A 57671-nucleotide genomic window follows, 5' to 3' on the forward strand; every position below is an offset into this window, starting at 1 on the left:
CTCTATAACGTCGAACGGCACAGCGTGCTTCTTACGCGGCAGTTCCGGCTGCCCGCCTATGTCACAGGGCATAGCGCCGATCTGATCGAGGTTTGTGGCGGGCTGCTCGATCGCAACGATCCGGCTGTGGCCATGCGCCGTGAGCTACAGGAAGAAATGGGCGTCGAGATCGGCGCGATTACCGAGATCGGCTGCTATTACATGAGCCCCGGTTCGGTCACCGAGCGCATCCATTTTTTCACGGGGGCCTATACGGCTGACATGCGTATGCACAAGGGCGGTGGCCTTGTGGAAGAGGGGGAGGAAATCGAGGTGCTGGAACTCGATTTTACCAAAGCCCTGCATATGGTCGATGACGGACGTATTATCGACGCCAAGACGATCCTGCTTCTGCAGCATGCCGCCCTGAAGGGTCTTTTCGCCTCCCGGGTGAAATGTAACGCAACCGGGTGCACAGGCTAACACAAGCCTGTGATGATCGGTTTTTATAGCTGACAGGTAAAAGCTGGATATCTTACAAAACGAAAATAGAGTTTTCGTTTCGAAAGATCGTTTACCATGTCGATGGGCGTGAACAGCGCAACACTCAAACGGCGTCTGGGAATTGTCGATGCCGTAAGGCGCGCCGGATTTGTCCGGACCGAGGCGCTTGCCACACAGTTCGATGTGTCGATGGTCACCATAAGATCCGATCTTGCTTATCTGCAAAGTCAGAATCTCGTCATCAGAACCAATGGCGGGGCTCAGCCTGCGCATGATTATGCAGTCGATGCGCCACTCGATGAGGGCCCGACACTCTATGAGGCGCGGGCTCTGGCACGTGCCGTGGCGTGCAGGCTCAAACCGGGTTCCTGCGTGTTTCTGGATAACACGCAGGCAGCTTCTTTCGTGCCGGTCTATGCAACGGTGGAAAACCTGCGTTTTGTCGTCAACAGTTTCGAGACCTATCATCTTGCCAGTCGCACGAGCGATGCCGCCGTATCGCTGCTGGGTGGCGAGTACGATCGTCTGGGCTATCCGCTGATCAGCCCGGCAGCCGTTCATGCCCTGTCTTTTTACGATCTCGATCTGGCCGTGATTTCAGCCTCACAGATCGGCAAGCGCGGTTTTTCCTGTCTGGATCAGACGGGTAACTGCCTTGAGACCGCGATTTCCCGGGCGAAACAGGTTTTCCTGCTGACCGACCGTCTCGATCGGGCAGACGATGACGGCCACGTTCTGGACTGGCGTCCCACCATGTCGGTTCTGCATGGCGGCACGCCACCCGATGGGTCGGTTCTGTGCGAGGACTGGTCCGTTTTTACCGATGGCACGGTGCACGCCGACACATCGTCATAACCCGGCTGTCAGGCCTCTTTTTCTTTCCTTCACTTTCGATGGATCACCGATCATGGCATCCAGTTTTCTGATGGACCAGTCTCCGGACGCACCGCGTTGTATCGTCACGATCGGTGAGATCGTGGTGGAGATCATGGCCGAAACCCAGGGTACGGGCTTTCTCGAACCGATTGCGCTCAAGGGACCTTACCCCTCCGGCGCTCCGGCCATTTTCATCGATCAGGTTGCCCGTCTGGGCGTCGAGTGCGGCATTGTCTCGGCGGTCGGTCGTGACGATTTCGGCGCACTCAATATCGAACGCCTGAAACGCGACGGTGTCGATATTTCGGCCATACTGAGCGTCGACAGCTATGCGACGGGCAGCGCCTTCGTGCGCTATCGCCCCGATGGTAGCCGGGATTTCGTTTATAATATCCGTCAATCGGCCTGTTCGCAGACCGGTCTGCATGAAGCTGCACGCGGGCTGCTCAAACGCGCCACGCATGTGCATGTCATGGGATCGTCCCTGTTCTCTTTCCCGATTATCGATGCGGTGACAACCGCTGTGCATCAGGTCAAGGCGCAGGGTGGCACCGTATCTTTCGACCCTAATATCCGCAAGGAAATGCTGGATATTCCCGATATGCGCGCGGCCTTGCAGCTGATGCTTCAGGAATGCGATATTTTCCTGCCGAGCGGCCCCGAGTTGCTGTTGTTCAGCAGCGGCGTAACGCATGAAGAGGCCATTGCCGAAATTCTCGACATGGGTGTGTCGGAGATCGTGCTGAAACAGGGCAGCGAGGGCGCAACCTGTTTCAGTGCCGACAAGACGCTGCACAGCGCCCCCTTTGCCGTGGAGGAAATCGACCCGACCGGTGCAGGCGACTGTTTCGGTGCAACCTATGTCACCTGTCGCCTGCTGGGCAAAGAGCGTGAGGAGTCCCTGCGCTACGCCTGTGCCTCGGGCGCGCGCGCTGTCTCGTTTTTCGGCCCGATGGAAGGGACATCGGATTTCGCGTCACTCGACCGGTTTATTGCGAGCCAGACCACGGGAGAAAAAGCATGACACTTTCCCATCTGAATACATTGCCCCGTCTGGATACATTGCGAGACCGTTTCGATCGGGGGGAGGGGCTGGCAATCACCTCGGTCTGCTCTGCACATCCGCTCGTGATCGAAGCCGCGCTGCTTCATGCGGCGTCACGCGGCAAGCCTGCGTTGATCGAGGCCACCTGCAATCAGGTCAATCAGGATGGCGGCTATACCGGCATGACCCCTGCCGGGTTTCGCGACTATGTTTTCGGCATTGCCGACCGGCTGGATTTTCCGCGCGAGCAGATCATTCTAGGGGGCGATCATCTTGGCCCCAATCCATGGAAATCGCTTCCGGCAGAAGAGGCTCTGAAAAAAGCCTCGGACATGATCGCGGCGTATGCCGAGGCCGGTTTCACCAAGCTGCATCTGGATGCCAGCATGGGGTGCAAGGGCGAGACCGATCATCTGCCGGATGAGATCGTGGCCGAGCGGGCGGTGATGCTTGCCAGACGGGCAGAATCCGTTGCGCCGGCGCGTCCTGTCTATGTGATCGGCACCGAAATCCCGACACCCGGCGGTGCAACGGAGGCGCTCGATCACGTCGTGCCGACCACGCCCGATGCGGTGCGCGCCACCTATCGGGTGCATGAAAAGGCGTTTCGTGACGGCGTGCCCGAAGCCTGGCCGCGTGTGATCGGCATTGTCGTGCAGCCCGGTGTGGAATTCGGGCACGAGGATGTGGCGATCTACAAGCCCGAACAGGCCCGGGATCTGGTGGCGACACTGGCGCAGCTGCCCGGACTGGTTTTCGAGGCGCATTCAACCGATTATCAGCCCGGTGCCTCGCTCGCCCGTCTCAAGCAGGACGGGTTCTGTATTCTCAAGGTTGGCCCCGAGCTGAGTTTCGCCCTGCGTGAAACGCTGTACGGGCTCGATGCCATAAACGGGTTTATCGATCCGCAGGCCGTTTCGCTGGTCGGAATCATGGAAAAGACCATGCTGGCTTCACCGGCCAACTGGCAGAGCCATTATCATGGCAATGCGATGGAGCAGCATATCCTGCGCCATTTCAGCTACAGCGACCGTATCCGCTATTACTGGCCAGAACCCGCGGCAGAGCAGGGCGTCGCCACGCTGATCCAGTCTCTGGAAAAGGCGCCCGTTCCCGAAACCATGATCAGCCAGTATCTGCCCCGGCTCTTCGAGCGTGTGAAATCCGGCGCACTCGCCGCCGATCCGAAATCGCTCCTGATCCAGTCGGTACGCGATGTTCTCGACCGCTACGAAACGCTGTGATCTGCCCGCTGAAACGACAGACGAGATAACAGCCAGAGACTGCAGCAGAAGGATTCAAGACATGAACGCCACCAATACCACACAGGGCAAGCCCCTCCAGAACCGTATCGCCCTGATTACCGGTGCCGTACGCGGTATCGGCCGCGCGATTGCCGAACGCTATGCCAGCGAGGGCGCAAGCGTCGTGATCGGCGATCTTAACGAGGCAGGCGCTGTGAGCGCGGCAGCCGAGCTGGGCGAAGGGCATCTGGGCGTGAAGCTCGACGTGACCCGTCAGGAGTCCATCGATGCAGCGCTGGCCGCCATTATTGCGCGTTACGGTCGTATCGATATTCTGGTCAATAATGCCGGGCTGTTCGATCTTGCGCCAACGGTCGAGATCACCCGCGAAAGCTATCACCGTATATTCGCGGTGAATGTGGAAGGACTGCTTTTCACGCTTCAGACGGTGGCACGTCAGATGATTGCGCAGGGTCATGGCGGCAAGATTATCAATTTCGCTTCACAGGCCGGGCGTCGTGGCGAGCCGCTGGTTGCGATCTACTGTGCTTCCAAGGCGGCGGTTATTTCCCTGACGCAGAGCACGGGGCTCGATCTCATCAAATACGGCATCAACGTTAATGCCATCGCGCCGGGTGTGGTCGATAACGAGCACTGGGACGATGTGGATCGTCGCTTTGCACAATACGAGAATCTGCCTCTCGGTGAGAAGAAGCGTATCGTCGGTGCATCGGTGCCTTTCGGGCGTATGGCACGCCCTGACGAGATCGGGGGGCTTGCGGTATTTCTGGCGTCCAAAGATGCCGATTATATCGTCTCGCAGACCTATAACATCGATGGCGGCAACTGGATGAGCTGATGCCATCGGCAGGCCTGTGATGTAAGCGTCGCGAGGGATCGATCCTGAGCCGACTAGCACAGGCCTGACGCTTTTTTCCGACCACAAGACGACAAGACCGAGGTGCAGGCCGTCTGGCCTGCATCATGAAACGGGCTGCGCCCATGCTGTTGAACGGAATACGGCTCCGACCGTGATCCGCTTCCGGCGTGAAGGATCGCGCTTGCCCTGACGAAGGGGAAAACATGACGAAACTGAACCGTTCTCATGGGAGTAGCGGTGGGGGGGCAGCCACCGACCGGTCCGGAATCGACGCGATCGTGGCAGAAACCTCACCGGGTCGTTCAGCCTGGCTCATTCTGGCTGTCGCATCCTTTGCTGCGGCAGTCTGCGGCGGTCTTTACGGCTACGATACAGGTGTGATTTCCGGGGCGCTTTTGCTCATGACGCGGGAATTCGGTCTGTCTCACACGCAGCAGGAAATCGTTACGGCTTCCATACTGGCGGGCGCTGTCATGGGCGCATTGGTGACGAGCTGGTCGTCGGAATATCTGGGGCGCAAGAAAACCGTGCTGGTCGTGCTGTTCCTGTTCGCGCTCGGGGCGATATTATGTTCGCTGGCACCCAGTATAGGCGCTCTGATTGCTGCACGTTTCCTGCTTGGCATTGCGGTAGGCGGTTCGACCCAGGTGGTGCCCATGTATATTTCCGAACTCTCGCCCAGTCGGTATCGTGGCACGTTGGTGACGACCTTCAATGTTGCGATCGGGGTGGGGATCGTTCTGGCCAATATCGTCGGGTATTATTATCACGATGTCTGGTCATGGCGCCGCATGGTGTCGGTCGCCTCCATTCCTGCCGGTCTGGTTTTTGTGGTGATGCTGTTTATGCCGGCAAGTCCGCGCTGGATTGCCGAAAAACGGGGGCTGCTGGCGGCGGCGCGCATTCTTGAGCGTGTGCGTCATACAAAGCCCGATATTCATCAGGAACTGACTCAGATCGAGCGTATCCGTCAGTCGATCAACCCCGAGAATTCCGGCTGGGCCGGTCTGGCCCAGCCTTGGGCGCGACCTGCTCTTGTGGCAGCTCTGGGTGTCGCCTTTTTCACGCAATGCGGCGGGTTGGAGATGATGATCTATTATTCTCCGACATTTCTTTCCGATGCCGGGTTTGGCAAGAATGCTGCCCTGCTGGCCAGTGTTGGCGTGGCGCTGGTCTACGCTGTCGTGACGCTGGTGGGGTGTTTTCTGGTCGACCGTGTCGGGCGTCGTCGTCTGATGCTGATCATGATTCCTGGCTCGGTAGTGAGTCTGATCGGGCTCGGTCTGTCCTTCATGTCCGGTAGTCATCAGGGTATCGGTGCGCTGGCGACGGTCGCCTTTCTGCTTTTGTTCATGATGTTCAATTCCGGCGGTATTCAGATCTGCGGCTGGCTGCTGGGGGCAGAGCTTTTTCCGCTCGGTATGCGCGGCCCTGCAACGGCGCTTCATGCGGCGATGCTATGGGGCAGTAACTTGCTGGTTACGGGAACAGCCCTGACGCTGGTGCAGGCTGTCGGTATCGGCGCGACCATGTGGATTTATGCGGGGATCAATTTCCTGTCGTTTGTTTTCGTCTGGCGGTTCGTGCCGGAGACTGCGGGTCTGTCTCTTGAGGATATCGAGGGCAATCTGCGCGCCGGGAGCTTCAGTCCGCGCCGGATACGCAAGCTCGATGCGTCACATGAGGCAGCTCATGGGGTTGCGACGATGAGACTGTAACGATGGGACTGTGGTGATGGGGGCCGCATTGCGCCTGAAAAGAAGGTGAGGTGAGGATTGGGTTTCCCACCAGTCCGGTTTGTCTGTAACCCTGTCTATTGCGGTCGCATGAGATCGATCAGAAGGGGTGCGGGTATGAACCGGGCAAGCAGACTGGGAAGCATAATCGGGCTTTGCGTGGCGACCGTCCTGCCTTGCGCGGCTCAGGCGGCCGATACGGTGTTTTCTCCATCCGATCAGGCAAGATTGCACCAGATCGAAACCCTCACCGCCCGGATATCCGGTTTTTCACAGCGTGTATCGGCAATTTCAGCGGCATTTCTGGGTACGCCTTATATCGCCAATACCCTGATCGGCGGACCAGAAATTCCTGAGGAACTGGTCATCCGGTTTGATGGGGTCGATTGCTATACCTTTATCGATCTCGTGCGCGCCCTGACGCTCTCGCGTGACAAGGGCGGCTTTATCGACGTCCTCGAAAAGACACGCTACCGGAACGGTCGGATTACCTATCTGAACAGACGCCACTTTCTGACGGACTGGGTAGCTCTGTCGCCGCAGAATGCACGCGATATTACGCGCGAGATTTCATCTCAGGTCAGGGTAACGCACAAGAACCTCAACCAGCGCAGTCATGGTGGGGTCTATATCCAGGGGCTGGATATTCATCCGCGCGATATTGCCTGGCTGCCCCCCGAGGCCTTGACCCCGGAAACTGCGGCAAAAATCCATACGGGGGATGTGATCGGTATCTATACGGCGCTCGATGGGCTGGATGTGACCCATACCGGTCTGGCCATCTGGAAAGATGGCATTCTCCGGTTTCGTAATGCGTCATCCCTGAAAGCGAATATGAAGGTCGTCGATACGCCTCTTCAGGATTATCTCAGAAACAAGCCGGGATTTCTGGTTCTGCGTATGAACGAAGCCGAGTGACACGAGACTGAATGACATCGAGCCCCGACAATACGGGGCTGATCGACATGGGGCGGGTAAAGTCTCGGGATCGCGCCCCGTTCAGGAATATCCGGGTTCAGGAAAATCAGGCGAGTTCGCAGACCCAATCCTCTCCCTGAAGCGGTACGCCGAACAGGTCGTGCGGCGCCGTGGCGACGCAGGTAAACCCGTTTCTCGCATAGAGCCGTCGTGCGGTTTCGAGCACTGTATGCGTCCAGAGAATAACGGAGCGGTAGTGTTTCTCGCGGGCGAAGGAGAGGCATTGCTGCACGAGCGCATCGCCAATTCCGCGCCTGCGCGCAAAGGGCTCGACATGCAGTAATCTCAGCCTTGCCCTGCGTTCGCCTTCATCGGTCAGGAACACGGCACCCGCCATGACGCCATCGAGATCGGCCACCCAGCAGGATTCTTTCTCGGCATTGAACTGGCGCAGGAAGCGCGATGCGGTCTCAGCAATCAGGCATTCCAGTTTATGGCCCCAGCCATGGCTTTGCGCGTAAAGGGCTGACTGGCGTGCGGCAATCAGACTGACCTCACCCGGGCCGGGTGCGCGCAGGGTCAGGGTGGTCTGGCGTTTCGGCGCAAGCAGGAGATGGGCACGGGTAAGCGAGGCAACCAGATCCTGTTGCTCCACCGGGTCGAGTGCATCGAGATTTCTGCTTATCGCCTCCCTCAGACGCATATCGAGATCTTCGACAAGCGCCTGTCCTTTTTCCGTCAGGCGGATGGGCCGGATCCGTTTGTCGTGATCCAGCCGGTCGCGTGTGATCAGATCGCGTCTGCCAAATGTTGCGATCATGCGGCTGAGATAGCCGCGATCGATCTGGGCCATTTCCTGCAGGCTTGCCGCAGTTACAGGCGCATGACGGGCAATTTCGATCAGCAGTCTCGCTTCGCCCATACTCATGGCAGAGCCGAGAAACTGCGCATCGAGTGCACCGATATGCTGCACGAAAAATCGGTTGAAGCGACGTATGGCCTCGATCGTATTATCCATATCAAACGCTCCTTTCTGGTTTTGAAGAGTCCTCACATGCGCGAGGCATCAGGGCAAGTCGAGAAGGCGCGAGCAGCATCATTACAAACCGGAAGCGCAATAAAGGCTGAGCGTTCGCGGGCTCGTTCCGGTGGCGCATGAAGCGCGCTGTGGCTTTGTTGCTGCATAAGTGAATGAAACCTGACTCTTTCGTCACCTTTGAATTGACAATGACTCGCATTTGCAAGATGGGCATAAAAGATTTTGGCCCACTTTCATCACGATGAATTTGAAACGATGCGCAGGATAACCGGTATTGTCGTTCTTGCTCTTGCAAGTGCGACCTCTCTCAGTGCCGCTCTGGCGGACGATACGCGGCCGGATTCGATCCTGCGCAAAAAACCGGTCGTGGCGCCACCGAAGAAAGCCGATGAGCTTATCATCGTTTCGGCGACCGGCCTGTCTCAGGCGGGGGCGACAACCAAAACGCGCACACCCATTATCGACTCACCGCAGACGATTTCGATCGTGACGCGTGAGGAGATCGAGCTGCGTGCGTCCCCGACGATTGCCGATGCGCTCTCTTATATGGCGGGCGTGCAGGCTGAGCCTTCGGGTGTGGATAACCGTGTGGATGAAGTGTCGGTGCGTGGCTTCGGAGCGGGGGGCTTTTCGTCCAACAACAATTTCGTCGATGGGCTGCGCCTGCCTTCCGGCGGGCAATGGACACGCACCTCATTCGACCCGTTCGCGCTCCAGCAGATCGAAGTGCTGAAGGGACCGTCTGGCGCGCTTTACGGTCAGACAGCGCCCGGTGGTATCGTCAATCTGACCACAAAGCGTCCGACCGAGAAATCGCATGGCGAATTTTTTCTCCAGACCATCGGTTATACCAGGCTTGGCAACTGGCAGGGTCAGGCCTCGGGTGACGTCTCTGGAAAACTCAATAAATCCGGCACCGTGAGGGGGCGTATCGTTGCTGTAGCCCGCTATGGCGGTACGCAGGTCAACGATGTGGATAGCGGGCGGTATTATGTCTCGCCCAGCCTGACATGGGCCTATGCGCCAGGATCGAGCTGGACGCTGCTGGCGCAGTATCAGCGTGACACCGGTGGCTCGACCTTCCAGTTTCTCCCCATGACCGGCACGCTTGTGCCCTCGAAAGGACGATATATTGCCAATGACGAAAATATCGGCGAGCCGAACTGGAATACTTTCGATCGCACGCAGGTGCTGACGGGGTCATTCCTCGAGCACCGGTTCAACAACATCGTCACGCTGCGCAACAACACGCGCTACACGTATCTGGATAACCTTTACCGCTCGACCGTGTTATCGGGCGATACGCTCACGAAATGCACCGCCAGCATCAAGGGATGCGTGCCCTATCAGACGGTCAATCGCCGTGCTGTCGAAGGACGTGGGCGCTCTCAGGGCGTGGCAACGGATACTCAGCTGGAGGTGAGGGCCAGAACGGGTGTCGTGCGCCATACGCTGCTGTTCGGCACGGATTATTTCTATACCAACTGGGAAAGCTCACGCGATCTGGTCAATTCGGCGCTTGTGCTGCCTCTGCTCAATATTTTCGACCCCGTAGCGCGTGGCACGACCGGTTATTCGGCCGGTCTGGCGCCGCAGGTTTATGGCGCAACGGAATCGCAGCAGAACGGTCTGTATTTCCAGGACCAGATGAAGATCGAAAATCTCTACATCACGGTCGGCGGTCGTCAGGACTGGGCGCGTGACAATACCCTCAATATCCTGACCAAAAAGCGCTATCTGAACGATAATGACCGCTTCACCTGGCGTGCTGGCGCGGTCTATCGCACCAAAATCGGTCTGGCACCCTATTTCAGCTATGCCACGTCCTTCCAGCCGCAGGTGTCCGACCCCTCCACCGCACTCGACAACAAGCCTTTCAAGCCAACGACAGGCGACCAGTATGAGGCCGGGCTGCGTTACCAGTACGGAAAGAGCATTTACGTTACTTTCGGCGGGTATCAGATCACGCAGCAGAATGTGACAACGCCTGCGCCGAACGGTCAGCTTTGCGGCACGGCGACATGCCTTGTGCAGACAGGTGAGATGCGTGTGCGTGGTCTTGAACTTGAAGGCCGTGCGACCCTGCCCTGGGATATGGCGGTGATTTTTACGGGCACGCGCAGTGCTGCCAGAATTACGGAATCGAACACCGCCTCGCAGATTGGCAACACCATGCCTCAGGCCCCGAAATGGATGGCCTCGCTGTTTGTCGATCAGCGCCTGCTGCATGGGCCGATGCGCGGTGCCGGTTTCGGCGGTGGCGTGCGCTATACGGGTCATTCCTACGGCGATACGGCCAACACGCTCTCCATCCCCGGCTACACGCTGTATGATATGTTTCTGCGCTACGATTTTGGCGTGGCGCGGCCGCGCTATAACGGCCTCTCTTTCTCGCTCAACATGCGCAATATCGCCAATAAGCGCTTTGTGGCGACCTGTACGGCGGTTTCAGCCTGTTATTACGGTCAGGGCAGAAGCCTGACCATGCGGCTGGAGTATCGCTGGTGAGTGGGACGGGTCTGTCTGGCGTTGCGGGTTTTTGCCTGGCTCTGGCTGCTGGAGCCGCTTTTTATCTTGCCAGCAAACAGCAGCAATTGCTTCGGGTACGCCCACCGTTTCGCGTCTGCATGATGGTGGGTGGTCTGTTTGCGCTGCTCTCGCTGATCGGGTTCGTGACCGCGACAGATCGGCTTGTCGGTGTCTTCATGACGGTAGCGATGCTGATGCTCGTGCTCAGCCTTCTCCCTCTGGGTGTGGCGCTTCACGCAAAAAAAGGTGAACGGTCATGAAGGTGGCGAAACTGGATAATCGCCAATGGTTCGCCAAAACGCTCGCGGGACTGGTTGCGGGTGCGGTGCTGGCTCTGGGCGCGATGGTTCTGGCGGGACATCTTTGTGGCGCGACAGGCAATCCGATGATGCTGTCCTCGCAGTTTCTCATGTGGGGGGCTGCGCTGATCTGGGTGATCTGTCTTAGCCTGTGTTTCCTGTTTCACTCCGGGCTCGGGGCATGGTTCGGTCTTGGCTGGATTGCCTGCCTGGTATGGCTGGCCAACACGCTGCTCGCCGGGTTTTTTGGGAGTGAGCAGCCATGAAACTGCGTGCCGATATCATTGCGGTCTATCGTGAGGTTCATAGCTGGGTCGGTGTGGTGGCGGGATTGTTCCTTTTCATCGCGTTCTATGCCGGGGCGATCAGCATGTTCGAGCCGACGCTGGAGGCCTGGCTGACACCGCCACCAGTGCTTCCGGCAGCGGTATCGCTGGAGCAGACACCTGAGCTGCTCAACAAGGCTTTTGCTGTCTATCCCGAGGCACGTCGTCAATACAGCGTCGTTATCAGCCCCGATGCAGACCATCCCGCACGGCTGCAGTGGCCTCTGGGGGAAGGACGTCACGGTCACGGGTCATCGGCCATGATGATGGCTGCGCTCGATACTCAGGGCGGCCTCGTGACCGCTACGCATAAACCATCGCCTGTCGCCCGGCTGATCGATACGGTGCATCAGCGCATGGGGCTGCCCTTGCCGCATGAACCCGCCATGATCGTGATGGGGTTTATTGCGCTGGGTTATGCGCTGGCTCTGGTGTCGGGCACCATAATTTTCATACCGGCCATGGCGCGTGCGCTGTTCGCAGTGCGACTGGTGGGAAGCGTCAGGCGCAAATGGCTCGATCTGCACAATCTGCTCGGGTTCTGCTCCTTGCCCTTTCACATCGTCATGGCGCTGACTTCGGTCATTTTCGCCTTTCACGAGGTGATTTTTGCGGTGCAGGGCGAGTTTCTTTCCCACGCCGGTAATTCGGGCGAGCATGAACGTCATGGCGGGGGAAAAGGCAGGGGGCATGGCCCGGCCATGGGCGGCATTCCTGCAGAGGCCCGCCCAGCGCAGGGCGCAGCATTGCTGGCTCCGGCGGAAGTTCTGGCGCGTCTGGCGCAGGTCGCGCCGGGCTTTGTGCCAGATACCCTCGACTATTCCATGCGTCCCAACGCATCACGCGGTGCATCGCCCGGTTCTGGCCCGGTTCTGCGTGTTTCCGGGCACGACCCTGCCCATGTCATGCGTGGCCCCACGAGTGGATTTGCAACGCTCGATCCTTATACCGGCCGGATTTTGTGGAGCGATTATCTGCCGGGCCATCAATCGGCAGGTTTTGCTGCGCTGACCAGTTTTTTCGCGTTGCATTTCGGTAGCTATGGCGGAGTGCCGATACGCTGGATCTATCTCGCTCTCGGCTTTGCAGGGGCTTTTCTGTTCTATACCGGTAACAAGCTCTGGATTGCCGTGCGCCGCCGCAAGGAAAAGGCGACGGGCTGCCTGACGGACACGCGCAGTACGTGTTTTCTCTCACGCCTGACGACGGGCTGCTGTACCGGCTGCATGACAGCTATTGCCATTCTGCTTTGTGTTGCGCTGCAGTTTCCCGGCTTACTGAGTGAGGCCTGGGCTTTCCGGATTTATCACGGTGTGTTCTGGCTGATGCTGCTGGGCGCGCTTCCCTTTGCTGCGGGTGAAGCCCTGATGCTCTGGCTGGCGGCTTTTGCTCACGCCACACTTGCGGTCCTTGTCCTGCTCCGGGGAGGGCAGACATATGCAGCGAACTGGAGCGTTGCTCTGCTGGCGCTCGGTCTGACTTTTCTGCTGTTGCGTCTGGCCCGCCAGCAGGGGGGTGTGGTGCGCCCTGCCTGACAGGCTTGCTCTCTTGGGGGCGAACAAGACGCCGCTTTATTTGTCGAGTGACTCGATCTTGCGTTCGACCCAGTCGCGTGCAGGATCGCCACCCCAGAGGAGCCAGGCAATGTAGCCGGCTGAGGGGTCGCTGTCCGATCCCCATTCATGGGTTTTCGTGTTCTGATCCGATTTGTGACGGGCAAAGAAACTGTGCATGGATTTGAGATCGCTTTCATCCAGATCTTTCTGTTCAGCCAGCTGCTCTGCGCGTTTGACACCGGCTTCTGTGCCACCGCGATTGAATTTTTCACGCAATCGAAGACCGTGGCGTGCCGCCGAGGCCATTTCCTTGGTTGGGTGGAAGCTTTTTTCAGACATGAACCATCTCGCAGTCGGATAGACTGGTTGAACTCGCTGGAGACGCTATGGTTGCGCAGCGCTCAAGTGACGGGAGCGGCTCGATATGGCGCTTCAGACGATATGATGCTGCTTGTGTCGAATACCTTCGACTGTTCCGCTTGCGATACGGGAGATCGTTCCCAGTGAAACGTTATAGTCGGAAGCGATGGATTTCAGGGATCCCCCGGCGCGGCATCTTTTCCTGATATCCAGTTTCTGGTCGGGCGTGATACGGGCGGGATCTTGATTTCAGACTTCTAGAGATCTGATTGACGATTTTTGGGGTGGCGTTCGCTGGATTGCTACGCGCCCGCGTTGATCCGCTTCAGTCAGAGTCACAGGCAGCTGTCATACCATCTGGAAGAAGATGGCCTTGCCGGCTGGGCGCTACGTGAAGTGGCGCATTGCCGCTGGACCCAGGGCAGGGGCCTTTTGCGTCTGCCCGAGACACGTGTCGATTTCTTGTTACGATCGACGTTCTTTCGCTGGCTCCCGATTTCGAGCCGCGAGAAGAAGCGCCGATGGCAGAGGCTGTCTAGAGCCTCTGCCCGGCCATGGGGAGAAACAATCATTCTCCCCATGATGTTCCGGTTCAGGCGCTGGCAGCAGCAGTCAGCATGGTTGTCAGACGCTGGGCGAAGCTTGCGGCATCGGGCAGTGTCTCGCCATCCTGGATACGGGCCACGTCGAGCAGGACATGTGCGAAATCGGCGACGCTCTCACCCTTTTCCACGCGTGCTGCAAGATCGCGGATCAGCGGATGATGCGGGTTGATTTCCATGATCGGGGCCGAAGGCGGCATGCCCTGACCCGAACGGCGCATCAGGCGCTGCATCATCTGATCCGGGCCACCTTCGCTCGTGATCACCACGGCGCTCCCGACCAGACGCACTGTGCCACGCACATCCTTGACTTCATCCCCCAGTGCTTCCTTCAGCGCCGGGATCAGCTTGTCGAGATCTGCGGCCTCGCCCTCAGGCGTCGGAGCTTCGAACTTCTCCAGATCGCCATGGGCCTGATTGATGGATTTCAGCACCTTGTCTTCGTAGGAAGACAGACGATCGGGCCAGAAGCCGTCTACCTGATCCGACAGCAGCAGAACTTCGATGCCACGGGCACGGAAGCCTTCGAGCTGCGGCGAGGCGGCTAGCGCTTCTGCATTTTCACCCGTCAGGTAGTAGATGGCTTCCTGACCCGGTTTCATGCGTGACAGATAGCCATCGAGCGTGGTCGGATCGTCGGAAGCTGTCGAGCGGAAGCGCGACAGGGCCGCAAGCTCCTGACGGTGCTCGGAGTCTTCCCAGATGCCTTCCTTGATGATCGGGCCGAAATTCTCCCAGAACGTGCCGTAAGCATCGGCCTGTTCCGTATCCTTCGAGCGGTTCTTGATTTCGGTCAGTACGCGCTTGGTCACGGCCTTGCGGATGCGTTGCAGAACAGGGGTCGCCTGAAGCATTTCGCGAGAGACGTTCAGGGGCAGATCTTCTGTATCGACCACACCCTGTACGAAGCGCAGCCAGGCCGGCAGAAGCTCTGCTTCATCGGTGATGAACATGCGGCGCACATGCAGATGCACCTTGCTCTCGCGCGACTGCTCCATGAAATCGAACGGGCGCGCACCGGGGATGAACAGCAGTGCCGTGAATTCGGTCGTGCCTTCGGCATTCCAGTGCAGGGTTGCATAGGGCTCGTCGAACTGGTGAGCGACGTGGCGGTAGAACTCCGTGTACTGCTCGGGCGTGATGTCGGATTTCGACTTGCGCCAGAGAGCCGTACCCTCATTGGCCGATTTGTCTTCCTCGCCTTCGCGCAGGGTGATCGGCCAGGAGATATGATCGGCCCATTTGCGAATGATGGAGCGCAGACGCCAGGCATCAAGGAACTCATCGGCATCGGTTTTGATATGCAGGATGATGTCCGTGCCGGGCTGCTCACGCTCGGCCGGGGCGATCGTATAGGCCCCCTTGCCATCGGATGACCATTTCCAGGCCTGATCCGAACCGGGCTGGCGCGAAATCACATCGACCTTGTCGGCCACCATGAAGGCGGCGTAGAAGCCCACGCCGAACTGGCCGATGAGGCTGGGGCGGTCTTCGGGCTTGGCGCTGTTCAGCTTTTCACCGAAAGCGCGTGTGCCGGAACGGGCGATGGTGCCGAGATTGCTTGCCAGTTCTTCACGGCTCATGCCTGCGCCGTTATCGCTGATGGTCAGCAGGCGGGCATCCTTGTCGGGCGTGATGCGAATGGCAGCATCTGCGGGCAGCGCCTTGGCGGCATCGGTCAGGGCTTCGAAACGGCGTTTGTCCGAAGCATCTGCGGCATTGGCGACCAGCTCACGCAGGAAGATCTCGCGTTCGGAATAAAGGGCGTGAACGACAAGGTCGAGCAGACGCCCGACTTCAGCGCTGAATTCATGCTGTTCGGCGCCCTGGACCTGATCTTTTTCTGTATTCTCGGTCATGGAATTCCCTCAAGACTGTCATGGTGTCGTATCGACACCTATTTGAAGGAAGAAGTAGAAATCCCGTTTCCTTTTTTCAAGAGATGCAAGGGCATAAGGGGAGCACGCAGTCGCGTGTCAGGGGCGCCAGCACAAGCGATTGTGCCTCATCCGGCGTGACCCAGCGTGCCTCGGCGATTTCGGCGGCCACTGTTACGTCCCCCTGCCACAGGAGAGCGAAAAGTTCAGCCCTGACGATATGACCGGGCTCATTGGCTGCAGGAGCCTCGATCCGTTTGAGAAAGCGGCAGGAAGAGCTGGATGCGCGCACACCCAGCTCTTCCTCGATTTCGCGCAGGAGCGCGGCCTGCGGCGTCTCGCCCGGCTCGATCTTGCCGCCGGGCTGCATGAAGGCCTGCGTGTTGCGCTTGCGCACGAGCAGGATCCTGCCTGCCCCGTCATGCAACAGGGCAGCAGCAATAATGATGACAGACACAGCAGAAAATCAGCCCGTTATGCCCGGTGCATCATCGCACAGAATGGACAGGCGCCCATCGGGCAGGCGATGCGCCTTGAGGGCTTCATAGCCCGGTACCGTGGGGTGAGGAACATCCACTTCATGTGTGTGCGTGGCTGTAATGACCACGACGCTGGCCCCGGCGGCCTCGCCCGCCTTGATGCCGGCGGGAGCATCTTCGAACACCGCGCAGTTTTTTGCTTCGAACCCCAGTCGCTGCGCCCCCAGAAGGAAACAATCGGGGGCGGGTTTGCCGTTAGGGGCATCCTCTGCCGTGATCAGAACCTTGGGCATGGGCAGCCCGGCAGTCTGGATACGCTTGAGCGCCAACGGGCGTGAGGCCGATGTCACGATGGCCCAGCGATCTTCGGGCAGGCTGTTCAGAAAAGCCTTGGCTCCCGGAATGGGGTCGATGCCATGGGTATCCTCCAGCTCGCGGCTGGTAATCCAGTGCGCTTCGGCTACGGGATCGACACCCGGCAGCTTCTGGCGGCGTATGGTCTCGACAGTCTGCACGCCGTGAATGGTGGGCAGGAATTTGGCGACGTCGAGACCATGTTTTTGTGCCCATAGGGTCCAGACGCGCTCTGCTGCGATGATGGAGGTCAGAATCGTGCCGTCCATGTCGAACAGGAAGGCATCGAAGGCTTTACCGGGAAACAGATCGTGCTCGGCCAAGGGAGATCTCCGTCATGAAGCGGGGTGTGCAGGGTGGGAGACCCTGCATGACCTGTCCAACGCAGGCAAGCTGGTGCCGGATCAACCCGGCGTGTCGACGGCAAGGCGGCCCAGAGCGGGATCGTCGGTGAAGAAGCCGTCGAGACCCATGTCGAGATAGCGTTTGACCTCGGCGATCATGCCCTTCGGGTTGCGGGCGTTCAGAGGTCCGCCGTCGCGCAGTTCTCTCGGCAGGCAGTAATTTTCAGGGCGTGCCGTGTAGGAATGAACCAGAAGCCCGGCCTCATGCGCATCCGTGATCAGGGTGGTGGGCGTGCCCCATGACCTGTCGGATTTGCGCGGGATCAGATCGGTGTTCGAAGGGCCTATGACATCGGCAAAACGGCGTATGTCGCGTAGTCCTTCCGGCTTCATGAAATCGCCGAAGGTTCTGGCCTCACTCTTGCCTATCAGATCGGGCGGGGTCTGGCCAGGCTCGCCCATCAGGAACATGACACGCGCCTGCGGGTTGATGGCGCGTGTCCTGTCTCCGATCGCTTTCAGATTGGTCGTCTCGAACGACTGGAGTTCGAGCGGTGCCTGACGTGTGTATTCATGCGCTGCGATGGTGCGCAGAAAAGCGGTTTCAGGATCGAGACCGAGGCTGTGGAAATGGGTGGAATTCTTGATCTCGGGAATGAGCCCGAACACCTTGCCGCGCGCTGCGGACTCAGCGGCAACGAAATCGATCACCTCTTCGAACGTCGGCACATCGAAATGACCGTCGTAACGCGTGTTGTGCGGTCGAAGCTGCGGCAGGCGCTCTTTCGCCCTCAGGGTCTTGAGTTCGGCAAGCGTGAAATCGGTCGTGAACCAGCCGGTTTCCTTCTGGCCATCGATGGTCAGGCTGCGCCTGCGCGCGGCAAATTCAGGGCGTGACGCCACATCGGTCGTATCGGCAATATTGCTTTCATGACGCACGATCAGCACGCCGTCCTTGGTCATGACCAGATCGGGCTCGATATAGTCGGCACCGTCTTCCAACGCCTTGGCGTAAGAGGCGAGAGTGTGCTCGGGCCGCAGGGCAGACGCGCCGCGATGGGCGAAAACGAGCGGCTTCGGTGCCAGCGAGGGCGCTGCAAAAGACCGGCAGGCAAGAGCGGGCACGCAGATACCGGCCATGGCAAGAGTGAGAGCGTGACGACGTGACAGCAAATCGAACCTCCTCAGGCCCGCTCCCGCCGGAATGACGGCCGGAAGGAGGCGCTGCAAAAAGAAAGGCGAGGCGGCCCGACGGGAGCGGGCTGCCTCCATTCGGTATCTGATCAGATTACCAGTTGGCGCTCAGCGTCAGGAAATACATGCGCGGTGCGATGGGATAGGCTGTGAACTGGCCTGAGGTCTGCGTGGTGCTGACCGTGGACCAGCCGCGCGTATTGGTCAGGTTGGTGATATTTCCCTGAACGCGCAAGGCCGGAATATGGGGAATGCCATGAATGGTGTAGCCCGCATTCATGCTGAACTGTGCGGTGGGCGAGGCCCAGAGATCGTTGGTGTAGGTGGTGTAGCGCTTGCCCATGACATCGCCGATGAACTGGCCGTAGAAATTGCCCCAGTTCGTGGTGGCGACGAATTTCTCGGTCCAGTCCGGCTGACCCGCCACATTGCGGCCTGCGATGCGGATGGTGGACGTGCCGGAGCTGTAATTGTCGTTATAGACCGACTTGTTATAGCTGAGCCCGTTATAGATCGAGAAATGCGGGCCGAACTGCGCGGTGAAGGAGAAATCCATACCGTCTGTCGTGACTGAGCCCACATTGGCGAGTGTCGTGGCCGAACCGATGATCGAGGACAGCGATTGCGTGGTGGCGATGGCGACCAGACGGTTCGAGAAATGCACATGGTAGTATTCGGCCTGTGCCGAGATATCGGTCAGCGGGCCAAGATTGACATGGTGATGGGTGCGCAGCCCGGTTTCATAGGTCCATGACGTTTCGACCTTGCCGTGCTTCTTGAAATCCTCGAAAGCCGCCTGACTTGTGGCGCCCCAGGGTGTGGCATTGCCATAGCCCGCATCCTGATAGGAGCGCATGTTTTCCTGGATATTGGCGAACCACTGCTCGTTGGGCGTGATGTTCCACAAGGCGCCGAAAGACGGCAGGAACGGTTTGACGGCCGCAATAGTGCCCCCCGGCACGGTCACCGCTGTTGCGGGCGAGAGTGAGCCCGGTTTGCCAGCAACCGGCAGCGTGCCATTGGTATAGACCAGCTCGGATTTGAAACCTGCGGAGAGGGTGAAGTTTTTCGAGACCTTCCAGCTGTCCTGCAGATGGGTCATGAAAGTGTTGGTGTAGAAATAGTTGGTGTACTGCTTGATCAGCGCATCCTGCTGGCGATCATAGGGTGTGGTCGGGTTGTTGGCATCCAGCGGATACCAGCGACGGGCCTGCGTGTTGTTGTTGCGCTCGTACCAGCCCCCGACCTCAAGGTCGTGATGGCCCAGCTTGTAGCGCAGGGTGGTGAGCAGACCGCCGCGATTATCCCAGTATTCGGTCGTGCGTGTGGCATAGCCCGAGCCACCGAACACGTTGCTGAGCTGGCTTGAGCTCTGATTGGGGAAATAGGCGCCGAACAGCGTGGGCAGGCCCGCTGCCGTGATCGGGCCGGCCACCACACCCTCACCGAGATTATGGTGATAATAGAGCTTGTTGTCCCAATGCAGGTTGCTGCTGAAATCGTGCTGCCAGCCCAGATAGGTCAGAAAATCCTGACGCTGGGCGGCGGAATAGTAGTTGCGGTAATTCAGCCCGGCATTCTTGTAGGCCGCCGAATTCAGATAGGATTTGGCATAGTTGAAATCAGGGTAGGTGAAGGGGCGCACATAGGTGCCATAGCCGTTGGGCAGCACAATACCGTCTTCATTCGGCTCGACCTTGTCGGACCAGTCGAAGAAATAGGTGATCTTGTCCTTGCTGCCCTTGTGGACGAATTTGGCGTTGACCTGATTGCCGCCCTGATGACCGGCAAAGTCCCAGGCGCGGGCATCCTGTCGCGCCCATGAAATATAGGCCGTGTTGCCGTTGCCGAAATTGCCGGTATCGAATCGGGCAAAGGTGCGGAAAGTCGAGAAGCTGCCGAAGGTCTGGTCGAGCTGACCGCCCATTTCCTGCTTGGGGTCGAGCGAGGAGAACAGCAGTGTGCCGCCCAGATTCGAGGTCGAGGCCGTGCCGAGCGCACCGGAACCGGTTGCTACGGTAGCATTGCCCACGTTTTCGCTGATTACCGCGCGCTGGGGCGAGAGGCCGTTGTAATTGCCATAGGCCTGATCGCCCAGAGGAATGCCATCGAGCGTATAGCCGAGCTGGTTCTGGTTGAAGCCGTGGATGAACAGTGAGGAATTCTGTTCGTTATTGCCCCAGGGGTCGGCATTGTTGAACACGACGCCCGGCAGGATCTGCAGTGCCTTGAGCGGGCTGACACCGGGCAGGATGCGCTGGAGCTGTGTGTGGCCGACACTCTGCTCGGAACGCGTGCGACGCGCCGTGGCGATAACTTCTTCTGCCGGCGCGGTTGAAACCAGCGCCCTGGCTTTGCGCGCGCTGTGCTGCGCATGAGCCTGCGAGGCAGGAGCCGCATTCTGGTGGACGGGAAGCTTTGTATCTGCAGCCTGAGCATAACCGCTCAGCAGGGCCAGGGGGGAACAGAAGAGAGACAGCGTAAGGAGATGGCGCTGCTGGCGAAGCTTCATTTGTGAATTTTCCTTTAAGGCGGCTCGGTCGCGGCGCACCCTATGCGGAGAGTTCGTTACGGTGTGTGAAGCTTCGGTGATTTGCGGATTACAGAACGATGACTCGCGAGAAAGGTCGAAAACCGGTTCATGAACGCAAAAGGGCTGCCCGATAACGGGCAGCCCTTTCGTTCCGATCGTCCCGGGGAGGGGAAATCAGAAGCGGTATTCGATACCGGCGCCGACAACTGTCGGGTCGAGAGAGTCATGAGCCTTGATGAAGGCGCCCGACCCACGATCGTTCGCCCAGGCATGCATGCGCATGAACATCTGCTTGGCATCGACGTTGAAGAACCAGTTGCCGACCAGCTGATAGTCGAAGCCGACATTGACCGACGGACCGCCTGTCACGCCAACGTTGAGCTTCTGCACCAGACCGCCAGCGGGGGACACGTTGTGGAACCAGGCGAGTGTCGCGCCCACGCCCACATACGGGTTGAAGCGCTTGTGCGGACGGAAATGCCAGGCCAGCGTGATGGTGGGCGGAAGAACCCAGGCGCTGCCGACATCGATGCCGCCCAGCGGTGTGTCCTTGGCGGCCACTTCATGACGCGTGCTGGCTGCGATCAGGTCGATCGAGACGTTGTCCGTGAAGAAATACTCGAACGTCAGTTCCGGCATGACCTGGTTGGTCGTCTTGACGCGGCCGGGGATGGCGGCGCCGTTCAGCCAGAGCTTGCTGTCGCGATCCTGGGGGATAACGCCGAGAGCGGACAGGCGGATGATGAAGTCACCCTTGCCGAGGCCGATCTTCGTGGTGGAGCAGGTCTTGAACAGACCGCATTCGTCGCTGGAGGAAGAGCGCGGTGCGGCCATCGCCTGGGCCTGGGGCGCCAGCACCATGTTCGTGGTGACCGGAGCGTTGACGACGGGGGTCGTCTGAGCCTGGGCACCCGGTGCAGCGACGGCGGCTGCAACAAAACCGGTCAGAAGAGCGGTGGAAACTTTGAAAGAGGTCTTCATCAACGTCATCCGTGATTAAACAGTGACGTTCTCTCACCATGCGTTATGATGCCGTGCCTTGATCCATGTCAAAGCCGCTACAACGTGGATAATGACCGTGGGGAATTGGCAACAGTATATGACGTAATGTTAACAAAACAAGAATAAGAATGAAATTCGAGGGTCTTAGTCACGATGGATGTGCAGACGAGAGACAGTATCAGCACACTCGGACCCTGCGGCAGTTCTGGGCTGTGTGTCCACTGCGAGGCACGATCACGGAGCATATGTTCGGTAATCGATCCGGAGCAGATGGTACGACTCGCGCAATACTCTCACCGCATTGCGGTCGCGCCAGGAAAAACCTTCATACAGGAAGGTGAGCCAGCCAATGATTTCTTCATTGTCACGGCAGGTCACGTAAAGCTTTTCACCCTCATGCCCGACGGCAGACGCCAGATCACGGGGTTTGGGCAGGCGGGTGATTTTCTGGGGCTTGCGAGCGGGACAACCTATGCGTTCAGCGCCGAGGCGCTTGGCCCGCTCTCCCTTTGTCGTTTTTCGCGTACCGGCCTTGGTGCACTGCGCCGGGAGTTTCCGGCACTCGAACTGCGCCTGATGGAAGAAGCCTCACGCGAGCTCGTTCAGGCGCAACGCCGCATGCTTCTGCTGGGGCGAAAGACCGCGCGCGAACGTCTGGCCAGCTTTCTGCTGGAGCAGCATTACCGCTCGCCAACAAAGGCGGTTGCCATTCATCTTCCGATGACTCGCACGGGGATTGCGGATTATCTCGGACTGACGATCGAGACCGTCAGCCGCACGATGAATGCATTGCAGCGCGAGAAGCTGATCACGATTACACAGGTCACGCATATCACCCTGCTCAACCTGCCTGCACTTGAGATTCTGTCACGCGGCGGGTGAGGGGAGAATACCCCGATGGACCGGTCCAATTGATGCCTTGACGTAGCCATGATGACGCGGGAGAGAGAACCCTTTCCCGCATAGAGCCTCATCCTTCAGGAGCGACAGATCATGGACCGTTTCATCATACGTGGCGGCAGGCGTCTTGAAGGCGAGATCGTGATTGGCGGCGCCAAGAATGCCGGTCTCAAACTCATGGTTGCGGGGCTTCTGACGTCCGAGCGTCTCATTCTTTCCAACGTACCCAAAATTGCCGACATCGAGACCATGCAGGTGCTGCTGCGCCAGCATGGTATTGCCGTCGAGCCGGTAGATGCCGAGGGACGGACGCTGTCGATCGGCGGTCCGATCACCTCTGTCGAGGCGCCTTACGATATCGTCTCGAAAATGCGCGCCTCGATTCTGGTGCTCGGTCCGCTACTTGCCCGTGCGCATGAGGCTCGTGTGTCGCTGCCTGGCGGATGTGCCATCGGCACCCGCCCTGTCGATTTGCATCTGAAGGGGCTTGAGACGCTTGGCGCGACCATTCGTCTGGAGAACGGCTATATCAATGCCAGCGCGCCAGGCGGTCTGGTGGGCGATCGGATTCTTCTGCCTTTTGCCTCTGTCGGCGCGACTGAAAACCTGCTCATGGCAGCGACCCTTGCCAAGGGACGCACGGAGATCGTCAATGCGGCGCGTGAGCCCGAGATCGGCGATCTGGTGGAATGTCTCAACCGCATGGGCGCGCGCATCAGCGGCGCCGGCACGGGTACGCTCGTTATCGATGGCGTCGAGGCGCTGTCAGGCGCACAGCATGCAATCATGGCCGATCGTATCGAATGCGGTACCTATGCCTGTGCAGCCGGTATCACCGGCGGTGATCTGCGTCTGATCGGCGGTCGTATACGCGATCTCGGGGCCGTGGTGCGCACGCTTGAGGAAGCGGGGGTCGAGGTGCTGGAAGAGGAAAATGCCATTCGTGTACGCCGCACGGGCGCGCTGAAAGGTGTGGATATCATGACCGAGCCCTATCCCGGCTTCCCGACCGATATGCAGGCCCAGTTCATGGCCATGCTGGCCGTAGCCGAAGGCGCCTCGATGGTAACCGAAACGATTTTCGAAAACCGTTTCATGCATGTGCCAGAGCTCAATCGTATGGGTGCGCGCATCAATGTTCATGGCTCTTCCGCTATCATCCGCGGCGTGGACCATCTCTCCGGTGCGCCTGTCATGGCGACCGATCTGCGCGCGTCGTTCTCTCTGATCCTTGCGGGTCTGGGCGCACAGGGTGAGACGTCACTCAGCCGTATCTATCATCTTGATCGCGGTTATGAGGCCGTGGACCGCAAGCTTTCTGCGGTCGGCGCAGATATCGAGCGTATCCACGACTGATCGGGACATTGGGATGCTTCCAGAGGATCACGGTCCTCCGGAAGTCTGCTTATGTGAAGTCCGCTTATGTATTGAGTGAAAGGGGCGAGCCCTTTTGCATGGGGCGGGACAGCGCCCCCTTATGCGCTTTCCCACCCGGTCGGAGCGCTCAACACTCCTTAATGGCTTCTGCCGTGCGCAGGCTGAGCGCCATGATGGCCAGAGCCGGATTTGCAGCGGTCGCACTTGGGAAGACCGAGTGATCGCAGATCCACAGATTGTCGATGTCATGGCTGCGACCGAACGGATCGACGACCGAGTGATCAGGGTCGGTCCCCATGCGGCAGGTGCCAATCATATGGGCAGCGCGATCCATGGCCCAGATGTCCTTCGCGCCGGCGGCTTCCCAGATTGCCGTCATGGTGCGCGCCATGTGCTCATGCATGGCCTGCTCGTTGGGACCGTAGCTGAACGTGATCTTGGGCTTCGGCACGCCTGCACGACCCGGTTCGTCGGATAACGTGACGAGATTGTCGTCATTGGGCAGGCAGTCGCCATGCGCGCCGAGACCGGCCATATAGTTGTAACCGCGCAGATAGCGCGTCAGTTCCTCACCCCACAGACCGCGCCCGCGCGCAACGCCGGTGGCCCATGTCAGGGGCATCATGCCAAGAGACTGGATAAGATAGCCGCCTGCAAAATCGGCATCTTTTGGGCGCATCATGTCTTCGGTGATGGTCAGTGAGGGGTAACCCTTGTTGGGTCGGATGATTTCGTCGAATGTGCCCCAGACCTGCGTCGAAATATGGGCCATGTAGTTGCGCCCGACCTGGCCGCTGCGATTGGCCAGACCCGTATGCAGAAGCAGACGGGCTGTTTCCACGGCACCGGCGGAGAGGACGAGCGTGGCGCATTTCTGAACCCGGTCTTCATTGCCCTCGCGATAGACGACGCCGGTTACACGTCCAGAGGAATCGCGCTCGATTCCGTGGACGAAGCAGTTGGGCCGTATTTCCGCGCCTGCTGCGATAGCCCGCGGCAGGTATGTTACATCCGTGCCCGACTTTGCGCCGTTGCGGCACCCCTGATGACAGGCGCCGCACCCGGTACAGGCCTTGCGGTCTCCCCAGTCGCGCGTGATCAGGGCCGTCGGGCCATCGGCATTGCGTATGCCCAGTGCGTTGCATCCGCGCGCCATGATCTGGGCCGCTCCGTTGCGCTGCGGCGGCGGATAGGCATAGCGGCGCTCGGGATCCCACGGATAGTTTTCCGGCCCTGATACGCCGATTTCGTGTTCGACGCGTTCGATAAAGGGACGGATCGTTTCGAAACCGAAGGGCCAGTCGACCCCCTTGCCGGTCTCGCTATGCAGCTTCATGTCACGTGCATCGATACGTGGCATGAAAGCCCCGAAATGCAGCATGGAGCCACCCACACCCGTACCACTGTTATTGCCACCGAAGGCCATGGGGTTGGCGCCGCCGGAAAGGCGTTCCTCCAGCCAGTAGATTTCCGAGGCAGTCGCTTCATCGGGCGTGTGCTGTTTGGGCTCGAAATGCGGTCCGGCTTCGAGCGCGACGACTTTCATGCCCGACCGGGCCAGTTCCGCCAGAAGCGGGGCGCCACCGGCACCTGTACCAATCACAACGACGTCGACAACTTCGTTATCGGCAAAACGACGGGTTTTCATAGCGCACCCCCTTTTTCTCTGGGTTCCCAGTCTTCCTCGACACCTTCTCCCATTTCGGAGAAGCCTTGGAAGAACCCGTCGCCACCATTGAAAACGGCGTCGATCCCGAGCTGCGCCTGCACTGCAGGATGGGAGATGAAGATCTGGACGCAGTCGGCACGCAGATCGGCAAACCATGCACGCATCTGCGTGGCATCCAGCCTGTCCGTCGCGAGTGCACCTTCGGCTATGGAATGAACAAGGTTATCCTGTGTCGCGGCATCCAGAGCGGCGAAGGATTTGCCTTGCGTGGAGCGCGCGTGATCGTCGAGGCCGATCAGGGCCCACTCATAAGCTTCGCGGTCAGGGGGAAGGGTTGCGAAGCGCCAGCCATCTCCTGCCGTTCCCAATCGGGCATCGATACGGGCGGCCAGATTGATGCTGGCATCGTTCAGTACGGCTTTCTGCGGCAGGACACGTGCGGTCAGTGCGCCAAGTGTCTCATAGGCAGAACCGGACAGAATGCGTGGCGTGTAATCGGCATCACTGGTCTGGGCACGTTCTTCCATGATCTGGCGCGTGCGGCCCGAAATACGATCCGAATCCAGCAGAGCCAGATAATCCGGGTCTATGGCGGGGGGGAGAGATGTCTGGCTCATGGTGCGTTCCCAAAACCGTGATGACGCTTTTAACATGCCCGACATGGGTAAAGTTTCAGAGCGCTACGCCCGTCAAGTTGTTGAGAATGCTTCTCAAAAATGCATTCCCGATGCAGTGTCGAGTCGCGCGGGAGCGGTCGGGTTGCCGGTATGAAAACGCTGCTGCAGGGCGCGGTCCGACCTCCCGGCGAGAGACATATCCCTTGAATCTGGCTGCGATTGAGCTGTTTCCGGAAGGACGGTCGTTCAGTGCGGGGCATGAGGCAAAGCCTCATGACCTCGGTGATATCAGAGACGCGGTGTCGTGACGCCAAGCTGTTTCATGTATTTGCCTGCGCGATCGGCATAGCTTGTCTCGCAGGGCGAGGCGCCCTGGAAAAACAGGAACTGGCAGATGCCTTCATTGGCATAGATGCGTGCAGGCAGTTTTGTGGTGTTGCTGATCTCGATGGTGACCTGACCTTCCCATTCCGGTTCGAGAGGGGTCACGTTCACGATAATGCCGCAGCGGGCATAGGTGGATTTGCCGAGACAGACCACGAGCACATCGCGAGGGATACGGAAATACTCGACCGTATGTGCGAGGGCGAAGCTGTTGGGCGGAATGGTGATATCGCCGGTGCGGGTGACGAAGCTGTTGGCGGCAAAATGCTTGGGGTCCACCACCGCATTGTCGACATCGGTGAAGATCTTGAAATCCTCACCCACACGGGCGTCGTATCCATAGGACGACAGGCCGTAGGAAATCACGCCTTCGCGTTTCTGGGCTTCGACGAAGGGCTCGATCATGCCCTTTTCCTGAGCCATCTGACGGATCCAGCTATCTGGCATGATGGGCATGGCGTGACTTCCGGTATGTGAACGATAAAAGGGTTTGCAGGTCTAGCCGCGACGGCATGTCTCTGCAAACCCGCAGGACGGGTTCAGGCGATATGGGTCAGGAATACGACCTTGGAGCCACCGCCCTCGACCAGGGTCTTGATGGCATTGTTGAACACCTTGCCGTGCTCCATGCCCATATGGGCCTTGAAGGCATCGTCGTCGCGATAGGTTTCTTCCACGTGGAAAAAGTCGGGGTCTTCCTCAAGCGTGTAGACCACGAAACGCTCATTGCCGGGTTCGCTGCGCACGTCATCGGCGAGCGCCGTGAGGAGACGGGCGAGTTCATCGCGCTTGCCGGGCAGGGCGCGCATGGTGGCGTAAAGTACCTTGGACATGGGTATTCCTTTCAGGGCGTAGATGTCTCGGCAGGCGTGACGGGCATGTCCTGATCTTCAGGCGCCTTGACGGCACGATTGCGTACCTGCGCCTTGCGACGCAGAAGATTGGCACGCAGGGCTGCGGCCTCGCGCGCCAGACGCTTTTCCAGATCGGCCTGGGCCTTTTCGGTCAGGGTCGGTACCGGGCGTGCAGGAAGGGTCATGAGAAGGAAGTCCTAAACTGGTCCGACAGATCGCTACCGAGCAGCTCATCATAGACAGCAAGCGTTGCCGACTGCATCTGCCGGGTGGTGTAGTTTTCTGCAATGTGATGACGCGCCGTTTCTGCCAGCAGGGTGCGCGCGCCCTCGGACAGGGTAAGGATCTGCAAAAGGGCATCGGCCAGCGCAGCCGTATCGTCGGGTGGCACGAGAAGACCGGTGCGATAGGGCAGGACTGTTTCCATGGCGCCGCCCTGGGCCGTCACGACAACGGGTCGCCCCATGGCCTGCGCCTCGATCACCACGCGCCCGAAAGGTTCAGGGCGCAGGGAGGGAACTGCCACGACATCGGCCAGCGCATAGGCGGCAGGCATGTCCTGACAGAGCCCTGCAAAACGCAGTCGTTCCGAAAGACCGAGACGGGCAGCGGTTGCGGCGATCTCCTTGACGTATTCGTCTTCGGGGTCCGCCGGGCCGACCAGTACGGCGAGCCATGCACCGGGTAAAAGAGCCTGCAGCTGTGCCATGGCACGAAGAAGGAAAAGCTGGCCCTTCCAGCGCGTCAACCGACCGGGCAGGAGAATGACAGGTGTACCGGGAGGAACCTGCCATTTTTCGGCGAGGGCCTGCATGCGCGCGCCATTGACGAGGGCCGGCTCGAAACGGCTCATATCGGCCCCGCGCGGGATCAGGCGCAGCCTGTCATCGCCAACACGGTAATCGTTGCGCAGGCGCGTTGCGATATAGGCGCTTATGGCGATGACGCGTGCACCGCGCGCCAGAACCGAATTGTACCGTTTCTTGCCCGGAAATCCGGCATTGTGGACGCCATGCCACGTTGTGACCAGCGGTATGCCGGTGCGTTTCGTGGCGCGCCAGGCTGCCCATGCTGGCGCGCGCGAGCGGGCATGAACGAGATCGATCCTCTCATCGCGTATCAGCTGCGAGAGGATGCGTGCATGACGCATGATCGAGAAAGGCGATTTCTGTCCGAGAGGCAGCTCGATATGGCGTGCGCCAACCGACAGGAGGCGTGGAACCAGGGCGCCGCTGGCACTGGCCACCACGGCACGACCGCCTGCAGCGACGATCGCCTCGGCCATTTCGACCGTCCCCTGTTCGATCCCGCCCGTGCCGAGGGCCGGAAGAACCTGAAGAATATGGGGACAGCGGCGTGACATGAATTGCGGGTAGCATGAAGCGTGTCCCGCCGGGAGAGGAAAGAGAAGTCCATACTCAAAAAACCCATAAACCGGGTTTGTGTGCGTCTGCGAAACAGAATAGCGGGCTTTCGGGCCACTGCTGTCGCGATCCGCGGTTTGCGCTTAATGCGTCATCCGGATCGGATCACAGAACGCAGATCATGAGCGGGATCCGAAACAGGATCGGGGGCCGCGTCGAGAACAGGAGTGGAAACAGAGAAGGCCGGGGGAGGGTCCCCCGGCCTTCTTGCTGCGTATCGATCGTCAGACGACTGTCAGACCACCGTTTCAGGGCAGTGCGGCTTAATGCTTTGCCTCGTCGGGCAGGGCATAGACCACGAGCTGATCTGTAACGGGCGTCATCATGAAGTGATGGCCACCGGCCATGATGGCGACATACTGCTTGCCGTTGACTTCATAGGTCATCGGGTTGGCCTGACCGCCACCGGGGAGCACGTCGGACCACACGTCCTTGCCGGTCTTGATGTCGATGGCGCGGATCTGGTTGTCGGTTGCGGCTGCCACAAAGACGAGACCGCCCTTGGTGATGACCGAGCCACCGTTATTTGGCGTACCGATATTGAGCGGCAGGCCGGTTGGCATGTTCCAGGGACCATTCGCGCGAGCCGTGCCGAGGGGGCGCGACCACAGGACCTTCTTGGTCTTGATGTCGATGGCCTCGATCATGCCGTAAGGCGGCTTGTTGCACATCATGCCCGTGTATTCGTTCCAGAACGGGGTCACGACAATGCCGTAAGGCGTGTCGGCCTGCGCACCGTTGCCTTCTGCACCACCGCCAGCCGGGTTATAGGTGGGGTTGTCGATTGGCTTCAGGCCCAGCGCATCAGCCTTCTTGCGGGTGATGAGCTGATCGTACATCGGGGTGGAGTTCCAGTTGGCAATGACAATGCCCGATTCCGGGTCATAGGCCATGCTGCCCCAGTCGCTGCCACCGTTATAGCCGGGATATTCGATATTCGGCTTGTCGAGTGCAGGCGGGGTGAACTCACCGACATAACGTGCCTTGCGATACTTGATGCGGCAGAAAAGCTGGTCGATGGGCGACATGCCCCACATGTCGCTTTCCTTCAGATCGGGGAAAGCAAGACGCGGGAAAGCGGTCGACCAGGGCTGGGTCGGGCTGCGCGGATCGTCAGCCATGGTGCTGGCAGGCGCAGGTTTTTCGACGACCGGGAATTCCGGAAGCGGCTTGCCGGTAGCGCGATCGAGCACGAAGGTCTGACCACGCTTCGTGGGGACGAGCAGGGCCGGCGTGACCGAACCGTCAGCATGACGATAGTCGAATTTCGTGGCCTGAGAGCCGATATCGTAGTCCCAGACGTCCTTGTGCGCCGTCTGGAAGACCCAGCGCGGCTCGCCCGTCTTGACGTCGAGTGCGACGATGGAGGACGAAACGGCGTTCTCCTTGTCGGTACGCATGGCACTGTAATAATCGGCAGCGGAGTTGCCGGTCGGGACATAAACGAGGCCGAGCTCGTTATCGCCCGTCATGGCGGCCCAGGAATTCGGTGTGCCTCGGCTGTAGAATTTGCCGGGCTCGGGCTGGTGATGGTCGTCGGGGTTATTGACGTCCCAGGCCCAGACGAATTTGCCGCTTTCGGCATCGTAGCCGCGGATCACGCCCGAAGGGGCCCAGCGACGCTGTCCGTCGAGGACTTCATGATTGACGACGACGATACCGTTGATGACCGGCGGCGGGGTGGTCATGGACACGAAGCCCGGTACGGATTCGCCCATGCCCTGCATCAGGTTGACCTGACCGCCAAAGCCGAAGCCCTCGCACAGCTTGCCCGTCTCGGCATCGACCTGGATCAGGCGCATGTCGAGCGTGGCTTCCATAATGCGGTTATGGCAGGGCTGCCCCTCAGGAACGGTCGAGGAGGTGTAATAGGTCACGCCCTTGCACGCAGCGGTGTAGGGGATCGACTGGTATTTCACCCCGGCGTCATGACGCCAGATTTCCTTGCCTGTCGCGGCATCGATACGCATCATGTCGTTCATGGCCGAACACATGTAGAGCGAATTGCCGACCTTGATGGGGGTGGTTTCAGCCGCCCATTTATTGGCCTGACCCGGACCCGGCTTGCTGCCCGTGTGATAGACGAAGGCGCGCTTGAGCTTGCCGACATTTTCCGGTGTCAGCTGTTCCAGTGGCGAATAGCGCGTCTGGTTGGAGTCGCGACCATAGGCAGGCCAGTCCTCGCGTGCTGGTGTGCCATCGATCTGGGGCACGGCAGCGGGAACGTCGGCAATCCCGATTTCGGAAATATCGGGCAGGTTTGCGGCATTTACGCCTGGGGCCTGCGGGGCGGAAGGCGGCGGACCGCCAAAGCGGCCGGCACCGGCGTTATGGGCCTCGCTGACGGGCGTGTTGTCTTCGCCGGGTGTCGAGGTCGAGGGCGGGATCTGGGCAAAAGCCACCGTCGCCGAAATCATGCCACCCAGAATGGTGGCGGTCATGAGAGCTGGTTTACGCATCAGACGGCTCCGCGGGAAACTGGACGAACCGTATCCTGACGACGCAGGACAGGCAGGCTGAGCACGACAAGAATGGCAATCAGCGTCGGGCCGAAAAGGCGCGGCAGCCAGCCCCACCAGTCGAAGCCGCATTCTGCAATGGTCCAGACCAGCGTGCCGGCCCATGCGAGCAGGAAAAGATACCCGCCGAGCAGACGGCCCATGGCCATGAAAAGGCCGGATGCCAGCAGAACGATGCCGCAGATAAGGTAATAGGCAGAGCCGCCGAGGCTCAGCAGATAACCGCCACCGCCAACAAAAATCAGCCCGAACAGGACGATCAGTATGGCGAGCGCCAAAGTTGCCCAGTCGCCAGCGCGTCTGGGTCTGGTACGAGACGTCATGAAACCTCCTTGAGACAAGCTGCGGACACTATCCTGAAGGCAAACAGAACAGGGCAACACATATCGGTGAAAACCATGATACGTTCGGTGAGATGACGGGTTTTGCGGTTCAGGAACGTCGTCTGACGGTTTGCGGCCACGTGTGTCTCAGGTGCAATTTCGGGCCGATGCAGCCGGAGCATTCTGTCTGGATCCCGACCTGTCCCGCAAGGCTTTGACCACGGATTGCACTGTCGCGAGAATAGTCTCGCGAAGCCATCGGTGAACCGGGTCATTATCCAGCCTCGGATGCCATGCCTGAAAACTGACGAGATCGGGCAGTGGAAACGGAAAGGCGAAGGCGCGGGCCCCGATAGCCTCGAGTGGCAGGCGCCGAATGATGATTTCTGGCAGGGGCAGGATCATGTTCGTTTCGCGCATGGTCTCGATCATGGCGTAATCGCTGGGGACGACAAGTGCGATACGCCTCTCCAGACCGTATTTCTCGGCAAGGATTGCATCGATCGGCCCATGAGCACGGCCCTTGCGGGAGGTAGTGATGTGATCGTAGGCGACCAGCGTCTCGGGGGTGATTTCCTGATCGAGGATCGGGTGTCCTGCGCGGACTACGGCCTCGAACCGGGTCTGGAACAGGGTTTGCTTCTTGATCTCGGGCAGCAGGTCTTCGGTGGCACCGATATAGAGGTCGATCGTGCCACGCCTGAGCGCGTCTCCGATTGAATCCTCTGTCTCGGGTGAGAAAACGAGCTGGCAGCGCGGGCAGGACTCCCTGAGTTTCTCGGCGATGGCGCTGCCGAAAGCCCCAATAAAAAGGTCGCGCGCGCGGATCGTGAAATGCGGGGCGATCTGCGACAGATCCAGCTGAGCGCGTGCGCTGACAAGTGCTTCTGCTTCGGCCAGAACTGTTTGCACTCTGCCTAGTAGATCGGCGGCGAAGGGCGTTGGAACCAGTTGTCTGCCGGAGAGTACCAGCAAGGGATCTCCGAAAAGGGTGCGCAGTGAGGCGAGGTGGCGGCTTGCGGCGGCTTCGCTCACCCTGAGTCTTCTGGCGGCGCGCGTAACGCTTTCCTCCTCCAGCAGAACCTGAAGCCAGCGGAGATGATCGAGCGAATAACCGCGTTTGGCAGGCAGGTTTCTGGTCACGGGGGCCGACCCTCCAGGGATTGCATGGAATGAAAAGGATCTGCCTGATCCTTACGCTAACTGGAAGGATTCTTTTCACGGATTAAGGGTTATTGAGGCTGGGGGGCGAGGCTAGAGACCGGGCGGAGAGGATGTCGCCCCATGATTGCACCCAAGAAGCAGGATTCAAGGATCCTGCCACCTATGGCGGCCACGCCCCCCTTCGGGTTCAGAACGATCATCGGGTGTCTGGGCATGTTGCTGGCCGTGCATGTCGCGGGGTTCAATGAACATGTTACAGAGCTTGGCCTGCCCGATCTTCGCGGCGCCATGCATCTTGGTCACGACGAAGGCGCATGGTTCATCTCGATCTACGAGGCCTTCAATATTGCGGCGATGGCCTTCACGCCGTGGTTCTACATCACATTCTCGATCTACCGCTTTGCGCTGTTCATGACGGCAGCGCTGGCCCTGTTGTCCCTGCCGTTGCCGTTCATGACCGATATGGTCCCGATCGGTATTCTTCGTGCCATGCAGGGGCTTAGCGCCGGGTGTCTTCCGCCCATCCTCATGACCGTCATGCTCAAATATCTCCCGCCGCCGCTCAAGGTCTTCGGCATCGGCGGTTACGCCATGAGTGCGACCTTCGGCCCCAATCTGGGTATGCCTTTCGAAGCCCTGCTCTTCGAACGGTTCGGCTGGCACTGGCTCTACTGGGAGGTGTTACCGCTCGGTGCGGTCGCGCTCGCCATGATCGCCTGGGGATTGCCGCAGGACCCCTTCCAGCTTTCGCGTTTTCGCAGCTTCAACTGGCGCGGATTTCTGATCGGCGCGCCCTCCATCCTGTGCGTCGTGACGGTTCTCTATCAGGGGGACCGGCTCGACTGGTTCCGCTCACCTCTCATCACCCATCTGACATTCTGGGGTGGGGCGTTCTTCCTCGGGTTTCTGATCCATGAATGGCATCACCATAGCCCGTTCTTCCGGCTGCAATACTGGAAGAGCCGCAATATCACGATGTCCCTGCTGTCACTCGTGGCGGTACTGATCGTCTGTGCCCTGATGAATGAAGTCACGACGACGTTTCTTGAGGAGATCAAGGGATATCGCCCCATTCAGGCCGCTCCAGTTTCCCTGACCGTGGCTCTGCCCCAGCTTGTCGTGCTGCCGTTGGTTGCCGCGCTGTGCAACATACGTCGGGTCGATTGCCGGTGGGTGCTCGGGATCGGTATGGCGCTTCTCGGATTTTCCGCCTGGCTTGGACTAGGCCTGACATCCGAATGGGTGCGCGACAATTTCTATGTCATTCAGGCGCTTCAGATCTTCGGTCAGCCCATGGTGGTCATTCCGGTTCTGATGTTGGCCACTCTGGCGCTTGGCCCGAGCGACGGCCCCTTTATTTCGGGCATGGTCAACATGCTCAAGGGCATGGCCAATGCTCTCGCATTCGCCCTGTTCTCGACCCTGCTGCGCCGCCGCGAGCACTATCATTCGACCATGCTGCTGGATCATCCTCACATGACGCAGGGCTTCGACGGGGCCGATGCGCTGCACAGCTTGCATGAAATGCTGTCAGCGCAGGCGCTGGTGCTCTCCCTGGTCGATATCCTGCTCGTGGTGGTCGTGATCTGCGCCGTTTTCGTGGTGCTGACAGCCGTGCTTCCCGGTCGCGTCTATCCCCCCGGGAAAGCACCCTCCAGTCCCAAGCCCGCGCAGCCTGCCGCATCTGCACGGCAGCCCGAAAACTCCCCTCTCGCAATACAGTAACGGAAATCTCCTCATGGCTTACAAGAAACCGCTCCTGTTTGCGGGATGCACTGCGCTTGTCCTGACCGGTCTCGCCTGGAGCGCAGATCGCTTCTTCGTCGGCGACGGGCGTCATCAATCGACCAATGATGCGTATATCACCGCCGATTTCACGCGGGTGGCGCCCAAGGTCGCCGGGCGGATAGACAGCGTGCCTGTTGCGGACAATCAGAAGGTGCGGGCGGGCGACGTTCTGGCGCACATCGAAGACGATGATTATCGTACGGCCCTCGATACGGCTCGGGGCAAGCACCGTGCCGCGCAGGCCGATACCGTCAATCTCGCAGCAGCGCAGCAGCGCCAGTCGGCCCTGATCGACGCGGCACTTTCCACGATCGAGGCCGATGAGGCCGCCCTGCTTTTCGCGCGGCAGAATGCGGCCCGCTACCGCGCGCTTTCAGCAGGGGGAGCGAGCACGATCGAGCAGCAGCAGGGGGCCGAGGACCGTCAGCGCGAGGCTGTTGCGCGGCTGGCGCGTGACAAGGCGGCTGTGAATGCCAATCGCGCCGGGCTCGCCGTACTCGCTGCAGAAAGCGAGCGTGCACAGGGTGTCCTGATCCAGACGCGAAGCCTCGTGCGGCAAGCTGAACTCGATCTGTCCTATTGCACCATCACGGCCCCGGTCGATGGGGTAGTCGGGGCGCGCGACGTGCGTGTCGGTATGTATGTCCACCCCGGTACCGGGCTTCTGGCTGTCGTGCCGGTGCGTCAGGCCTATGTGATTGCCAATTTTCAGGAAACGCAGATGGCCCATATGCAGACGGGGCAGAAAGCCGAGATTCGGGTCGACAGCTTTCCCGATGCGGTGCTCCATGCCCATGTCGATAGTGTGGCACCGGCGACAAATGTGGCCTTCGCCGTGATCCAGCCGGACAACGCGACCGGCAACTTCACAAAGGTAGTGCAGCGCGTCCCGGTAAAGCTGGTTTTTGATGACGGGCAGCCTCTGGCACGGCGTGTTCGTGTCGGTATGTCCGTCGAGGCCATGATCGATACGGCCTCGCCGCGAGACGGCGCTCATGGCACCGATGCGCGTTTCGTGTGGGAGTGAGGGAGATGAGACATTTGTCCCGCACGATAGCGCTCAGCCTTTTCCTGATCCTCGGGGGCTGTTCGGTCGGTCCCGATTTCCATAAACGTGACCCGGTGGCAGCGTCTCACTGGCATGAAAGTGTGACCCCCCGGAAAAGCCATCCGGATGAAACTGCGCCGATCGAGGCACAATGGTGGAAGCTCTACAAGGACCCTGTGCTGACGGCACTTGAGCAGGATGTGCTCGATGCCAATCTCGACCTCAGGGAAGCGGCGCTTCATTTCGAACAGAGTCGCGCCGAGCGCAGGATCGCAGCCGCGGCGCGTCTGCCCCAGATGCAGGGCGCCAGCTCTTATGCGCGCGAGCGCGCCAGTACGAATGGCATCCTGGGCCTGCTCGGCACGGAAGGGGACCGCGACCCGGCACAGATTGCAGATGGAACACAGGGGTTTGGGCCCGCTGCTGCAGCCGGGCCGAAAGGTAATCCTTCCTTCAACCTGCCCCAGTACGGGCTCAGTGCGTCGTGGGAGGTCGATCTGTGGGGGCATGTGCGCCGTCAGGTCGAGGCCGCGACAGCCTCCATGCAGGCAATGCGCGAGATGCAGCGCGATACGCTGGTTTCGCTCATGGCGGAGACCGCCCAGAACTATATTGCTCTGCGCAATGTGCAGGCTCAGACCGAGATTACCCGACAGAGTCTGGATATCGCTCGTCACAGTGTCGATCTGACCGTCTTGCGTGTGACCCAGGGTACGGCGACAAAACTCGACCTGGCCTATGCGCGTGGTCAGTTGCACGGTTTCGAGGCCCGTTTGCCGCAACTGCATCGTGAAGAAGTCCATCTTCTCAATGCCCTGGCGTTTCTGATGGCACGCGAACCGGGAACCCTGTCATGGCGTCTTGCAGGTACGGGCAATATTCCACCGCTCCCTGAAACCATTCCGGTTGGATTGCCCTCGGAGCTTGCCGAGAGACGCCCGGATATACGGGCAGCCCAGGCGCGTCTGCATGCAGCGACGGCTACGATCGGGGTTGCTGTGGCTGATTTCTTTCCGCGTATCACGTTGTCCGGCAGTCTGGATGTCCAGGCGCTTCAGTTCAGCGGCCTCGGGTCATGGGCATCACGTCAGTATGGTTTTGGTCCGACCATGACCATTCCGCTGTTCGAGGGCGGAAAGCTTGCCGGGCAACTTGCCTTGCGCAGGCTTCAGCAGAAAGAAGCGGCCATCGCGCTCCAAAGAACGGTTCTTCACGCATGGGAGGAGGTCGATGATGCCATGGCCGATCTGGGCACAGCCCAGGAGCGCCACGATCGACTGGCTGAGGCGGTCACTGAAAGTGAGACCGCCGTGCGGGTGGCGCAGTTGCAGTATGCCCAGGGGGCCGGTGACTTTCTCAACGTTCTGACGACGCAGAATGGGCTGCTTGAGAGCCGGAGCGCACTCTCGGATGCGCGGGCTGAAGTCTCGGTCTCGATGGCGCGGCTTTATCGCGCCCTGGGAGGCGGCTGGACGCGAACTTAGCCGGGTCAGGTGCGACGGCCCCTGAGGCCGCCGCGCCTTTTTCTCAGCCTGCGGGGATCGTGATCACGGCACCCGGCGAATGGCTGGTGGCAGCGAGGGCCGCGAGGATCTGCATCATGGTGAAGCTCAGCTTGCTGCGGAAATCGTCATCGCTGATCCAGTACCAGCGGCCCCGGTAGCGCACGGCGTCGTAGTTGTGATCCGGAGCCGACTTGCCTGAGTGAATAACCACATCGGGGCGTGTTTCGATACCGACCGGGCTGATTGTGGGCAGGGTACGACCCGCCTTGATGTCCTCTTCGGGAATTTCCATTTCATAGGCGATCTGGGACAGCATGGCGAACATCGAGCGTGTCAGAATGGCTATCTGTCCGGCCACTTTCGGATAGGGGCCATAGACGATCTCGGCTTCTTCGGCGTGAGGGTCGAGATGAAGCAGGCGCCGCACTTCGGCCTGGATGGTCGTCAGGGCCGGATCGGATGTGGCTGTCAGTACCAGATAGGCATGTTCGGGCTGTGTGCCCGAGGGCTTGTTGGCCGATCCGGAAGGCGGCTGGTCGCCTGTCGGTTTGGCGGCATCCGTCGATATACGTATGGTCATGGCGCCGGCGACCTGCAACTGACGCAGATCGTGCAGAAGCAGATAGAAGCGCACCGATCCGCCACCTGTCGGCCCGGCACCCAGGGCGCGCACATTCGATAACCCGTCGATCGACTGTGCCGTCAGCCGTAGCAGCGTATCGATGGGCAGGCCGCCAAGACTGAGCGGCATGATGACCACAGGTGAGATCGGACGGATGACGTTCTCGGCATATTGCTGTCCGGTTTCGGGCTGGTAGGTAAATGTCGGGCTTTCCTGCAACGTGGCTGTGCTGCTTCCAAACAGATAGCTGCCTATGCCCGAGGGAAAGGCGTTGAAACCGCCATTGATCGAGCGATTGAGCTGATAGCCTGCAATGACCTGGGTCGTGTCCAGAAAGGTTGGGGGGTCGGCATAGCGTATGCGGATGATGTTGAGCAGCATTGCATGTTTTTCTGCCTCGCCCAGCGCACGCGAATAGTCGAGCTGATCGTGGGACAGGCGTGACGGGCCGATCGTGATGCAGCCCGAGAGCAGGGAGGTCAGGGCGATTGCGACGAGTCCTGCGCCACGGGTCATGAAACCATGACGCATCGCGACAAGATGCCGGGCAATGAGGCGTGGGAATGCACCGGACACGGATATTGTCGGGCGGGAGAGAGAAGGAATGCTCATGGGTGTTACCGGCTTAGCCCATCCGCAAGCAGGGTTGCCAGCCCGGAATGATCGTCCGTAACGACCGTCCGGGATGAGCAGTGGTGGCTTCGGGGGACGAAGCGACAAACGCCGTACAGATCAGCTTGCCGATCTGACGTGGCACGGGCGAGCGTACAGGGGAACCCATGATATGCCTATTCATGAAGTTTCCAGCGCATGAATGGCGGCCAGTCCTTCGCGATAGCTCGGATAGAGCCATTCGCGGCCCAGAGCCTGCTGGGTCAGGACGCTATCGACCACACGTCGCTCGGACCAGAAACTGCGCGCCATGGGGCTGAGTTCGTTCCAGGCCTGCTCAAGAGTGAGTCTGCGCGGGAGAGGGTAGTTGCCGAGGCGGGCTGCCTCTTCGAAGACATCGGCCTGGGGGCTGGGGCAGTCATCGACGAAGTTCAGGAATCGGCACGATGCAGCTCTGGACGTGTGTATGGCGGCCATGGTGGCGCCTGCAATATCGTCACGATGGATGCGACTGAACAGATGATCCGGGGCATCGATCAGTCTTGCCTTGCCCGAGCGCAACGTATCGAAAGCAGAGCGACCGGGGCCGTAAATCCCACCCAGACGCATGATGTCGCAGGCAATTCCTTTATCCCTTGCGAGACTCTGCCAGTCCTGCTCCGCCTGAACGCGCGCCCTGCTGCGGGTCTGACCGGGGGCAACCGGCGTGGCTTCGTTCACATGAGCGCCCTGCCTGTCACCATAGACACCGGTCGTGGAATAATAACCCAGCCATTGCAAAGCCTTTGAACCGGCCAGAAGCGTACCATAACGGAGGAAAGCAGGATCGCCCGTTTCATCGGGAGGCACGCTGACAAGAACATGGGTGGCCTGACCGAGTTCAGCCTCGACCCCGTCGAAAGCGCGCAGCCTGGAGTCTGCATCGGGCTGTCGTTTCGTGCCTGTCACGGTCCAGCCAAGGACAAGGGCCTCGGGCGCAACGGCGCTGGCTGAATAGCCCTGACCCAGAATAACGAGGTGAGGTGGCATGAAAGCTCCCATTCGCGCTTGACCGCTGACGCTGTGCCGCGCCAATCACGGATGTATGAAACATGCTTTTGGTGCCTTGGCGATAGGGAGCAGTCTGTGGGCGGGGCCGGTTCTGGCCTATGCGCCGCCGCAAAATCTTGCCCAGTGCATGGCGCCCCTGCCGGATACCCCCGATCTCGTTGAGGAAACGGCACAGAACTGGCTGCATCACGGTGGTGGGCGGGATGCACATGAGTGTCTTGCCCAGGCCGAACTGGCTCTTGGGGCGTATCGCGATGCCGCGGCAGAGTATGAAACCCTTTCCCTGCCCCTGTCGAAAGCCCAGGGCGGGCAGGTTCTTTCGCCTTCCGAAAGGGCGCGTCATGCGGTCTTTGCTGAGCAGGCTGCCGGGGCCTGGTTACTGGCGGGAGATGGAAAGGCAGCGGAGCACGCGTCGCGTCTGGCTCTGGCGGCGGAACCTGCACGTCTGGGGTTAAGGGTTTTGCTGGCACGCAGCCTGTCCATGCAGGGACATTTTGCCGAGAGTATCGAGGCTCTTGGGGCATTGCCGGAGGCTCGGGCTCCCGCAGGGTCTGTCGACCCGTTTCTCGTCCGGGCTCTTGTCGTGCGTGCCACAGCCTATCGCTATCTGGGTCAGAACGCCAAAGGCATGGCCGATGTGAATCAGGCCCTTGTCCTGTCGCCTGACGATATCGATGCCCTGCTCGAACGTGGCATTCTCAATGTCAGACTGATGCAATATGCCCGCGCACGCGGTGACTGGGACCGTGTCATTGCTCTCGCCCCGGATGGGCATGAGGCCTATCTGGCCCGACAGGACGAAGCCGTTCTCGATGCCGATCCCGATCAGGACTGAACGACATTCTTTTCGATCGTGCTTCTCCTGTTCCGACCGCCTTTTCGATCGTGCTTCTCCTGTTCCGACCGCTGAGATTTTCGTCGTTCCCGTTATCCCGCCCGTCAGGCTTTTTGTCGGCTTTCGACCATGGCGACCACGTCCTGCCAGTGGGGAGCCGATTCTGCAGCGCCGGGTCTCGTCGTGGCCAGTGCCCCGCAGGCAGCGGCAAAATGAACCGCCTCGCCAAAATCCTTGCCCAGTGTGAGGGCAGTGGCGAGCCCTGCATTGAAGCAGTCGCCGGCTGCGACCGTGTCGATTGCCTCGACGGGATAAGGCGGCACGAAACCTTCACGTTCACCGCTCAGATAATAGACGCCTCGTGCGCCCATCTTGACCAGGGCATGGGTGGCGCCACGTTCCTTGAGTTTGCGCGCGGCACGCGCGGCATCTGCCTGTGTCTCGGGATATATGCCGGTCAGAAGACGTGTTTCCGTCTCGTTTGGCGTGATGACATCCAGAGCCTGCCATAGCGCATCCGGCAGGCCGTTTGCCGGAGCAGGGGCCGGATCGACAATCACGAGCGTTCCGGCATGTTGTGCTTCTTCTGCAATGGCGACCGTCAGTTCGAGCGGTATCTCGAGCTGCAGAAGCAGCGCCGAGGCTGAGTGGATCAATGCGCGATGGGCGGCGACATCGCTGCTGTCCAGCGCCATATTGGCCCCGCCTGCGACAGTGATGATGTTTTCGGCCTTATTATCGACGGTGATCAGGGCCACGCCCGTCGGATGATCGGGGTCCTCACGCAACGCCGAGAGGTCGACCCCGAAAGGTGTCAGCAGCTTGCGTGACAGGGACCCGAAACTATCCGTGCCGATACGCCCCGCCATAAAGACGCTCAGACCGCAGCCCTGTCCGAGACGGGCCGCCGCAGCCGCCTGATTGGCCCCTTTGCCCCCGAGTCCTGTTGCATAGCTTGCGGCATGAACCGTCTCACCCGGATGGGGAATACGCTCGGCGCGTGCGGTGATATCGATATTGACGCTGCCGAAAGAAAGAATATGGGCTGGTTTGTCGGACATGGCTGGCTCCCGGGCCTGCGACAGGGCAGGCATCTGGATCGATCTGGGGTGCCCGGTGAGGGCGGTGCACCGCTGCATGGCGTATCATCGCGACGCCGCCTCGGCTAGGATCGCTTCATGTTTCGTATACTCGTGATCAAGCTCGGTGCTCTGGGCGATTTCATTCAGGCCTTTGCACCTTTCTCCTCCATCAGGGCTCACTGGCCTGAGGCCGAGATCACGCTGATGACGACTGCGCCTTTTCATGATCTGGCCAAGGCCAGTCCGTGGTTCGACCGTGTGGAGATCGACAGCCGTCCGCGCTGGAACGATCTGGCAGGCATGTTGGCGTTGCGCCGTCAGCTGCGCGGCTACGATCTGGTGATCGATCTTCAGACTTCCGGACGGAGCACCGGTTATTATCGGCTCGCCGGGCAGAAAAACTGGAGCGGGATCGCGTCTCACGGGGCTTATCGTCACGACAATCCGCAACGTGACTTCATGCATAGCGTGGCGAGGCAGCGTGACCAGCTGGCTCGTCTGGGCGTGCCGGAACTGCCGGTGACGGAGGTGGAATGGCTGGCACGTGGAGGACCGGATCTGCCGGCGCCCTATGCCGTAATCGTACCGGGTGCGGCCCCTCATCGGCCTGCGAAACGCTGGCCAGGGGAGCATTACGCTGCGCTGGGCCGTCTGTTGCTGGAGAAAGGGTTGCGCGTCGTCATGGTCGGGTCGGCTTCCGAGCGCAGTCTTGCGCAGACGATCGGGGCTGAACTGCCTGACATGGTGGATCTGACCGGGCAGACCGACCTGCTGGCGCTTGGCGGGATTTTCAGCCGGGCGGCGCTTGCTATTGGCAACGACACGGGTCCCATGCATCTGGCCGCTGCGATGGGATGCCCTTCCCTCGTGCTGTATTCGGGGGAGAGCAACCCGCGCCTCACGGCGCCGAACGGACAAAAACCCGGGCAGGTACGTATTCTTGCGGTCGATGATCTGCGGACTCTCGACGTTTCCAGGGTTGCGGCCTGCCTTAACTGGGGCCATTAGAACAGCTCAACTTTCTTCTTACGCCAGGAGCGCAAGTCCATGCCTGCCATTACCCTGCCCGATGGTTCCGTTCGCACGTTCGACGGTGCCACGACTGGCACGGCAGTCGCGGCTTCGATCGGTCCCGGTCTGGCGCGTGCTGCTGTCGCAATGAGCCTGAACGGCAAGCTGGTCGATCTCTCGACCGAGATCGCCGAAGATGCGGCCATACGGTTCATTACGCGCAAGGACGATATCGTTCTTGAGATGATTCGCCATGACACCGCCCATGTCCTGGCCGAGGCCGTGCAGGCGCTCTGGCCTGGCACGCAGGTAACGATCGGCCCCTCCATCAAGGACGGGTTCTATTACGACTTCTTCCGCAACCAGCCTTTCACGCCCGAGGATTTCGAGGCGATCGAGGCGAAGATGCGCGAGATCATCGCGGCCAATGCGCCGTTCGAGCGCGAGGAATGGGATCGTGATGCGGCCATTGCCTTCTTCGAGGAGAAAGGTGAGCGTTTCAAGGCCGAGCTGATCCGCGATCTCCCCGAGAGCGAGACCATCTCGATCTATCGTCAGGGCGACTGGCTCGATCTGTGCCGTGGGCCGCATATGCGCGGCACCGGGGACATCGGCACGGCGTTCAAGCTCATGAAGGTTGCGGGTGCCTATTGGCGTGGTGACCATCGCAACCCCATGCTGACGCGTATCTACGGCACGGCCTGGCGCGACCAGAAGGAACTCGACGCCTATCTGCACCAGCTGGAAGAGGCAGAGAAGCGTGACCATCGCCGTATCGGTCGCGAGATGGACCTGTTCCATATCCAGGAAGAAGCGGTGGGCCAGATTTTCTGGCACGCCAAGGGCTGGCGTCTGTACACCGTGCTTCAGGATTATATGCGCCGCCTCCAGACGCGCTATGGCTATGAGGAGGTGCGTACGCCCCAGCTCGTGGATCGTGCCCTGTGGGAAGCCTCGGGCCATTGGGATAAATATCGCGAGCACATGTTCATCGCGACTGTCGAGGATGAGGAAAAGACCCTCGCCCTCAAGCCCATGAACTGCCCCTGCCATGTGCAGATTTTCCGTCATGGGCTGCGCTCCTATCGCGAGCTGCCGCTGCGTATGGCCGAGTTCGGCGCCTGTCATCGCTACGAGCCCTCCGGTGCGCTGCATGGCATTATGCGCGTGCGTGGCTTTACGCAGGATGATGCACATATCTTCTGCACCGAGGAACAGATTGCGGCTGAAACGGCGACGTTCGTTGCCATGCTCGATGAGGTCTATCGCGATCTCGGTTTCGAGAATTTCCGTGTGAAGTTCTCCGACCGTCCCGACGCGCGTGCGGGTGACGACGCGACCTGGGACAAGTCGGAAAAGGCGCTCAAGGAAGCCTGTGCCCTGGCCGGAGTGACGTTCGAGACCAATCCGGGCGAAGGTGCCTTCTATGGCCCGAAGCTCGAATTCGTGCTGACGGATGCGATCGGCCGCGACTGGCAGTGCGGCACGTTGCAGGTCGATTTCATCCTGCCCGAGCGTCTGGACGCTTCCTATATCGGTGAGGACAGCGCGCGCCATCGCCCGGTTATGCTGCATCGCGCCATTCTGGGCAGCTTCGAGCGCTTCATCGGTATTCTGATCGAGCAGTTTGCCGGCAAGTTCCCGCTCTGGCTGGCCCCGACCCAGGTTGTGGTGGCGAGCATCGTGACAGATGCCGAGCCCTATGCGCAGGAAGTTGCGGCAAAGCTGCGTCGTGCCGGGCTTCAGGTTGAGGTCGATGGCCGTAACGAGAAGATCAATGCCAAGATACGCGAGCATTCTCTTGCCCGTGTGCCGGTCATTCTCGTTGTCGGGCGTCGCGAGGCAGAGGAAGGCAAGGTGGCCATGCGCCGTCTTGGCGGGGCTGCCCAGGAGATTCTGGCTCTGGACGAGGTGGTAACCATGCTGGGCCAGGAAGCCATGGCTCCAGACATGCGTCGCCTGCAGGGCTGAAACGCGGGCATCCCCTGCGTAAACCTTGCAATTCCGGTGTTTCGTGACTATGTCGGGGCACCGGACTTCTCGCAAACGGGTCGTTAATTTTGTCACAGGAAGGTGATGAAAATTTCGGCCTGTCAGCGCGTAATGAAGTGCCGTTACATATTCTGAAAACGTCGACAGGAGACGACCATAGCTAGACCACCAATGCAGGCCGCACCTACCCGTGAAGGGCCCCGTGTTAACGAGGAAATCCGAGTTCCTCAGGTGCGCTTGATTGACGCCGATGGCGAGATGGCTGGCGTCATGACGACACGCGATGCTCTTGCGCGCGCTTATTCGGTCGGACTCGACCTTCTGGAGATCAGCCCGACGGCTGAGCCCCCTGTCGTCAAGATTCTTGACTACGGCAAGTTCAAATACGAGCAGCAGAAGAAGAAGAACGAAGCGCGCAAAAAGCAGAAGGTTATCGAGATCAAGGAAGTCAAGGTGCGTCCCAGCACCAACGAGAATGACTACCAGGTCAAGCTGCGCGCCATGAATGCCTTCCTTGCCGAAGGCGACAAGGTCAAGGTGTCTCTCCGCTTCAAAGGCCGCGAGATGGCCCATCAGGAGCTCGGGATCAAGATGCTCGAACGCATCCGCACCGAGATGGAAGACAAGGCCAAGGTAGAGCAGATGCCCAAGCTCGAGAATCGCCAGATGATCATGGTTCTCGCACCGCGCTGATCCGACCGTTTTTTCCGAGAAGACTGCTTTCGAAGACCCCGGCTTTGCCGGGGTTTTTTCGTTTGAGGGCGTACGATAACCCTGCTCGGCTTTTCTCTGATCACGCTCATTGTCGATTCTCGTACTGTCGGAGACGATCGATCTCCGAAAACGGTCGAAGCGGCGTTAGTGGCGCCATTTCTTGTCTATGAAGACAAATATTGTTTTTCCCCGTTGCACCTGATCTGTTTCGCGCGCGCTGGAAATACGCAGGGATTTGGGGATTTCAGCCTGTTATCAGGGGCGGAGACCGATAGGAATTACACAATAAAACTTTTTGTAGATTAAGAACTGGTCGCAAGCATGCGCCGGGAGCCGTCAATTTACAGCTCATTATTCACCATAGATCACGCGATCCGGGCCAGATCTTAACGTAGTTTGACATCTATAGGACGGATATGCCGTTGAACACGTAATTATTCATATTTTGGGCATTACCGATTGGGATAATTGCTCGTAACCTTGATCCAGGTCAAAATAAATTCTTAGAACTTCTCGATGTTGTTCTGTAATGGCTATGTATATTAACCTCACGATTTGGTGAGATTTTTGTCCAGGAATTAAGAGAATTTAAATGCGAGGGGTGCAGACTGATTCGCATAAGACGTTTAGAGTTGCTTTAACGAGGTAAGAAGGTCGTATTAACGATGGGCACGAATAATACCGGTTCTTCGACTAATATCTACTCTGATCCAAGTGTAGATGGTCCCAACCTTCCGATGAATACCCAGCAGGTAGTGAACGGCCAGATCGTTTATAACGATACATTGTCGGATCTTGACGGAGAAACGTCACCAGACTGGGCTGTCATTCAATGGAACAATCAGTCAGCTTTCAATCCGCTCGCAGGTGATGAGTCCCGTGTATGGGATAACCAGTTCGGATATTCGGTAGGGCACTGGACCACCGGGTCGACGACCTCTGCCGAGGGTAAAACCAGCTACAATGTCTTCCGCGATGCTGATAACGGACATTACATCTATCAGATGGCGGCGCAGGGCGGGAGATTGCTCGATGTGCAGCTCTCTGCGGTAAAAGCGATCGACGGTCAGTATTCTTTCAATCATCAGATCACGGCGTCGTTCAAGCAAGGCATCAGCAACTACTCAGGATCGACCGGAACCTATCAGGCCGGTATCAATTTCACGATCAACTTTCATAGCGCGACAATGAGTTTCGGCTTGTTCCTGCAATTCGAAACCGTCGATTACAAGGGGGCTCCAGAGGCCTATGTGTATCTGCCCAAGTCTCTGGGTGGTTCGATCTACAATGTCTCCGGTTCCCAGGCAGCTTATATCGATCCGACAAATGCCGCGAATAACGGGGTGATGTACAATACGACGATCGATCTCAATCAGGGCCTGATGGCCGCGATCAAGTCGATTGTCGGTCTCTATCCCAATCTCGCTGGCGAAGTCGAAAACCTCAGTAACTGGTATCTCAGTGGCACCTATATCGGTGTTGAATCGACCGGGACGGGTCAGACAACCGATGTAACGGGCAACTACAATGTCGAAGACCCTACGATCACTTACGATACCTCCAGCACTGTTTCCTACGCCGATCGGTCCAGCACCGCTCCGATCGTTTCGATGACATCCGGTACGTCCAACAGCTCGCACGTCGCAAATGAGGTCACCATGCCCAATCTGATCGTCAAAGGTGTCAACAACACCGTCTATGTTCCTTACAGCTCGACGGATACGGCTGGCATGATGGCCAAGACCTATGCCTCCAGCCTACAGACCCTGATTGCTGCCGGCTCGCTCGACAACACGATCCTCTCTGCGGGATCGAACAGCTTCGTGTCGTCGCAGAAGGCATCGCAGGCAATCGTGGATACAGCCGGGAGCTACGGTGTTTCCGGCAATTACTCGAATATTGTTGTGGGCTCGACCGACACCAGCACGCTTAATGGTTCGGTTACGCTCGATACGACGCAGAACTCAGCAAGCTATCTGAATATCCTGTCGGGCAATGAATTCGGTACGACAGTAAAAGTCGGGAATAGCTCGGGAAGCTTTGCTGCCACACAGGGTAACAATGCGTTCAACGCCTCGAGCTCCAACGGCAACTGGAATATTGCTACCGGATCGGGAAACGATACGATCTACGGGGCGCAGGGCACCAACACCATCACGGGTGGCACGGGCAATAATACTCTCTATCTCGGTGGATCGAACAATTTTGTCAATTCTGTTGGTCATGACACAATTTATGGTGCTGCTGGCGCGATAGACACGGTCTCGCTTCAGGGCGGCAGCTCGACCGCCTATCTGAAAACCAATGCTGCTGTGATGGATTTCTCAAGCGGGAACAACATCACGGTAGGCGATAACAGCACTGTTTACGGCGGGACGTCCTCCATCGTTAATGTCAGCTCAGGTTCGGCAACGGTGACCGGCACGCAGGGCGACACAATCTCGGCTGCTGGCAATCTGCAGGTCATCCATGGAAGCAATCAGTCGATCAGCGTCAGCGGCGCGCTTTCTTTCATTTCCGGCACGGGGCAGACGAATATATCCGCAGGGAGCGGAACGATTTTCGGTGCTGATGGCCTGACTGCCACGCTGCGCTCCTCTTCGCGAATGCTTTTCACGGCAAACCAGCCCTATACAACCGGCAATCAGACGATTGACGGACGTAATGTGGCGGGCGGCCTCGCTGCCTGGACCGGAGCTGGACAGCAGACCGTAATCGGTGGAACAGCTTCCGATCAGTTCTACTTCGGCACGGCGTTTACAGGCACTTCTGACTCATCGGCCTCGGCTACAGTTACAGGTGGATCGGGTGCTGGAAATCTGTTCGGTATGCTTGCCAATCACACAGCAGGTAATTTCACAATCACCGACTTCCGCGCGGCCGATAACAAGTTCTTCCTGTACAATTACAAGCCTACGAATGCGACGGCTGCAGCACAGAATATCCTCAACACGGCGACGGTATCGGGGGGGAACACCTCGGTGATGATCGATGGGACGGCCAAGATCACGTTCCTTGGTGTTACCGATCTCAAGACTTCGGATTTCACGATCAGCTGACAGCCTGCTGTTCGTTTCATGAATGTATTCGGACGCTCCTTATCGATAACGGTCAGGAGCGTTTGCTGTTTAAGAGGTCTTCAAGACGGCGATAGAAGGCTCAAGCAGAATTTTCCGACGTGTTTTGCAGATCGGACGATTGTGCCCGTTTTGATCAGGTGAGTGTCTGCTTCAGGAACTCACGCAAAACCAGAGCATGATTATGAACTTCGTCATGTGCTGCGTAAACGAGCGTAATTTTTCCTGAACGAGCGAGGTGCAGCAGGGTACAAAGGTCATCATTGCCACGCTGGAGTTCATCCAGATATCTTTCTTGGAAAACTACCCATTTTGCCGGATCATGGGCGAACCATTTCCGCAGATCGGTACTCGGCGCTACATTTTTGAGCCACAGCGCGATTTGCAGATCGGCTTTTCGTACGCCTCTCGGCCAAAGCCGGTCGACCAGAATTCTGGTGCCATCGCTTTTGTCTGGCGTGTCATACGCCCGTTTGAGAGAAATTTCAGCCAGTAATTTCTGCATTGCCATGCCCTTTTTCTCTGAAGTTATCTGTTTGCAGCAGGCGGGGTAAAGCATTCAGGCGACGTTCGGACAGATGCGATCGAAAACGAGCGTGCATAGAAATCAAGGAAGATGCTGGGAGACATGCTGAAGGCCGTGTCACCACAGGCGCCGGTGCGTCGTTGCTTGCTGCCTGAAGTGGGAGTCGGGCGGTGAAAAAACGGATCCACCGATCCTGTCGCGTTTGGCGACGGGTAGGTCTGGCTGGCTGGGCGCTGTGATGTCTACCCAACACGACGGAAGCCCCATTTCCGGTGGACTCATTATTATTTCAGAACGCGTCGATGCGGCCAGAGGGTCCGGCATCCGTGCTGCCCGAATGGCGGCGCAATGCGCTTTCAGCTGAAGTCTCATCGCATTCGAACGGTGCAAGCCATTCGCGCTGTGCTCAGGCACATATGAGAGAGCGCTTCTGCAGAGAACAGCACTGCGCGCTCTAGGCGTGATCATTTCGTAATGGAAGGGGTTCGTGGCGGAGAGAGTGGGATTCGAATCGGTTCCGATTCGTTTTTTCTCCAAGTCACAAACTTGAAAAACGGCTGAAAACTGCGGTTTTCACAAAACCCTTCAAGTGGGTATGGGGTGGGATTGTGGAGAAAGGTTATGGGGAAATCAAGAGGTCTTTTTTGATGGTGCGGATTCTATCGAGTGCCCAGAAATGATGACCTCAAGGCGCCTCAATCTTAGGGGGCTGTAACCCTCTGTATGGTTCTAAGGGCGACCCCATACTCCTTGGCTAACGCAGTCCCGGTCTCTTCTCCGTAGCGCCTGCGGATAGCTTCCTGGGCTTGTCTGCTGAGCTTGGGTTTCCTGCCCATTTTGATGCCACTCTCCATGGCTCTCTTCCTGCCAGATTGGGTGCGGTCAATGATGAGCGCGCGTTCGAACTCGGCAAAGGAGGCAAGGAGGTTCATCGTCAGGCTTCCCATCATGTCATCCCTGATGGTGCCAACCCCTTGGATGGTTATGGCGATACCCTGCTGTCTGAGATTCTGGAGGACGGTCAGGATGTCGAGGGTGGACCTTCCGAGCCTGTCGAGCTTCATGACAACCAGCTCGTCACCTGTCTGGAGCTTCTTCAGCAATTTCGCGAATTGTGGTCTGTCATCAGATTTCACGGCGCCGGAAATCTTTTCCTTGAAGATGTTGGCCCTTGGGACACCCAAGGCCATCAAGGCGTCTTCCTGTTCCTGTAAATCCTGTCCTAAAGTCGATACTCTGCAATAGCCATATTTCATATAATTCCCCTTATAGTTTTGGCGGGGATTTATGGCAGTTCATTTTTGGCTGTTTTCTGCGGTTTTATAATACCGCCATATTTCCCAATATATGACTATACCATACGAAGTGAGGATTTTTTCACAGGACAAAAATATATATAACTAATAAATCATATCCTCAGTGCGCCAAAATGATACGGCACATGATACACCTAATTATTTCTAGGCGATCGCAGGCCGTCCATTCCTCCTGTCCCGGCTTCGAGAGCGACTCTCAATTTGGATAAGAGCGCCGACAGGGGCTCAGGCAGGATTCGCTATGAGGCTATCCCACAGCATGACTGCGTCACGGGACACCTCCACTGCGATCAAACGCTCACGAATCGTTGCTGCTGCAAGCTTAGCGGCCTCCGGTGTCGGCAGAGTTGCCCAAAACAGACAGTTATTAACAAGCTGCTCCCACCCATAGAACAATGTCATCGAGAACCCGTATCCTTCACCCAATTCCCGTACTTTATTAGGATCCACAAACGCTTGTTCGTTCGACACCATTACTACAGCGGCCTCGCGGATACCGCGCTCGACACATGTGCGTCCGAAGATCGCAATGTCGGAGAACGGTACAGGCTTGTCCCTAATCTCAAAGGACTTCTCCCAACCAAGTCTTTCTTCTGAGGCAAGGATTACAACGTCGCCTGCATAGTGCCGAGAGGGATCATTGATACGTCCACTTTCAACTCGGTCTTCACCGTAAAGCACATCTAGAAGTCCTGCGGCAACCGCTTGCGCGCGGCGTCCGCCTTCCGAAGCAGCCCCTACTAGCCGTTGTATTGCGTCTAGCAGTTGTTCGAGTGACAGGCTCGCGTCATCGCCAGCGTCGTCATACCTGCGTTGGTATTTTCGGCGCACGGCGATGAACGCTCGGAGCGCCTGCCTTGCTTGCGCAGGCGTTGATGCCGCTAGTTCGTGGATAAGCTCAATCATTAAGTTGAAGACTTGTCTGCCTGCCCCGTGTACCGGGGTCTTGTCACCAAGGAAGGTCATCCTAAAATACGGCTGATTATTCAAAGGTTGTTTGCCGGAAACTCCTATGGAGAACCCCAATTCGGCGGAAAGCGGAACGACTACCTTCTCACTAAGTGTACGCGCTGAGTAGGCGTTGGGCAGTTCTTTGTAGAGATTCGGTTTAATATAAAAGAGGTCTGCCTTGGCATCTACTGCACGCGCAAGCATGGATGTTGCGAGAAAAGCAATGTGGGTCTCAGGCGCCCCAGCAGCGCACATTTCCGATACCCGTTCCACCTTCCTGACCCAGTCTCGATCCAAGGGTGCACTTATTGCGTTGTCTGCTTCGGTACGAAGAATTGCGTCTGCTATTTTCTTGTCAATCTTCATTTTTCTCGCCTTCCGTCGAGAAAGCGGGGGCCATTTCGAGTAGATCGCCTGGAGTGCATTCGAGCGCTCGGCAGAGTTTTCCGATGGTTGCGAGTGTCGCGTTGTAAGTGGCTCTAGAGCCAAGTGACTGGAGCGTGGCTACGGAAATCCCACTCGCTGCCGCTAACGCTTCATAGGTCATTCTGCGGCCTGTTCGAGACGCGTACGCGTCTAAAACTTCCCTGAGACGCATGCGGATTTGCACATCTTGTATTGACAATACAATTTCCCACTTCTATTGTCCTCGAATCGGGTCTTAGGATAAAGATTGGAGATCAGAGGGAAAGTGGTATGTTGAAAGCGATCAGTCTGTTCTCCGGAATCGGTGGCATAGATTTCGGATTTGAAGCAGCTGGGTTTCAGACACGAGTCGCTCTCGAATTCGATCGCCACTGTTGCAATACGATGCGTCTGAACCGCCCTATGTGGAAAATCATAGAGTCGGACATTAATCAGGTCTCATCACAGGAAATTCTTGATCAGGCCGGGTTGCGCGTGGGGGAGGCAGACGTCCTTTTCGGAGGCCCGCCTTGTCAACCATTCTCCAAGGCTGCCTATTGGGTGAAGGGTGAAACGAAGCGACTAGACGACGCACGGTCCGACACCCTTATCGGGTACCTTCGCGTTCTCCGGGACACTCAGCCGCGAACCTTTCTTCTCGAGAACGTCGGGGGCTTGGCTTACGCCGACAAGGACGAAGGTCTCCAGTATCTTCTTGAGGGCATCAAAAAGATCAACTGCGAAACTGGCACTCGATATGACGTCCATTGGAGAGTTTTGCGTTGCGCTGAATATGGCGTGCCCCAGCTACGTGAAAGAGCTTTTCTTGTTGGTTCCAAAGATGGGCGTCCGTTCCACTTTCCAGAACCAACACACAGCGTTTCAGCCTCTGAGGATCTATTAGCCACAGTGGAACCCTATCGGACCGCGTGGGACGCTATCGGCGATCTGCCGGAACCCGACGAGAAACAAGACCTACTAATTGGCGGACGTTGGGGTGAGTTGTTACCTACGATTCCAGAAGGCGAAAATTACTTGTGGCATACCGCTAGGAAAGGGGGAGAGCCACTATTTGGCTGGCGCACCAGATATTGGAGTTTCCTGCTTAAGCTGAGCAAGCGGTTACCATCTTGGACAGTGCAGGCACAGCCGGGATCCGCCATCGGCCCTTTCCACTGGGATAACCGCAGGCTGTCATTTACCGAATTGGCAAGGCTGCAGACATTTCCAGACGGCCTCTTGATAAGGAGCGGCCGTACCGAGATGCAGCGGATGCTTGGCAACGCCGTCCCTAGCTTGATGGCGGAGGTTCTTGCTCGAGAAATTAAACGGCAATTTCTAGATAAGACGGTCTCCGATAAGCCAACACTGTTGCCGCCACGGCGCCACGATGTGCCTGCTCCAGAAAAAGTAGCGCCTCTGCCAGTCCAATACCGTTCTTTGATTGGCGACCATAAGGCTCACAAGGGGACTGGCAAAGGTCCGGCTGCCATAGCGCGCGCGAAAAAGAAAACCCCCGCTACGGCGTGACGTGTGAAACTCGTTCAGATAAGTGATGGGCTGCACTACCGACGACGTTCGGTGTATTGCCTTCGTCATGGATGTCGGACGCCGTTGCTATCTTTGGAATGTGATCGCTACGAGATTGAAGGGAATATCCTCTTCTCACCTTCGAGGTGAAAATCTGGCATTTCGCTCCTCCCTTCACTAAGTCTCTGCTGTCCCAAAAACACCTGATTTGGGAATAGCCCATTTTTGCATGGCAGTGAGTCCGGTCATGCAATTATGGGACGGGGTTTGTGATACGGTTTTCAGGAGTTCATGGCTCGCCATGCGGTCATCTTGGAGACGTGCAGGAGCTTTGCAACCTCTCGTGCTGACAGCCCCTGCGCCTTGAGGCGTCTGGCCTGAGCGAGGTCTTCCTCTGGCAGGGAGGGACGCCTTCCCAGACGTGTTCCTCTGGCCTTCGCCGTCTCCAGCCCTGACAGCACTCGCTCACGAATGATGTTGCGCTCGAACTCTGCAAAGCCTGCGAGAAGCAACAGGAACAGCTTGCCTCCGGCGCCTGAGGTGTCGATGCCGAGATTGAGGATACGTACCGCTACGCCTCGCTTTTTCAGCACATCGATGAGCGTGAGGACGTCCAGAGCGTTACGTCCCAGCCTGTCCAGTTTGGCGACAATCAGCGTGTCTCCTGCATGAAGCTTTCGCACCAGTTTCCTGAGCGCCGGTCGCGTCTTCCACGACGTCGCGCCTGAGATGGTCTCGGTCACGATGCTGTCCTCGCTCACACCTTCACGGAGCAGGTCGCTCACCTGATTGTCTGTCTGTTGTCGCGATGTGCTTACCCTTGCATAGCCATATTTTCCCATATTCCCGTCCTGTCATTGCGGGACAGCTTTTCGGTACGTCTGAACCCGGTTTCGCCATCCTCCCATTATCGTAACAGAATCAGGTGTTTACGGGATATCCTGGGGGCAGATTCAGCACTGCACAGGGTGTGTGACAACCTCGTTCTCTCCGGAATGAGCGTCTGTTTTTCCCCTGTTTATCGGAGGGGATGCACCCGGCATGGATGTCGAGATTTTCGGTCGCAAGGTCTGGATTCACGGAATCCAGGGACGGGTCAGCGGTTTGCGGTCATGGACCGAGACCCACACCACAACCTCGGGAGGACAGGTCAGGGATTGCGGACCTGGCGGTCTTCAGGTGGATGCACCACGGGTCAATGTCCATACCACCCACCACCAGAGCTTCTGGGTCATTTCGCCCTCAGGCCGTGAGTGGCAGGGGAGGGGAAACTATCCCCTGCGGGAGGGGCAGGAAGTGCGTGTTCTCTGGGCGGGGCTCGATGGTCAAACCACAACGGGTCACGTCGTGATGCATAACCGGACGCTCCAGAAGTTCTGGACCAATCCGGTGGATTTACCTCGTGCGCTGACCTTCCATGGCATCAAGCGCCTGACCCTGAAATATCTCGCCGTGCTGGCTGTGGTGTTCGGCGTCTCCTTGTACTTCCCCCTCACATACAGCGATGCTGGTACTGGCGCCTTTTTCAAAGGTCTGTTCGCGTGTCTGGTTCTGGTCGCTATCGGCGCCATGCATCGCGCGCGGATGATACGGGACAATCAGAGCGAAGCGCTCTCCGTCATTCAAAAAGCCGTGGCGAATGACCCCGAGCTTCAACAGTCGCTTTCGGCCTGACGCACAGGGGCAGGCTCGGCAGGTCCGGCGCCTCGTGAGTCGTCTGCCTTCTGCCTGCACGTCCCGTCTTTTGCTCCTCCACGTCATAAGGAATGGCTTCCATGAGACCCTTCGGTTCTCTGCTCTCTGTACTCGTGCTCACGGGTCTCACCGCCTGCGCCTCGGCTGGTGATGCTTCGATGAAGAACCTCACGGCCACCGAGGTCGATAGCGCCATCCATGATGGTGTCACGACCGGCGATGAGGTCCAGCGTCGTTTTGGTGCGCCTTCGGAAATCTCTCAGGAGAACGGGGCCACCATCTGGAGCTACGCCTACACCTCTGGCCGTGAGGATGGTCTTTCCATGGCTCAGGAGGCAGTCGGCCTCAGCTTCATCGGCACACGGACCAATAATGAGAGCAAATCCCTCGACGTCACGCTGAGAAACAACATCGTCCAGTCCCATCGCTTCGCCGTCAAGCATATCAGCGGTGGTAGCGGGGTGAGACAATGACCATGAAACACGCTCTCGTCCTTCTTGCCCTGACGATGCCTGTCACGGCGCAGGCCCAGACCATGACCGAATGCATGCTGGCGCGTAATCAGGGCATGATAAGTCCAGCCTGTGGAAAACTGCTCGGTCTCTCAGACAGGTCAGCCCAGCCTCCCGAGGATAATGGCGGGGTGCATCTCAAACAGACGCTCTCCTACATGCCTCTGGGCAATCGTCTGGGGAATGCCAGCATCCTCGGCCTGTCTCTGGGCATGACGCAGGAGAAGGCCACGCAGATTCTCAGGAGCTGGTGCCTGCGTGACCCTAACATCGTGAACACGGCCATCTCCACCACCTACAAGGGCGCGCATGTCGAGACGCAGTTCTTCCCGAGGCAGATGCAATGCTCCAAAGGCGATGACACCATCGAGATAATGCTCTCTGCCCCTGTGATGGGGTCTGTGGTCACGCAGATAGAGCGGAATGTCTCCTTTGCTCCCGACAGCGCTCCGACCTTTGCAACATTGCAGGAAGAAGTCGCCGGGAAATATGGTCTGCACCTGCCAGCTCCCGGCCCCTATGGCGAAGCCAGTCGCCAGCTCTATGCGAATATGGCAGGTCAGGAAATCGAGGGAGTGATTCACGTTGTCTCGCCCCGAAGCGAGGATGTCTCGACCTATGACGTGCCGGGAGAGACAGGGCTGTTGCAGGTGCGTCTCCAGAGCGTATCAGGCAATCCGGCCAATATCGGTCATATCAGCTTCGACCTGCACGACATGCGGGCCGAACGCATGGTGGCGAGCGAATTGCTGAAGCAACTCAATGCGTCCGTCGACGCGAAACTCGGCAAGGCGTCATCGCTGAAGCCCGAGCTTTGACGTGGTCATCGGGGGGAATTATCCCCTCGGCTAACTTGCCCCTCACACAATACCCATGATGCCAGACAGGGACGGGCGGGTGTTGGCTGATGTTGGACGGGTTTGAGAAGGCGTATGGGAGGCGTTGCGTGGTCTGTTGCTTCCGCCTGTGCCTGACTGCACATCACGTGCCTCCATCGCCTCTCTGTCCGCCCTCTGGCGCAATGTGGTGACACGGGCCTTGGCAGAGAGAAGGTTGATGCGGGCCATCTGCATGACCTCGTTATCCTGCGTGTCTTTGAGATAGGCCAGAACCTCTTTCAGGGCCTGCTTCTCTCTCAGATAGTCCTTCACCTCAGGCAGGTTCATCCAGTCGCGGTGTCTGTGTTCGCGACTGCGGACAATCCAGTCTGCCATCCATTTCATCGCATATAAAAAATTGCTGTCATCGCTCATATCGAGCTTGCCGATATCGTGCCTGTGATAGCCCAGAGCCTCCAACGCCTCATCGAATACGGCTCTGGCCTTGCGGGCTTCTGCTCTGTGCCATGGCGTCCACAGGGTGACACGGGCCTCTGCCTCCAGCCAGTCCTGTCTCACTCCAGTCAGACGCTTCTCATGGCCAGCCCTGATATACGCTGTATCACGCGATTTCGGGTCGGGATGAGGCTCAGCAGGGAGATGGGACCAGCGGGACTGGAAGCTCTCTGTCAGCTCGGTCAGCAGGTCAGCAAAACGCTTCTGGTCATGGAGATGGTCGCGAAGTTGCTGTTCCTTTTCTGCCTGCGCTTCGTTGAAGTCGATAACGGCCTGAACTTCCGATTGTGTCATGCCCCTGGTGATACTGGCGCGTGTCTTGGGGGATGACGCAGGTATGGCTCCAGTCCCTGCGACACTCCTGGCGGTGGCGCCGGTTCTCAGGACAGGCCCTGATATTTTTCTCCTGCTTGCTGGTTCAAGGGTCGTGCTGACGGAATCCTCGAAAGGTTTGCGTGGGTCCGGTGAAGGTGTTCCATCCTCAACAGCAGAGGGGTCAACGGGGGTTTCCCCCTTGCCAGTTGGGTTTCGTGATGTGTCACGAGGGCCAGGGCTGGCTATATCTTCCTTACTTCCCTGACGTATCGCGCTCTGTTCAGGTGTTTCGTGGCCGAGAACGAAGGCGCTGAACTCTGATTTGCGAACACCCAGCAAGCGGGAGAGTGAGCCCACGATGACGCCCTGCTCGTCTTTCAGCAGCACCACGTTGGGCTTTTTGTCTCCCGCCATCAGGGACCAGCCTTGCGAAGATATCGCACTCTGGAAGGCTTGCCAGTCTGTGCTTCCGGCATAGAGGTCACGCAGGACATATTTGATGTCGAAGGGACTGGCTCCCTGTCTCTGAGTGCGTCTGGATTGCGGGTCCGAGAGGACGGAATTGGGCAAGGCCCCTTCAGAGAGCACCTGTAATCTCTCGCGATATTCTTCTGGCACAGCGTGATACACCGCTAGGTTGTGGCGTCCCTTGGTCAGCTCCAGCCCGTGCTTCAGCTCGAACAGACGAGCGATTTTCTCCTGTCTTTCGTAGCGGTGTGACACATCCAGAACCCGGCCTGTTTCTGCATTGGTTGTGCGGACCAGGATATGACAGTGGCGGTTATCGGCCTCGCCATCATGGCGTGTCTTGGTATGGATGACCGCAAGGGCAACATCGGACGCC

At 58.6% G+C, this 57671-nt stretch carries 52 protein-coding genes (2 of these 52 cut by a window edge); 25 read left to right on the forward strand and 27 right to left on the reverse strand.

From position 1 onward, the window contains the following. The 7 genes from NF685_RS12615 to NF685_RS12645 all read left to right on the forward strand — a co-directional run. A protein-coding gene (locus NF685_RS12615; RefSeq protein ID WP_252849890.1) for an NUDIX domain-containing protein crosses the window boundary here: on the forward strand, positions 1–462 show its 3' portion. 225 nt of this gene lie to the left of the window's left edge; 462 of the gene's 687 nt are visible here — the last part of the coding sequence; its start codon lies beyond the left edge, outside the window; its stop codon occupies positions 460–462. Positions 463–558: 96 nt separating this feature from the next. Beyond that, positions 559–1338 (forward strand): DeoR/GlpR family DNA-binding transcription regulator, encoded by a 780-nt coding sequence (locus NF685_RS12620; protein ID WP_222546160.1) that lies wholly within the window; start codon positions 559–561, stop codon positions 1336–1338. 52 nt (positions 1339–1390) lie between these two features. Next, positions 1391–2383, forward strand: a complete 993-nt coding sequence (locus tag NF685_RS12625; RefSeq protein WP_252849891.1) for a tagatose kinase — start codon at positions 1391–1393, stop codon at positions 2381–2383. Next, on the forward strand, positions 2380–3648 hold the full coding sequence (locus NF685_RS12630; protein ID WP_252849892.1) for a D-tagatose-bisphosphate aldolase, class II, non-catalytic subunit: 1269 nt from the start codon (positions 2380–2382) through the stop codon (positions 3646–3648). The genes NF685_RS12625 and NF685_RS12630 overlap by 4 nt, the downstream gene beginning before the upstream one ends. A gap of 61 nt (positions 3649–3709) precedes the next feature. Then, complete coding sequence (locus NF685_RS12635; RefSeq protein WP_252849893.1) at positions 3710–4507, forward strand: L-iditol 2-dehydrogenase; 798 nt, start codon at positions 3710–3712, stop codon at positions 4505–4507. A 224-nt stretch (positions 4508–4731) separates the two neighbouring features. Further along, the gene (locus NF685_RS12640) at positions 4732–6246 is read left to right on the forward strand and encodes a sugar porter family MFS transporter (protein ID WP_252849894.1); all 1515 of its coding nucleotides are present in this window, start codon (positions 4732–4734) and stop codon (positions 6244–6246) included. A 135-nt stretch (positions 6247–6381) separates the two neighbouring features. After that, positions 6382–7182: a DUF1460 domain-containing protein gene (locus NF685_RS12645; RefSeq protein ID WP_252849895.1), complete on the forward strand. Its 801-nt coding sequence runs from the start codon at positions 6382–6384 to the stop codon at positions 7180–7182. A 106-nt stretch (positions 7183–7288) separates the two neighbouring features. On the opposite strand, the gene NF685_RS12650 is transcribed toward NF685_RS12645, so the two are convergent. Next, entirely contained in the window at positions 7289–8200 is a 912-nt protein-coding gene (locus tag NF685_RS12650) for a bifunctional helix-turn-helix transcriptional regulator/GNAT family N-acetyltransferase (RefSeq protein WP_252849896.1), read from the reverse strand. 276 nt (positions 8201–8476) lie between these two features. On the opposite strand from NF685_RS12650, the gene NF685_RS12655 reads away from it, so the two are divergent. Genes NF685_RS12655 through NF685_RS12670 form a run of 4 tightly spaced genes read left to right on the forward strand, consistent with a single transcriptional unit; the run spans position 8477 to position 12910 of the window. Next, entirely contained in the window at positions 8477–10729 is a 2253-nt protein-coding gene (locus NF685_RS12655) for a TonB-dependent siderophore receptor (RefSeq protein ID WP_252849897.1), read from the forward strand. Then, positions 10726–11010, forward strand: coding sequence for a hypothetical protein (locus tag NF685_RS12660; RefSeq protein ID WP_252849898.1), 285 nt, complete (start codon positions 10726–10728; stop codon positions 11008–11010). Before NF685_RS12655 ends, NF685_RS12660 begins: the two co-directional genes overlap by 4 nt. Beyond that, positions 11007–11315, forward strand: a complete 309-nt coding sequence (locus tag NF685_RS12665; protein ID WP_252849899.1) for a hypothetical protein — start codon at positions 11007–11009, stop codon at positions 11313–11315. The genes NF685_RS12660 and NF685_RS12665 overlap by 4 nt, the downstream gene beginning before the upstream one ends. Continuing rightward, positions 11312–12910 carry a PepSY-associated TM helix domain-containing protein gene (locus NF685_RS12670; protein ID WP_252849900.1) on the forward strand — a complete coding sequence of 533 codons (1599 nt, stop codon included), beginning with the start codon at positions 11312–11314 and terminating at the stop codon, positions 12908–12910. Before NF685_RS12665 ends, NF685_RS12670 begins: the two co-directional genes overlap by 4 nt. 36 nt (positions 12911–12946) lie before the next feature. On the opposite strand, the gene NF685_RS12675 is transcribed toward NF685_RS12670, so the two are convergent. The 8 genes from NF685_RS12675 to NF685_RS12705 form a co-directional block, all read right to left on the reverse strand. Beyond that, positions 12947–13270, reverse strand: a complete 324-nt coding sequence (locus NF685_RS12675; protein WP_222546150.1) for a hypothetical protein — start codon at positions 13268–13270, stop codon at positions 12947–12949. 93 nt (positions 13271–13363) lie between these two features. After that, a complete protein-coding gene (locus NF685_RS14360) occupies positions 13364–13522 on the reverse strand; it encodes a hypothetical protein (protein WP_353936382.1) in 159 nt (52 codons plus the stop codon). Positions 13523–13883: 361 nt separating this feature from the next. Beyond that, a complete protein-coding gene (gene htpG / locus NF685_RS12680; protein WP_222546149.1) occupies positions 13884–15752 on the reverse strand; it encodes a molecular chaperone HtpG in 1869 nt (622 codons plus the stop codon). 76 nt (positions 15753–15828) lie between these two features. After that, positions 15829–16227: an NUDIX hydrolase gene (locus tag NF685_RS12685; protein WP_222546148.1), complete on the reverse strand. Its 399-nt coding sequence runs from the start codon at positions 16225–16227 to the stop codon at positions 15829–15831. A gap of 9 nt (positions 16228–16236) precedes the next feature. Further along, on the reverse strand, positions 16237–16926 hold the full coding sequence (locus NF685_RS12690; protein ID WP_222546147.1) for an HAD-IA family hydrolase: 690 nt from the start codon (positions 16924–16926) through the stop codon (positions 16237–16239). Between the two features lie 81 nt (positions 16927–17007). Further along, positions 17008–18120, reverse strand: a complete 1113-nt coding sequence (locus NF685_RS12695; RefSeq protein ID WP_252849901.1) for a glycerophosphodiester phosphodiesterase family protein — start codon at positions 18118–18120, stop codon at positions 17008–17010. A 115-nt stretch (positions 18121–18235) separates the two neighbouring features. Then, positions 18236–20653: a TonB-dependent receptor gene (locus NF685_RS12700; protein ID WP_252849902.1), complete on the reverse strand. Its 2418-nt coding sequence runs from the start codon at positions 20651–20653 to the stop codon at positions 18236–18238. A gap of 195 nt (positions 20654–20848) precedes the next feature. Continuing rightward, positions 20849–21655, reverse strand: coding sequence for an OmpW/AlkL family protein (locus NF685_RS12705; RefSeq protein WP_222546145.1), 807 nt, complete (start codon positions 21653–21655; stop codon positions 20849–20851). A 291-nt stretch (positions 21656–21946) separates the two neighbouring features. On the opposite strand from NF685_RS12705, the gene NF685_RS12710 reads away from it, so the two are divergent. After that, positions 21947–22558 carry a Crp/Fnr family transcriptional regulator gene (locus NF685_RS12710; RefSeq protein WP_252849903.1) on the forward strand — a complete coding sequence of 204 codons (612 nt, stop codon included), beginning with the start codon at positions 21947–21949 and terminating at the stop codon, positions 22556–22558. 111 nt (positions 22559–22669) lie between these two features. Next, on the forward strand, positions 22670–23932 hold the full coding sequence (gene murA / locus NF685_RS12715; RefSeq protein ID WP_222546144.1) for a UDP-N-acetylglucosamine 1-carboxyvinyltransferase: 1263 nt from the start codon (positions 22670–22672) through the stop codon (positions 23930–23932). A 148-nt stretch (positions 23933–24080) separates the two neighbouring features. On the opposite strand, the gene NF685_RS12720 is transcribed toward murA, so the two are convergent. The 9 genes from NF685_RS12720 to NF685_RS12760 all read right to left on the reverse strand — a co-directional run bounded on the left by NF685_RS12720 (position 24081) and on the right by NF685_RS12760 (position 32886). Next, positions 24081–25601, reverse strand: a complete 1521-nt coding sequence (locus NF685_RS12720) for a GMC family oxidoreductase (RefSeq protein ID WP_252849904.1) — start codon at positions 25599–25601, stop codon at positions 24081–24083. Then, positions 25598–26239 (reverse strand): gluconate 2-dehydrogenase subunit 3 family protein, encoded by a 642-nt coding sequence (locus NF685_RS12725; RefSeq protein WP_222546142.1) that lies wholly within the window; start codon positions 26237–26239, stop codon positions 25598–25600. The genes NF685_RS12720 and NF685_RS12725 overlap by 4 nt, the downstream gene beginning before the upstream one ends. Before the next feature lie 288 nt (positions 26240–26527). Next, entirely contained in the window at positions 26528–27079 is a 552-nt protein-coding gene (gene dcd, locus NF685_RS12730; protein ID WP_222546141.1) for a dCTP deaminase, read from the reverse strand. 83 nt (positions 27080–27162) lie between these two features. Continuing rightward, positions 27163–27456 (reverse strand): putative quinol monooxygenase, encoded by a 294-nt coding sequence (locus NF685_RS12735; protein WP_222546140.1) that lies wholly within the window; start codon positions 27454–27456, stop codon positions 27163–27165. An 11-nt stretch (positions 27457–27467) separates the two neighbouring features. After that, positions 27468–27662, reverse strand: a complete 195-nt coding sequence (locus NF685_RS12740; RefSeq protein WP_222546139.1) for a hypothetical protein — start codon at positions 27660–27662, stop codon at positions 27468–27470. Next, positions 27659–28840, reverse strand: coding sequence for a glycosyltransferase family 4 protein (locus tag NF685_RS12745; RefSeq protein WP_252849905.1), 1182 nt, complete (start codon positions 28838–28840; stop codon positions 27659–27661). Before NF685_RS12745 ends, NF685_RS12740 begins: the two co-directional genes overlap by 4 nt. Positions 28841–29164: 324 nt before the next feature. Beyond that, positions 29165–31360, reverse strand: coding sequence for a pyrroloquinoline quinone-dependent dehydrogenase (locus tag NF685_RS12750; protein WP_222546137.1), 2196 nt, complete (start codon positions 31358–31360; stop codon positions 29165–29167). Beyond that, a complete protein-coding gene (locus NF685_RS12755) occupies positions 31360–31743 on the reverse strand; it encodes a glycerol dehydrogenase (protein ID WP_222546136.1) in 384 nt (127 codons plus the stop codon). The genes NF685_RS12750 and NF685_RS12755 overlap by 1 nt, the downstream gene beginning before the upstream one ends. 147 nt (positions 31744–31890) lie before the next feature. Beyond that, complete coding sequence (locus NF685_RS12760) at positions 31891–32886, reverse strand: LysR family transcriptional regulator (protein WP_252849906.1); 996 nt, start codon at positions 32884–32886, stop codon at positions 31891–31893. A 141-nt stretch (positions 32887–33027) separates the two neighbouring features. On the opposite strand from NF685_RS12760, the gene NF685_RS12765 reads away from it, so the two are divergent. Genes NF685_RS12765 through NF685_RS12775 form a run of 3 tightly spaced genes read left to right on the forward strand, consistent with a single transcriptional unit; the run spans position 33028 to position 37227 of the window. Beyond that, the gene (locus NF685_RS12765) at positions 33028–34632 is read left to right on the forward strand and encodes an MFS transporter (protein ID WP_252849907.1); all 1605 of its coding nucleotides are present in this window, start codon (positions 33028–33030) and stop codon (positions 34630–34632) included. Positions 34633–34645: 13 nt separating this feature from the next. Further along, positions 34646–35722: an HlyD family secretion protein gene (locus NF685_RS12770; protein WP_252849908.1), complete on the forward strand. Its 1077-nt coding sequence runs from the start codon at positions 34646–34648 to the stop codon at positions 35720–35722. 5 nt (positions 35723–35727) lie between these two features. Beyond that, positions 35728–37227, forward strand: a complete 1500-nt coding sequence (locus NF685_RS12775; protein WP_252849909.1) for an efflux transporter outer membrane subunit — start codon at positions 35728–35730, stop codon at positions 37225–37227. Positions 37228–37270: 43 nt separating this feature from the next. Here the strand turns inward: NF685_RS12775 and NF685_RS12780 are convergent, their stop codons facing one another. Beyond that, positions 37271–38251, reverse strand: coding sequence for a hypothetical protein (locus NF685_RS12780; RefSeq protein WP_222548606.1), 981 nt, complete (start codon positions 38249–38251; stop codon positions 37271–37273). A 411-nt stretch (positions 38252–38662) separates the two neighbouring features. Further along, positions 38663–39511 (reverse strand): Rossmann-fold NAD(P)-binding domain-containing protein, encoded by an 849-nt coding sequence (locus NF685_RS12785; RefSeq protein ID WP_252849911.1) that lies wholly within the window; start codon positions 39509–39511, stop codon positions 38663–38665. A 55-nt stretch (positions 39512–39566) separates the two neighbouring features. Here NF685_RS12785 and NF685_RS12790 point away from each other — a divergent pair, with 55 nt between their 5' ends. Then, the gene (locus tag NF685_RS12790; protein ID WP_252849912.1) at positions 39567–40367 is read left to right on the forward strand and encodes a tetratricopeptide repeat protein; all 801 of its coding nucleotides are present in this window, start codon (positions 39567–39569) and stop codon (positions 40365–40367) included. Between the two features lie 104 nt (positions 40368–40471). Here the strand turns inward: NF685_RS12790 and rbsK are convergent, their stop codons facing one another. Then, complete coding sequence (gene rbsK, locus NF685_RS12795; protein WP_252849913.1) at positions 40472–41428, reverse strand: ribokinase; 957 nt, start codon at positions 41426–41428, stop codon at positions 40472–40474. Between the two features lie 117 nt (positions 41429–41545). Here rbsK and NF685_RS12800 point away from each other — a divergent pair, with 117 nt between their 5' ends. From NF685_RS12800 to NF685_RS12815, 4 genes are all read left to right on the forward strand, one after another. Beyond that, on the forward strand, positions 41546–42457 hold the full coding sequence (locus tag NF685_RS12800) for a glycosyltransferase family 9 protein (protein ID WP_222546128.1): 912 nt from the start codon (positions 41546–41548) through the stop codon (positions 42455–42457). Positions 42458–42496: 39 nt separating this feature from the next. After that, the gene (gene thrS / locus NF685_RS12805) at positions 42497–44431 is read left to right on the forward strand and encodes a threonine--tRNA ligase (protein WP_252849914.1); all 1935 of its coding nucleotides are present in this window, start codon (positions 42497–42499) and stop codon (positions 44429–44431) included. A gap of 192 nt (positions 44432–44623) precedes the next feature. Continuing rightward, positions 44624–45145 carry a translation initiation factor IF-3 gene (gene infC / locus NF685_RS12810; RefSeq protein ID WP_222546126.1) on the forward strand — a complete coding sequence of 174 codons (522 nt, stop codon included), beginning with the start codon at positions 44624–44626 and terminating at the stop codon, positions 45143–45145. A gap of 758 nt (positions 45146–45903) precedes the next feature. Continuing rightward, on the forward strand, positions 45904–48225 hold the full coding sequence (locus NF685_RS12815; protein WP_252849915.1) for a beta strand repeat-containing protein: 2322 nt from the start codon (positions 45904–45906) through the stop codon (positions 48223–48225). 154 nt (positions 48226–48379) lie between these two features. Here NF685_RS12815 and NF685_RS12820 read toward each other — a convergent pair whose 3' ends face one another. The 4 genes from NF685_RS12820 to NF685_RS14365 all read right to left on the reverse strand — a co-directional run bounded on the left by NF685_RS12820 (position 48380) and on the right by NF685_RS14365 (position 51634). Further along, positions 48380–48754 (reverse strand): DUF488 domain-containing protein, encoded by a 375-nt coding sequence (locus NF685_RS12820; RefSeq protein ID WP_252849916.1) that lies wholly within the window; start codon positions 48752–48754, stop codon positions 48380–48382. A 716-nt stretch (positions 48755–49470) separates the two neighbouring features. After that, positions 49471–50025 carry a recombinase family protein gene (locus NF685_RS12825; RefSeq protein WP_252849917.1) on the reverse strand — a complete coding sequence of 185 codons (555 nt, stop codon included), beginning with the start codon at positions 50023–50025 and terminating at the stop codon, positions 49471–49473. 285 nt (positions 50026–50310) lie between these two features. Further along, complete coding sequence (locus NF685_RS12830; protein WP_252849918.1) at positions 50311–51402, reverse strand: restriction endonuclease, SacI family; 1092 nt, start codon at positions 51400–51402, stop codon at positions 50311–50313. Continuing rightward, positions 51392–51634 (reverse strand): helix-turn-helix domain-containing protein, encoded by a 243-nt coding sequence (locus NF685_RS14365; RefSeq protein WP_353936381.1) that lies wholly within the window; start codon positions 51632–51634, stop codon positions 51392–51394. The genes NF685_RS12830 and NF685_RS14365 overlap by 11 nt, the downstream gene beginning before the upstream one ends. A 98-nt stretch (positions 51635–51732) precedes the next feature. Here NF685_RS14365 and NF685_RS12835 point away from each other — a divergent pair, with 98 nt between their 5' ends. Continuing rightward, positions 51733–52971 (forward strand): DNA cytosine methyltransferase, encoded by a 1239-nt coding sequence (locus NF685_RS12835; protein ID WP_252849919.1) that lies wholly within the window; start codon positions 51733–51735, stop codon positions 52969–52971. A 281-nt stretch (positions 52972–53252) separates the two neighbouring features. Here the strand turns inward: NF685_RS12835 and NF685_RS12840 are convergent, their stop codons facing one another. Continuing rightward, complete coding sequence (locus tag NF685_RS12840; RefSeq protein WP_264813760.1) at positions 53253–53813, reverse strand: recombinase family protein; 561 nt, start codon at positions 53811–53813, stop codon at positions 53253–53255. Between the two features lie 199 nt (positions 53814–54012). Between NF685_RS12840 and NF685_RS12845 the strand changes: the two genes are divergently transcribed. The 3 genes from NF685_RS12845 (at position 54013) to NF685_RS12855 (ending at position 55996) form a co-directional block, all read left to right on the forward strand. Further along, positions 54013–54645: a hypothetical protein gene (locus tag NF685_RS12845; RefSeq protein ID WP_252849921.1), complete on the forward strand. Its 633-nt coding sequence runs from the start codon at positions 54013–54015 to the stop codon at positions 54643–54645. 101 nt (positions 54646–54746) lie between these two features. Next, entirely contained in the window at positions 54747–55139 is a 393-nt protein-coding gene (locus NF685_RS12850) for a hypothetical protein (RefSeq protein ID WP_252849922.1), read from the forward strand. Next, positions 55136–55996, forward strand: a complete 861-nt coding sequence (locus NF685_RS12855) for a hypothetical protein (protein WP_252849923.1) — start codon at positions 55136–55138, stop codon at positions 55994–55996. The genes NF685_RS12850 and NF685_RS12855 overlap by 4 nt, the downstream gene beginning before the upstream one ends. Before the next feature lie 42 nt (positions 55997–56038). Here the strand turns inward: NF685_RS12855 and NF685_RS12860 are convergent, their stop codons facing one another. Continuing rightward, positions 56039–57671, reverse strand: partial view of a relaxase/mobilization nuclease domain-containing protein gene (locus NF685_RS12860; protein ID WP_252849924.1) — the 3' portion only. It continues 260 nt past the right edge of the window; only the last 1633 of its 1893 coding nucleotides appear in the window; its start codon lies off the right edge, out of view — the gene reads right to left on this strand; the stop codon is at positions 56039–56041.

The organism is Asaia lannensis NBRC 102526 (genome assembly GCF_024054035.1).
GTDB lineage: Bacteria > Pseudomonadota > Alphaproteobacteria > Acetobacterales > Acetobacteraceae > Asaia > Asaia lannensis.

What these genes read in the sequence shown, in the direction of transcription:
- NF685_RS12620 (WP_222546160.1), top strand. Translation starts at nt 559, where the DNA reads ATGTCGATGGGCGTGAACAGCGCAACACTCAAACGGCGTCTGGGAATT.
- NF685_RS12625 (WP_252849891.1), top strand. Translation starts at nt 1,391, where the DNA reads ATGGCATCCAGTTTTCTGATGGACCAGTCTCCGGACGCACCGCGTTGT.
- NF685_RS12630 (WP_252849892.1), top strand. Translation starts at nt 2,380, where the DNA reads ATGACACTTTCCCATCTGAATACATTGCCCCGTCTGGATACATTGCGA.
- NF685_RS12635 (WP_252849893.1), top strand. Translation starts at nt 3,710, where the DNA reads ATGAACGCCACCAATACCACACAGGGCAAGCCCCTCCAGAACCGTATC.
- NF685_RS12640 (WP_252849894.1), top strand. Translation starts at nt 4,732, where the DNA reads ATGACGAAACTGAACCGTTCTCATGGGAGTAGCGGTGGGGGGGCAGCC.
- NF685_RS12645 (WP_252849895.1), top strand. Translation starts at nt 6,382, where the DNA reads ATGAACCGGGCAAGCAGACTGGGAAGCATAATCGGGCTTTGCGTGGCG.
- NF685_RS12650 (WP_252849896.1), bottom strand. Translation starts at nt 8,200, where the DNA reads ATGGATAATACGATCGAGGCCATACGTCGCTTCAACCGATTTTTCGTG.
- NF685_RS12655 (WP_252849897.1), top strand. Translation starts at nt 8,477, where the DNA reads ATGCGCAGGATAACCGGTATTGTCGTTCTTGCTCTTGCAAGTGCGACC.
- NF685_RS12665 (WP_252849899.1), top strand. Translation starts at nt 11,007, where the DNA reads ATGAAGGTGGCGAAACTGGATAATCGCCAATGGTTCGCCAAAACGCTC.
- NF685_RS12670 (WP_252849900.1), top strand. Translation starts at nt 11,312, where the DNA reads ATGAAACTGCGTGCCGATATCATTGCGGTCTATCGTGAGGTTCATAGC.
- NF685_RS12675 (WP_222546150.1), bottom strand. Translation starts at nt 13,270, where the DNA reads ATGTCTGAAAAAAGCTTCCACCCAACCAAGGAAATGGCCTCGGCGGCA.
- htpG (WP_222546149.1), bottom strand. Translation starts at nt 15,752, where the DNA reads ATGACCGAGAATACAGAAAAAGATCAGGTCCAGGGCGCCGAACAGCAT.
- NF685_RS12700 (WP_252849902.1), bottom strand. Translation starts at nt 20,653, where the DNA reads ATGAAGCTTCGCCAGCAGCGCCATCTCCTTACGCTGTCTCTCTTCTGT.
- NF685_RS12705 (WP_222546145.1), bottom strand. Translation starts at nt 21,655, where the DNA reads ATGAAGACCTCTTTCAAAGTTTCCACCGCTCTTCTGACCGGTTTTGTT.
- NF685_RS12710 (WP_252849903.1), top strand. Translation starts at nt 21,947, where the DNA reads ATGGTACGACTCGCGCAATACTCTCACCGCATTGCGGTCGCGCCAGGA.
- murA (WP_222546144.1), top strand. Translation starts at nt 22,670, where the DNA reads ATGGACCGTTTCATCATACGTGGCGGCAGGCGTCTTGAAGGCGAGATC.
- NF685_RS12720 (WP_252849904.1), bottom strand. Translation starts at nt 25,601, where the DNA reads ATGAAAACCCGTCGTTTTGCCGATAACGAAGTTGTCGACGTCGTTGTG.
- NF685_RS12725 (WP_222546142.1), bottom strand. Translation starts at nt 26,239, where the DNA reads ATGAGCCAGACATCTCTCCCCCCCGCCATAGACCCGGATTATCTGGCT.
- dcd (WP_222546141.1), bottom strand. Translation starts at nt 27,079, where the DNA reads ATGCCCATCATGCCAGATAGCTGGATCCGTCAGATGGCTCAGGAAAAG.
- NF685_RS12735 (WP_222546140.1), bottom strand. Translation starts at nt 27,456, where the DNA reads ATGTCCAAGGTACTTTACGCCACCATGCGCGCCCTGCCCGGCAAGCGC.
- NF685_RS12740 (WP_222546139.1), bottom strand. Translation starts at nt 27,662, where the DNA reads ATGACCCTTCCTGCACGCCCGGTACCGACCCTGACCGAAAAGGCCCAG.
- NF685_RS12745 (WP_252849905.1), bottom strand. Translation starts at nt 28,840, where the DNA reads ATGTCACGCCGCTGTCCCCATATTCTTCAGGTTCTTCCGGCCCTCGGC.
- NF685_RS12750 (WP_222546137.1), bottom strand. Translation starts at nt 31,360, where the DNA reads ATGCGTAAACCAGCTCTCATGACCGCCACCATTCTGGGTGGCATGATT.
- NF685_RS12755 (WP_222546136.1), bottom strand. Translation starts at nt 31,743, where the DNA reads ATGACGTCTCGTACCAGACCCAGACGCGCTGGCGACTGGGCAACTTTG.
- NF685_RS12765 (WP_252849907.1), top strand. Translation starts at nt 33,028, where the DNA reads ATGATTGCACCCAAGAAGCAGGATTCAAGGATCCTGCCACCTATGGCG.
- NF685_RS12770 (WP_252849908.1), top strand. Translation starts at nt 34,646, where the DNA reads ATGGCTTACAAGAAACCGCTCCTGTTTGCGGGATGCACTGCGCTTGTC.
- NF685_RS12775 (WP_252849909.1), top strand. Translation starts at nt 35,728, where the DNA reads ATGAGACATTTGTCCCGCACGATAGCGCTCAGCCTTTTCCTGATCCTC.
- NF685_RS12780 (WP_222548606.1), bottom strand. Translation starts at nt 38,251, where the DNA reads ATGCTGCTCAACATCATCCGCATACGCTATGCCGACCCCCCAACCTTT.
- NF685_RS12785 (WP_252849911.1), bottom strand. Translation starts at nt 39,511, where the DNA reads ATGCCACCTCACCTCGTTATTCTGGGTCAGGGCTATTCAGCCAGCGCC.
- NF685_RS12790 (WP_252849912.1), top strand. Translation starts at nt 39,567, where the DNA reads ATGAAACATGCTTTTGGTGCCTTGGCGATAGGGAGCAGTCTGTGGGCG.
- rbsK (WP_252849913.1), bottom strand. Translation starts at nt 41,428, where the DNA reads ATGTCCGACAAACCAGCCCATATTCTTTCTTTCGGCAGCGTCAATATC.
- NF685_RS12800 (WP_222546128.1), top strand. Translation starts at nt 41,546, where the DNA reads ATGTTTCGTATACTCGTGATCAAGCTCGGTGCTCTGGGCGATTTCATT.
- thrS (WP_252849914.1), top strand. Translation starts at nt 42,497, where the DNA reads ATGCCTGCCATTACCCTGCCCGATGGTTCCGTTCGCACGTTCGACGGT.
- infC (WP_222546126.1), top strand. Translation starts at nt 44,624, where the DNA reads ATGCAGGCCGCACCTACCCGTGAAGGGCCCCGTGTTAACGAGGAAATC.
- NF685_RS12815 (WP_252849915.1), top strand. Translation starts at nt 45,904, where the DNA reads ATGAATACCCAGCAGGTAGTGAACGGCCAGATCGTTTATAACGATACA.
- NF685_RS12820 (WP_252849916.1), bottom strand. Translation starts at nt 48,754, where the DNA reads ATGGCAATGCAGAAATTACTGGCTGAAATTTCTCTCAAACGGGCGTAT.
- NF685_RS12825 (WP_252849917.1), bottom strand. Translation starts at nt 50,025, where the DNA reads ATGAAATATGGCTATTGCAGAGTATCGACTTTAGGACAGGATTTACAG.
- NF685_RS12830 (WP_252849918.1), bottom strand. Translation starts at nt 51,402, where the DNA reads ATGAAGATTGACAAGAAAATAGCAGACGCAATTCTTCGTACCGAAGCA.
- NF685_RS14365 (WP_353936381.1), bottom strand. Translation starts at nt 51,634, where the DNA reads ATGCGTCTCAGGGAAGTTTTAGACGCGTACGCGTCTCGAACAGGCCGC.
- NF685_RS12835 (WP_252849919.1), top strand. Translation starts at nt 51,733, where the DNA reads ATGTTGAAAGCGATCAGTCTGTTCTCCGGAATCGGTGGCATAGATTTC.
- NF685_RS12840 (WP_264813760.1), bottom strand. Translation starts at nt 53,813, where the DNA reads ATGGGAAAATATGGCTATGCAAGGGTAAGCACATCGCGACAACAGACA.
- NF685_RS12845 (WP_252849921.1), top strand. Translation starts at nt 54,013, where the DNA reads ATGGATGTCGAGATTTTCGGTCGCAAGGTCTGGATTCACGGAATCCAG.
- NF685_RS12850 (WP_252849922.1), top strand. Translation starts at nt 54,747, where the DNA reads ATGAGACCCTTCGGTTCTCTGCTCTCTGTACTCGTGCTCACGGGTCTC.
- NF685_RS12855 (WP_252849923.1), top strand. Translation starts at nt 55,136, where the DNA reads ATGACCATGAAACACGCTCTCGTCCTTCTTGCCCTGACGATGCCTGTC.